41 protein-coding genes and 2 pseudogenes (1 of these 43 running past the window's edge) are annotated in these 57,671 nt (G+C 59.9%); 24 read left to right on the top strand and 19 right to left on the bottom strand.

Going from position 1 to position 57,671, the window contains the following annotated elements; genetic code table 11:
- The 5 genes from SM766_RS18235 to SM766_RS18215 all read left to right on the top strand — a co-directional run.
- On the top strand, positions 1–1,259 hold the 3' portion of the coding sequence (locus tag SM766_RS18235; RefSeq protein ID WP_065272815.1) for a hypothetical protein. The gene continues 199 nt to the left of window position 1, outside the view; the window shows 1,259 of its 1,458 coding nt (coding positions 200–1,458); its start codon lies off the left edge, out of view; the stop codon is at positions 1,257–1,259.
- A gap of 237 nt (positions 1,260–1,496) precedes the next feature.
- Positions 1,497–3,410 (top strand): hypothetical protein, encoded by a 1,914-nt coding sequence (locus tag SM766_RS18230; RefSeq protein WP_368948702.1) that lies wholly within the window; start codon positions 1,497–1,499, stop codon positions 3,408–3,410.
- Between the two features lie 69 nt (positions 3,411–3,479).
- Positions 3,480–5,921 carry a type I secretion system permease/ATPase gene (locus tag SM766_RS18225; protein WP_368948701.1) on the top strand — a complete coding sequence of 814 codons (2,442 nt, stop codon included), beginning with the start codon at positions 3,480–3,482 and terminating at the stop codon, positions 5,919–5,921.
- Positions 5,918–7,252, top strand: coding sequence for an HlyD family type I secretion periplasmic adaptor subunit (locus SM766_RS18220; RefSeq protein WP_368948700.1), 1,335 nt, complete (start codon positions 5,918–5,920; stop codon positions 7,250–7,252). The genes SM766_RS18225 and SM766_RS18220 overlap by 4 nt, the downstream gene beginning before the upstream one ends.
- Positions 7,253–7,385: 133 nt before the next feature.
- Positions 7,386–7,952, top strand: coding sequence for a hypothetical protein (locus SM766_RS18215; protein WP_368948699.1), 567 nt, complete (start codon positions 7,386–7,388; stop codon positions 7,950–7,952).
- A gap of 88 nt (positions 7,953–8,040) precedes the next feature.
- Here the strand turns inward: SM766_RS18215 and SM766_RS18210 are convergent, their stop codons facing one another.
- From SM766_RS18210 to SM766_RS18180, 7 genes are all read right to left on the bottom strand, one after another.
- On the bottom strand, positions 8,041–9,024 hold the full coding sequence (locus SM766_RS18210) for a cyclase family protein (RefSeq protein WP_368948698.1): 984 nt from the start codon (positions 9,022–9,024) through the stop codon (positions 8,041–8,043).
- A gap of 234 nt (positions 9,025–9,258) precedes the next feature.
- A complete protein-coding gene (gene speB / locus SM766_RS18205; RefSeq protein WP_368948696.1) occupies positions 9,259–10,230 on the bottom strand; it encodes an agmatinase in 972 nt (323 codons plus the stop codon).
- Between the two features lie 15 nt (positions 10,231–10,245).
- A complete protein-coding gene (locus SM766_RS18200) occupies positions 10,246–10,977 on the bottom strand; it encodes an SDR family NAD(P)-dependent oxidoreductase (protein WP_368948695.1) in 732 nt (243 codons plus the stop codon).
- Positions 10,974–11,741: an SDR family NAD(P)-dependent oxidoreductase gene (locus SM766_RS18195; protein WP_368948694.1), complete on the bottom strand. Its 768-nt coding sequence runs from the start codon at positions 11,739–11,741 to the stop codon at positions 10,974–10,976. Before SM766_RS18195 ends, SM766_RS18200 begins: the two co-directional genes overlap by 4 nt.
- A gap of 24 nt (positions 11,742–11,765) precedes the next feature.
- On the bottom strand, positions 11,766–12,557 hold the full coding sequence (locus SM766_RS18190) for an ABC transporter ATP-binding protein (RefSeq protein ID WP_368948693.1): 792 nt from the start codon (positions 12,555–12,557) through the stop codon (positions 11,766–11,768).
- Entirely contained in the window at positions 12,557–13,366 is an 810-nt protein-coding gene (locus tag SM766_RS18185; RefSeq protein WP_368948692.1) for an ABC transporter permease, read from the bottom strand. Before SM766_RS18185 ends, SM766_RS18190 begins: the two co-directional genes overlap by 1 nt.
- A 59-nt stretch (positions 13,367–13,425) precedes the next feature.
- Entirely contained in the window at positions 13,426–14,484 is a 1,059-nt protein-coding gene (locus SM766_RS18180) for an ABC transporter substrate-binding protein (RefSeq protein ID WP_368948691.1), read from the bottom strand.
- 148 nt (positions 14,485–14,632) lie between these two features.
- Here SM766_RS18180 and SM766_RS18175 point away from each other — a divergent pair, with 148 nt between their 5' ends.
- From SM766_RS18175 to SM766_RS18115, 13 genes are all read left to right on the top strand, one after another.
- On the top strand, positions 14,633–15,250 hold the full coding sequence (locus SM766_RS18175; protein ID WP_274837834.1) for a TetR/AcrR family transcriptional regulator: 618 nt from the start codon (positions 14,633–14,635) through the stop codon (positions 15,248–15,250).
- 44 nt (positions 15,251–15,294) lie between these two features.
- The gene (locus SM766_RS18170) at positions 15,295–16,146 is read left to right on the top strand and encodes a polysaccharide deacetylase family protein (RefSeq protein WP_368948690.1); all 852 of its coding nucleotides are present in this window, start codon (positions 15,295–15,297) and stop codon (positions 16,144–16,146) included.
- A gap of 274 nt (positions 16,147–16,420) precedes the next feature.
- Entirely contained in the window at positions 16,421–17,041 is a 621-nt protein-coding gene (locus tag SM766_RS18165) for a glutathione S-transferase family protein (protein ID WP_274830219.1), read from the top strand.
- A gap of 48 nt (positions 17,042–17,089) precedes the next feature.
- Entirely contained in the window at positions 17,090–19,147 is a 2,058-nt protein-coding gene (locus SM766_RS18160) for a pyridoxamine 5'-phosphate oxidase family protein (protein WP_368948689.1), read from the top strand.
- A 259-nt stretch (positions 19,148–19,406) separates the two neighbouring features.
- Entirely contained in the window at positions 19,407–20,831 is a 1,425-nt protein-coding gene (locus SM766_RS18155; protein ID WP_368948688.1) for a circularly permuted type 2 ATP-grasp protein, read from the top strand.
- A gap of 1 nt (position 20,832) precedes the next feature.
- Positions 20,833–21,774, top strand: coding sequence for an alpha-E domain-containing protein (locus SM766_RS18150; RefSeq protein ID WP_368948687.1), 942 nt, complete (start codon positions 20,833–20,835; stop codon positions 21,772–21,774).
- A complete protein-coding gene (locus tag SM766_RS18145; protein ID WP_368948686.1) occupies positions 21,775–22,572 on the top strand; it encodes a transglutaminase family protein in 798 nt (265 codons plus the stop codon).
- A 36-nt stretch (positions 22,573–22,608) separates the two neighbouring features.
- Positions 22,609–23,340: a proteasome-type protease gene (locus SM766_RS18140; RefSeq protein WP_368948685.1), complete on the top strand. Its 732-nt coding sequence runs from the start codon at positions 22,609–22,611 to the stop codon at positions 23,338–23,340.
- A 792-nt stretch (positions 23,341–24,132) separates the two neighbouring features.
- Positions 24,133–25,125, top strand: a complete 993-nt coding sequence (locus SM766_RS18135) for a UDP-glucuronic acid decarboxylase family protein (protein WP_490363371.1) — start codon at positions 24,133–24,135, stop codon at positions 25,123–25,125.
- Positions 25,122–26,117: a UDP-glucose 4-epimerase GalE gene (galE, locus tag SM766_RS18130; protein WP_368948683.1), complete on the top strand. Its 996-nt coding sequence runs from the start codon at positions 25,122–25,124 to the stop codon at positions 26,115–26,117. Before SM766_RS18135 ends, galE begins: the two co-directional genes overlap by 4 nt.
- Entirely contained in the window at positions 26,104–27,924 is a 1,821-nt protein-coding gene (locus SM766_RS18125) for a glycosyltransferase family 2 protein (RefSeq protein ID WP_368948682.1), read from the top strand. Before galE ends, SM766_RS18125 begins: the two co-directional genes overlap by 14 nt.
- Positions 27,925–27,970: 46 nt before the next feature.
- On the top strand, positions 27,971–28,894 hold the full coding sequence (locus SM766_RS18120; protein WP_368948681.1) for a glycoside hydrolase family 26 protein: 924 nt from the start codon (positions 27,971–27,973) through the stop codon (positions 28,892–28,894).
- Between the two features lie 123 nt (positions 28,895–29,017).
- Positions 29,018–29,296 (top strand): hypothetical protein, encoded by a 279-nt coding sequence (locus tag SM766_RS18115; RefSeq protein WP_065272797.1) that lies wholly within the window; start codon positions 29,018–29,020, stop codon positions 29,294–29,296.
- Positions 29,297–29,508: 212 nt separating this feature from the next.
- On the opposite strand, the gene SM766_RS18110 is transcribed toward SM766_RS18115, so the two are convergent.
- The 6 genes from SM766_RS18110 to SM766_RS18085 all read right to left on the bottom strand — a co-directional run bounded on the left by SM766_RS18110 (position 29,509) and on the right by SM766_RS18085 (position 37,175).
- A complete protein-coding gene (locus SM766_RS18110; protein ID WP_368948680.1) occupies positions 29,509–31,092 on the bottom strand; it encodes a tetratricopeptide repeat protein in 1,584 nt (527 codons plus the stop codon).
- A 126-nt stretch (positions 31,093–31,218) separates the two neighbouring features.
- Positions 31,219–32,049: a glycosyl hydrolase gene (locus tag SM766_RS18105; RefSeq protein ID WP_368948679.1), complete on the bottom strand. Its 831-nt coding sequence runs from the start codon at positions 32,047–32,049 to the stop codon at positions 31,219–31,221.
- 870 nt (positions 32,050–32,919) lie between these two features.
- The gene (argE, locus tag SM766_RS18100; RefSeq protein ID WP_368948678.1) at positions 32,920–34,113 is read right to left on the bottom strand and encodes an acetylornithine deacetylase; all 1,194 of its coding nucleotides are present in this window, start codon (positions 34,111–34,113) and stop codon (positions 32,920–32,922) included.
- On the bottom strand, positions 34,110–35,600 hold the full coding sequence (locus tag SM766_RS18095; RefSeq protein ID WP_274835138.1) for a tripartite tricarboxylate transporter permease: 1,491 nt from the start codon (positions 35,598–35,600) through the stop codon (positions 34,110–34,112). The genes argE and SM766_RS18095 overlap by 4 nt, the downstream gene beginning before the upstream one ends.
- 13 nt (positions 35,601–35,613) lie before the next feature.
- Positions 35,614–36,111, bottom strand: a complete 498-nt coding sequence (locus SM766_RS18090; RefSeq protein ID WP_368948677.1) for a tripartite tricarboxylate transporter TctB family protein — start codon at positions 36,109–36,111, stop codon at positions 35,614–35,616.
- An 89-nt stretch (positions 36,112–36,200) separates the two neighbouring features.
- Complete coding sequence (locus SM766_RS18085) at positions 36,201–37,175, bottom strand: Bug family tripartite tricarboxylate transporter substrate binding protein (protein WP_368948676.1); 975 nt, start codon at positions 37,173–37,175, stop codon at positions 36,201–36,203.
- Positions 37,176–37,219: 44 nt separating this feature from the next.
- On the opposite strand from SM766_RS18085, the gene SM766_RS18080 reads away from it, so the two are divergent.
- The 3 genes from SM766_RS18080 to SM766_RS18070 all read left to right on the top strand — a co-directional run bounded on the left by SM766_RS18080 (position 37,220) and on the right by SM766_RS18070 (position 40,834).
- Positions 37,220–38,215, top strand: a complete 996-nt coding sequence (locus SM766_RS18080; protein WP_368948675.1) for a LysR family transcriptional regulator — start codon at positions 37,220–37,222, stop codon at positions 38,213–38,215.
- Between the two features lie 1,003 nt (positions 38,216–39,218).
- Positions 39,219–40,559 (top strand): amidohydrolase, encoded by a 1,341-nt coding sequence (locus tag SM766_RS18075; RefSeq protein WP_368948674.1) that lies wholly within the window; start codon positions 39,219–39,221, stop codon positions 40,557–40,559.
- A gap of 23 nt (positions 40,560–40,582) precedes the next feature.
- On the top strand, positions 40,583–40,834 hold the full coding sequence (locus SM766_RS18070; protein WP_274838742.1) for a putative hemolysin: 252 nt from the start codon (positions 40,583–40,585) through the stop codon (positions 40,832–40,834).
- A 522-nt stretch (positions 40,835–41,356) separates the two neighbouring features.
- Here the strand turns inward: SM766_RS18070 and SM766_RS18065 are convergent.
- On the bottom strand, positions 41,357–41,878 hold the full coding sequence (locus SM766_RS18065; RefSeq protein WP_368948673.1) for an SRPBCC family protein: 522 nt from the start codon (positions 41,876–41,878) through the stop codon (positions 41,357–41,359).
- A gap of 109 nt (positions 41,879–41,987) precedes the next feature.
- Positions 41,988–42,701 carry an SDR family NAD(P)-dependent oxidoreductase gene (locus SM766_RS18060; RefSeq protein ID WP_368948671.1) on the bottom strand — a complete coding sequence of 238 codons (714 nt, stop codon included), beginning with the start codon at positions 42,699–42,701 and terminating at the stop codon, positions 41,988–41,990.
- Positions 42,702–42,721: 20 nt separating this feature from the next.
- Here SM766_RS18060 and SM766_RS18055 point away from each other — a divergent pair, with 20 nt between their 5' ends.
- Together SM766_RS18055 and SM766_RS18050 are read left to right on the top strand one after the other, a co-directional pair.
- Complete coding sequence (locus tag SM766_RS18055; protein ID WP_368948670.1) at positions 42,722–43,813, top strand: helix-turn-helix transcriptional regulator; 1,092 nt, start codon at positions 42,722–42,724, stop codon at positions 43,811–43,813.
- Positions 43,814–44,378: 565 nt separating this feature from the next.
- A pseudogene (locus SM766_RS18050) lies at positions 44,379–45,546 on the top strand (IS3 family transposase).
- A 51-nt stretch (positions 45,547–45,597) separates the two neighbouring features.
- Here SM766_RS18050 and SM766_RS18045 read toward each other — a convergent pair.
- From SM766_RS18045 to SM766_RS18030, 4 genes and pseudogenes are all read right to left on the bottom strand, one after another.
- Positions 45,598–47,262 (bottom strand): ShlB/FhaC/HecB family hemolysin secretion/activation protein, encoded by a 1,665-nt coding sequence (locus SM766_RS18045; protein ID WP_368948669.1) that lies wholly within the window; start codon positions 47,260–47,262, stop codon positions 45,598–45,600.
- A gap of 5 nt (positions 47,263–47,267) precedes the next feature.
- Positions 47,268–53,108 carry an MBG domain-containing protein gene (locus SM766_RS18040; protein WP_368948668.1) on the bottom strand — a complete coding sequence of 1,947 codons (5,841 nt, stop codon included), beginning with the start codon at positions 53,106–53,108 and terminating at the stop codon, positions 47,268–47,270.
- Positions 53,109–53,197: 89 nt separating this feature from the next.
- Entirely contained in the window at positions 53,198–54,910 is a 1,713-nt protein-coding gene (locus SM766_RS18035; RefSeq protein WP_368948667.1) for a bifunctional helix-turn-helix transcriptional regulator/alpha/beta hydrolase, read from the bottom strand.
- Between the two features lie 177 nt (positions 54,911–55,087).
- Positions 55,088–55,555: pseudogene (locus tag SM766_RS18030) on the bottom strand (tyrosine-type recombinase/integrase); the annotation flags it as partial.
- Positions 55,556–56,176: 621 nt separating this feature from the next.
- On the opposite strand from SM766_RS18030, the gene SM766_RS18025 reads away from it, so the two are divergent.
- Positions 56,177–57,343 (top strand): M20 aminoacylase family protein, encoded by a 1,167-nt coding sequence (locus tag SM766_RS18025; protein WP_368948732.1) that lies wholly within the window; start codon positions 56,177–56,179, stop codon positions 57,341–57,343.
- Positions 57,344–57,671 lie beyond the last annotated feature (328 nt).

Below are 57,671 nucleotides of genomic sequence, written 5' to 3'. Positions count from 1 at the left end.
TCAATGGCAACGCCAGCCTGAACGGCAACGCCAACGGTAACGCCAATGGCAACTGGAATTACGACTACAACGAGGACGTCGATTCCAACACCAATACGGACAGCAACACCAACAACAACAATACCACGACGACCAACAGCGACACCAATATCAGTCGCACGGCCACCGACAGCTCCCACACCACCGATACGGACGTGGACGTGGATATCGATATCGATATGGAAGGCTACATGCCCAACGATGACGACTTTGCCGACATCGACGTGCAGGGTGGCTCCTCGATTGGTGATGTGCTGATGACCGAAGACGGCGATATGCACTACGACATCGGCGATGACGTGAACCTGGAAAACCTGCTCAACAATGCGCTCAACGGCCCGGGCAATGATGTCGGCACCGTCAACGTCATGAACAACAAGCTCAATGACAACGACTCGCTGCATGATCCGGATGTCACCAATTCCGGCGCCGGCTTCAACCAGAATGGCAGTGCCACCGGTGGCTCGGCAGAGGCTGACGAAGGCATCGCGGCCGAAGGTGGCAGCGGCTCCAGCGGCGGAGACGCCGGTTCCAGCGGCGGTGACGCGCTTGGCGCAGCCTTTGGCGGCTGGTCGCAATCCGACGATGTCGAATCCGGTGATGGCGGCGGCGGCGGCGCAGCCTCTGCTCAGGGCGGCGCCAGCGGCGCGGCCGATGCCACCAGCGTGAATGTTGGCGTCGGTGTCGGTGCAGCGGCCAGTGGCGCGGCTGCAGGTGCATCAGCGGTCGAAGGTGGTATTGACCTTGGCCTGCTCGACTTCCTGGAAGGCGGCGATGCGGCTGCGGCGATCGCGGCGGCCAGCTCTGGCGCCATGGCCGGAGGCGGCGGGATCGCTGCGGGCGCACATTCCAGCGCAGCCTCTGGTGCGGCTGGTGCAGCCGGCGCAGCCGGTGGTGCAGGCGGCGCAACCGGCAGCGCGGTTGGTGGCAGCACCACTGCAGGCGCGGCCCATTCCTCGGTGATCGGCGGCGACGCAGCGATGGCCGTCGGTGGTGACGGCGGCAGCGGCGGCAGCGGCGGCATGTGGGGATCGCACAACGGGGATGACGGCTTCGTCACAGGCGAATCCTATGCCTCGGCAGATGCGATCCTGGACACCACGGCGTTCAACCAGTCTATCACCATGGGTGCAAATGTCCTTGGCAATACCGTGGACATGACCACCGTCGGTCACGATCTGAACTCGACCTACACCCTGACCGGCGAAGACGACGGCTGACCCCACAGCCGGGGGTGTCGGACAACGTGCCGGCACCCCACCAGAAACCGGCCCGCGCGGCGTATCTATCGCGCGGGCTTGCCCCGAAACTCTTTTTCCGTATCGGTAGCGTCCGCCATGTTTATGGACAAGACGACAGAAGCGATCGCATATTTTATCGGCCTCTTTCAAACGGTTACCGAAAATACACATTCACGTATTGAATATAGCAGCTTCCGGTTCCAACAAAAGAAACAGATGCTCGACCTGCTGCAGGAACACTCCGCAGCCCGCGATTTCGTCTACGGCCCACAGGGGTACGCCCCGCAGGCTCAGGATGCCACGCCTTACAGCCTTCCGGCACCGACACCCGCGCCCCAGGCGCCGCAGCCTCTTCCGCAAACCTCTCTGGCACCGTCTGATGTCCACCTGCCGTCAGGCGCCTTGGCGCCTCCGCTGGAGCAGGCCAGTGTTGCCGGGCCGAGCGGCGCTCTGCCGCCAGTCCATGCAGCATCGCCGCCGGGCGCTTCCGTACATGTTACATTGCAGGTGAACACGCTGGTGGATCAGGACAATCTGAACATCTCCACAGAAACCGCTCAGGGCTTCGTGCAGACTCAGAGCGAGAACCTGATGGAGCTGCAAGTCCTGGCCGCGCGCTTGCAGGTGCTGGATCCTGAGGCCGTCACCCTCGCTACCGATCAGTTTTCCAGTCAATCTGCCGATCTGGCAGAGGAGAACGACCTGCCAAGCCCGGCCGAGGTGGGCGAAACGATCGTCACGCAGATCCTCGACCGCGCCGATGATGTTGCGGCGCAGACACCGGCCGCTACAATCCATATCGCCACGGGCACATCCCTGCAGGGTGTGACAGTGAACGGTGAGGCAGAGCCGGAGCTACCCGCCTGGCAGGACGCACTGCCTCAACCCCTGCAACCCGATGCCGAAACAGAAACGGACGAAACACCACAGGCGGCCGACACCCCAACCCAGACCACTGGCGAGAACCTCGCTCTCAACGAAGCGATAATCAGCGGCGGTGGCGTCGATGCGGCCGTCATCGCGGTCGGGGGCGACGTGGCCAGCCTGGATGTAATTTCGCAGGTCAACGTGCTGCGGGATGACGCTGCGCGGCCCGAAGAGGACAACCAGCTGATCAACGCAGCCAGTTTTGACGGACAGCCGACAGAAACCGCCCCGCCCGCAACCGGCAGCGCGGGCAGTCTGCCCGGCCTGGTGACCCTCGCCTGTATCGAGGAGGACCTGATCACCTATGACTGGATTCACCAGATCAATATGATCCGGGATGAGGATACGGTCTCCTTCACCACCTCCGGCAGCAAAACCACCCTGTCCACCGGCGAAAACCAAGCCGTCAATTTCAACTTCACCGGCACCTTTGGTCAGGCCTATGACCTGATCATCGTCGTCGGCGACATGATTATACAGAACACGATCACGCAGACGAATATCCTGCTGGATGAGGATTTCTGGCTGCCCCACCCCGAGCCAACCGCCGCCTCACAGCCCGGCGCAGCCAGCCAAAGCTCGGACAACGCGCTGATCAACAGCGCGTCGATCACCCATACCGGAGAAGACCAGATCAGCGCCCTCACCGGGGACTTCCGCGCCCTGCTGGATGGGTTCGACCCCGAAGCGCCGGATCTGTCGCCGGTTCTGACCAGCGGCCTCTGGGGCCCGCAGGAGGTGCTGAGCGTCCTTTATGTCGGCGGCGACCTCATCCAGATGCGCGAGGTCACCCAGATCAATGTCCTCTCCGACAGCGACCTGATCGACATCCCCAACGCCCCGGACGGCCCCGAGGCCCCTGAGGCTCCGGGTGATGCGGCGATGGTCAGCACGGGCGCCAATGCGACCGTAAATCTGGCCACGATCTTCGACAACGGTCTGCCTTCTCATGTGATGTCGGGCGGATCGGTGTTTTCGGACGCGGTCTTGTACCAGGCCCAGTTGATTTCCGGTGATGCGCCGCCCACCGATGTGCGTCTTGCCCCCGGCCCCGAAGCGCCACTGGCAAGCGAAGCGGTGGCCTTTCTGACCGATCTGAATGCCACCGGAAACGCCGGGGATGCGGATCACACAGCCGCGTCAACCGCGGTCCAAGACGATGCGCCCGCACATCTGGATGTCATGCAGACGATGCTGGCCTGAACCAATAGGGACTGAGACCAGGGACGAACACACGGACGAGAAACAGGGACGAAACACAGGGGGAGTGTCATGAAAATTATCAAATACGATGCACGCTGCGGCACCGAGGAAGAAGAAGCAATCGACAACCAAAAAGATCTGCAGGTCTTGCAGGCAAAGGCCGCAGCTTCACTAAAATCTGGTCGAACCGCAGGCTTCCCGCACAACGTAGCCACGGCTCCGCAACAGGAAGAGCAAACAAGCACTCTGACATTGGTCACCGACGATCAAGACCAGCAAAAGCTGGAACGGTTCGGGCCGGAGCAGCCGGAGGCCAAACCGGATCCCGCGCCCTATTGCCTGGAGCGCCACATGCGCCGACCCACCGAGGAACCGACACCTCCCAAATCGGGCCACGAACCTGCCGCAAGCGATAGCCCCCCCTCTCTCGCAATGCCGCAACCTACCCCGGCAGAGGCCGAGATCACACCTGAGACGATGAAGGCTGCCGACCCGGAAGTCGCGCCCCCCTCCAACCCCCGGCCGACCCCCAAGGCCGGGCCGATCTCTCAGGCCTTACAGACTGCCAGAGCGAAACAGAAAGCCCCCGAGGAAGGCCGCATGACCCCACCGGCCCGCGGGCTGGGCGGGACAACGCTGGAGGGGCAGATCAATACCCGTGTGCGCAAGCAGGACAACGCCGCAGAGCCCCCTGCCAATGGCGGCGGCAATGGCGGCAACGGAGGCGGCAATGGCGGCGGTGGCGGGCCTGCACGGTTCCACCGGCGGCTTGGACCACAGAACTACGAAAAGAGCCTGCGCGAAGGCGTCGTGGCGGTCCGGCGCAATATGGGCTTCGTGATGCTGATGACCTGCGCCACCAATGTTCTGGTGCTGGCCATTCCGCTTTATCTGTTTCAGATCTCCGACCGCGTGCTGACCAGCCGCTCGGTGGATACGCTGATCATGCTGACGCTGGTGATTGCCGGCGCGGTGATCCTGCAGTCAGTCTTTGACGCGGTGCGACGCTTCATGCTGATGCGCACCGCGGTCGAGGTGGCTGCCCGCCTTGGCGCGCCGATCCTGAGCGCGGCGGCGCATGCCTCGCTGCACGGATCCGGGCGCGAGTATCAGGCCTTGGGCGATTTGCAGCAGGTGCGAAGTTTCCTCACCTCCGGCACGCTGATGTCCTTTCTCGACGTGCCCTTTGCGCCGATCTTTATGGTCGCGATCTTTTTGGTGCACCCGCATCTGGGCTATATCGTTGCGGGAACGGCAATCGTTCTGCTGGTGATCGCAAACGTGAACCAGAAAATGACCGCGCGCCCCTTTGCCGAGGCGAACCTGGCGCAGTCAAAAGCGAATATGCACCTCGATTCCATGACTCGAAACAGCCAGATCATCAACGCGCTGGCGATGATTCCTGAGGCGGTCACCATCTGGGGCCGCGACACTGCGGCTTCGCTGACCTCGCAGGTCCGCGCGCAAGACCGCAACGTGATGTCTGCCACCCTTTCGCGCGGCGTGCGGCTGCTGACACAGGTCGGGATGCTGGGATGGGGCGCCTATCTGGCGATTGCCGGGGAGATTACCGGCGGCATGGTGATTGCTGCCTCGATCATTGCCGGTCGGGCGCTGGCCCCGGTCGAAGGCGCCATCGAAGGCTGGAACGCCTTCCTGCTGTCGCGCTCGGCTTATGGTCGGATTTCCAACCTTCTCACCCGCTCTGCCCATCAGTTCGAACGGCTGCGCCTGCCCGATCCACAAGGTCGGCTGGATGTAGAGCGGCTGCTATATGTCCCGAACGGCACCAAACAGGTGGTGCTGAACGCTGTCGGATTTTCTCTGGAACCCGGCGATACGCTGGCGGTGATCGGCAATTCCGGCGCGGGCAAGACGACACTGGGCAAGATGCTGGTGGGGTCGATCCTGCCGACCTCGGGCAATGTCCGGCTTGATCTGATGGATCTGCGAAACTGGGAGCCGCGCCAGCTGGGCGAGAACATCGGTTACCTGCCACAGGACGTGCAGCTGTTCCCCGGTTCCATCAAACAGAACATCGCCCGGATGCGCGATGATGCCACCGACGAACAGATCCACCGCGCTGCGGTACTGGCCGACGTGCACAACATGATCGCGTCACTGCCGCAGGGCTATGAAACCATGGTGGCAGCGGATGGATCGCCCCTGTCGGGTGGGCAGAAACAGCGTATCGCCCTGGCCCGGGCCTTCTTTGGCAATCCGCGGCTTCTGGTTCTGGACGAGCCGAATTCGAACCTGGATGTCGCGGGTGATCAGGCGCTGGCGCGCGCTATTCAGCACGCCAAGGAGAACAAGATCACCGTGGTGGTCATCACCCAGAAACCAACGCTGCTGAGTGTGGTCGACAAGATCATGCTGCTGTCGGACGGCAATGTCGCCTTGATGGGGCATCGCAATGAAGTGCTGAAGCAGCTGGCCAATTTCCAGCAAGGCAACACCCGTGGTCCCGAGGGGGGCACCACGCCCACACAAGGGGGGAACGCTCAATGACACAGACCGTCGATCTCATGGAATGGCACCACGAGGTGCCCCGCTCGATCCGCAAGCATGTGATCTTTGGCATCGCGCTCTTTGCCATCGCCTTTGGCGGATTTGGCACCTGGGCCTTCCGCGCGCCGCTGGCGGCGGCGGTGATTTCACAGGGCAGCTTCGTCGCCACCGGCCAGAACAAGATCGTCCAGCACCTGGAAGGTGGCATCATCGAGGCGATCCTTGTCTCCGAGGGCGACCGCATCAGCAAGGGCGATCAAATCATCCAGCTGAAACAGACAGCGGCGCAGGCCGACCTGCGCGAAATGGAGTTCCGCAAGGCGCGGCTTGAGGCCGCCGAAGCGCGGGTTCGGGCCGAATATGATGAGGCGGAGGAGGTCACGTTCTCCCCCCGCCTTCTGCAACTGGCCAAAGAGAGCCAGCAGGTGGCCCAAATCGTTGAGGATCAGCGGCTATCCTTTGCCTCGGCCCGGCACATGCAGCAAAAGGAGCTGGAGATTCTGGAGAACGGTATCGCCTCGCTTCAAATCCGCAGCAAGGGCTACAAGGCGCAGCTGGCCGCTTATCGCGCGCGGGGCGTGAACCTCGGCGAAGAGCTAAGCGACAAGGAAGCCCTGCTGGAACGCGGCCTGATCCGGCGCCCCGAATTCAACTATGTGCGCCGCGCGATGCTGGAGACAGATGGCCATATCGCACGGATTGAATCAGAGGTTGAAGAAATAGAACGATCCCGGCTTAAGTTTGAGCTGGAGATCGAAAAACTGACCACGGAACGTCGGCGCAAGGCGCTGGATGAGCTGCAGGCGGTGCAGGCCGAGTTGGACACGATCCGCGAAAAGGCCCGCAAGGCCAAGGACGTGCTGTCCCGCTCGACCGTAGTGGCGCCCGTCAACGGCACCATCGTGCGCCTTTACTACCACAGTTCTGGCGGCGTCATCGAAAGCGGCAAACCCATCGCCGAGATCCTGCCCGCCGATGCACCCCTGCTGATCGAAACCCTGGTGCCGCGCACTGATATCGACAGTATCCGCGTCGGACAGGTCGCGGCGGTACGGCTTTCGGCGCTGAACCGGCGCACCACGCCGATGCTGACCGGTCACGTGAGCTACCTGTCGGCGGATTCCATCACCGACACCTCGCAGGGCATCGCCCGCGAGGTCTATGTCGCCCATATCGATCTGTCGTCAGCGGAATATGCGAGGGTGTCGCACTTCGCGCCGGTGCCCGGGATGCCTGCCGACATCATGATCGAAACCGAGGAACGGACCTTCTTTGAATATCTGATCAAACCGGTGAAGGACAGCATGTCACGCGCATTCCGGGAGCAATGATCCCGTGGCTTGGTCGCAGAAAGACACTGTTTTCAATGCCCTGTTAACCGGCGCGCGGTAAATCTTCGGGTGAAAGCAGGACGATAGCATTTATCGCCCTGTCTGCCCTATGAACCAGCGCCCGGACATTCGCATGACGAACAGACGCCTAGAACAAAAGCACGTGACTCCGCAAAGCGAAGACGCCGGCCTGTTCAAGCGTGAGCTGCGCGATGTGCCTGTGGAGCTGATCCCCGTGGTCAACCGCAACAACCGGGGAGATCTGCTGATCAAGGGGATCGTCCGACCCGACGCAGAGATCGAAGTGCTTTTTGCCGGCCGCCGCAAACCTGAGGCAGCAGGCCTGCTGCACCGGATCAAGAAACTGCGGGAACAGGGGTTGCGCACGGCGACAAACGGCCACGAGGCCATGATGCAGATCCGGCGGCTGCGCCTGCCGGTTCAGGTAAGGGGCAACTGGCGTATCCGGTTTGAACCGGATGAAGAAGGTTGGGATCTGAAATGCTACCAGCTTTTGGCAGCTCAGTGGGCGTTTACTGACCACAAAGGCTTCAACGTTCTGTGCGGCTTCCCACCTGAAGTGCCTGATGACAGGCTACAGGACCGGGCTCGCGCTGCGCGGGCACATCTTGCCGCATCCCGGGCGCGTGTGGCGGAACGGCATGCGCAAAAATCGGACCGCATGACCGAGCAAGGCTGAGCCATCCGAGCCCCACACCTGATCGGCGGCGATCCAAAAAACAATGTTGGGCGGCTGACCTCTGACCTCCAGCCGCCCGTCCGGCGCCTTATTGCAGGGGCATTGCAATCGGGCGCAACGGAGCCGCATCCGCACCGCGCAGCTTGAGCGAGCCGGCCACGAAGGCAAACTCGTAAACCTCGGAGGCGGACAACTCTTCCAGATAGGCAAGTTCGATGATCGGAACGCCGACCTGCGACAGCAGGTAGGTGTGTACCGGAACGTAGTTGCCTTCGACCTCTGACGGGAAGGCCTCAAAGCTCAGATTGTCTGCCCCGACGATCATCGCGCCGGAGTCCTCTGCCAGATAGCGCGCCGCTTCCATGCCAAGACCCGGCGGGTTGTGCGAGAACTGGTCAGCCTCTTCGTAGACCTGCATGCGTCCAGTCCGGATCAGGACCACATCGCCCTTTTGCAAGGCAACTCCCTGCGCCTCCAGCGCGGCCTCTAGATCCGCCTGCGTGACGCGGTAACCTTCGGGCAGCATCTCCACACCCTTTGCCGCAGCGACATCGATCAGCACGCCACGGGCCACGATGGGGGGGATCGTCTCTGCGCCGGTGACCTTCCAACCGGTATCGCCCAGATGTTCATCCGCAGTGAAATGGTTGAAAATCTCACCGTTGAGACCAAAGTGGTTCAGGGCGTCGATATGAGTGCCGGTATGGGTATACATCGACACCGCCGATCCGGTGTAGCTGACGTGTTCGCCGATATCCCGGCCAACACCCAGCGGGTCATCAATCGCCGCACCGCGCGGGGTATGGGTCATCCAGAACTGGTACCGGGGATCGCCCGCCGCGTGCCAGCCGGGCATGCCGATGAAATACTCGACGGAAAGGTCGAAAACCTGCCCCCCCGCAACACGGGACAGGATCGCTGCCCGAGTGTCTTCGGTCATCAGGTTCAAGGCGCCAAGTTCATCCTTAGGTCCCCAGGGGCTAGTGCCGACGGTGGGGGTGCTGTCACCGGCATAGCCGGGCGCTGCCATGGCAAGGCCAAGCGTGGCCGCCAGTAGAGTTGTAAAGCGCATTGCGGTCTCCTCAGGTGCTTTTCGAATTCGGAAAAGCATCCCCTGGGTGCCTGATGCGAAAAACCGTGCGCTTTGCAATTGAGTGTTGATACCACGTCAGCAATGGTGACCCAGCAGATTGCGTCACATTGCATGCAGCAGAAACAGCGCTCCGCCTCTCCTATTGGTCTGTGGCACCCATTTCACGGGGCCACATGCCATCTGGAAATCCGCGATGCGCTGTCTCTCTCCAAGTTATTCTGAGTGTTCCCCCAGAGCCAGTGCCAGGTTGCACAGGATCTCGAACATGATGGAGACCCCAAGAAAGGCGGTCGCGCCGCTTTGATCGAAGGGCGGTGAAACCTCGACAATATCGGCGCCCACGATGTTTACCCCCTTCAGCAAACGGGCAACCTGCAGCGCCTGGAACGAGTTCGGGCCGCCGACCTCGGGCGTACCGGTACCCGGTGCGAAGGCCGGATCGACGAAATCGATGTCATAGGAGACGTAGGTCGGCTGCGAACCTGCGATCTCGCGGGCTTCGGCCATCACATCCTCTGGGCCACGGGCATGGAACTCTTCGATCGCGATCACCCGCACGCCAACCGCATCGGCAAAATCACGGTCTTCGCTGTCGTAGGTGGTGCCGCGAATGCCGATCTGCACCACCCGTTTTGGATCCAACAGGCCCTCTTCGATGGCGCGGCGGAAGGGTGTGCCATGGGTGTACTGGGTGCCGCCGAAGTAATCCTTGAAGAGGTCCGTGTGGCTATCGAAATGGATCATGCCCAAGGGGGCGCTCTTGCCCAAGGCCCGCAGGATCGGCAGGGAGCAGAGGTGATCACCCCCGCCGGTCAGGGGGATGACACCGGCGGCCACGACCTGATCGTAGAACTGAGTGATCCGGTCCATGCTGTCATGCAGGTCCGCCGGGTTCGGTCCGACATCGCCCAGATCGGCGCAATTCACCATCTCGAACGGGCGCACGCCGGTGGCGCCGTTCTGCGCCCGGATCATTGTCGACATGTCGCGCAGCTGGCGCGGTCCGTGGCGTGGGCCGGGGCGGTTGGTCGTGCCGCTGTCCCACGGGGTTCCGATCAGGCCGACCTGCACGTCCTTCAGGCGCGGATCATCAAGCGACAGATGCGGCAGGCGCATGAAGGTCGGAACACCGGCAAAGCGCGGCACATCGAAACCGGAAACCGGGTGGAAGAAAGAGTCAGTCATGGGGGGTATCCTTGATCAAAGCATGACGCTGCCGCCGTTGACGCCAAAGCATTGCCCGGTGATGAAACCGCTCTGCGGGCTGGCGAGAAAGGCGACCATATCGGCGATTTCGCGCGGCTGGCCAAAGCGCGCAAGTGGTGTGTCGAGATCCTTGGCAATGGCCTCGGGGCTCATGTTCTGGGGGCTGGTCATATCCGTTTCCGTCGAGCCCGGCGCCACGGCATTGACCAGGATCCCCGGCGCCAGTTCGCGCGCCAGCGTCCGGGTCATGGTGATGATGGCGCCTTTTGAGGCGGTATAGGCCAGCATGTTTTCGCGTCCCAGCAGGCCAAGATCACTGGCGATATTGATGATCCGCCCGCTGTCCGTTCGGCGCACAAAGGCGCGGGAGGCGAGGAAGCTCCCTCTAAGGTTCACCGCAATGACCCGGTCGAAATCCGCGGCCTCGGTTTCGGCCAATGGGCCTTCGCGCAGGATCCCCGCGTTGTTCACCAGAATGTCGGGCGCGCCAAGGGCCTTGAAGGCCGCGTCGAAAAATCCCTCGACTGCCTGCTCATCGGCGACATCGGCGCTCATGGCAAAACCGCGCGAGCGTTGGTTAATGGCGGCCAAAGTCGCATCGGCCTCGGGGTCGTCATAGTGACAGAACCCGACATCCGCGCCGAGATCGGCAAGCGCGAGGCAGATCGCCCGGCCAATACCGCGCGCGCCGCCAGTGACTAGCGCGGTCTGGCCTTGCAGGCTCATGCCATCACCTCGCCCCGGTCGACGTTGATCGCCTGCCCGGTGATATTCGCGCCACCATCGCTGGCAAGGAACATATAAGTCGCAGCCATATCCGCCGGTTCCATCAGCCCGCCGATGGCCTGTGCAGATACGATTTCCTGCAACAATTCCTCTTCGCTTTGGCCGCTGGTTTCAGCCAGTTCCCGCAGGGAGTTCATCGCAGGTCCGGTCTTGACCCACCCCGGACAGACGGCGTTGACACGGATGCCGCGCGGTCCCAGCTCCTGCGCCCAGGTGCGCATCAGGCCCACATTGGCGTGTTTGGAGGCGACATAGGCCGAGAACCCGCCCACGGCGGTCTTGGCCCAGATGGACGCGGTGATGATAATCCGCCCGCCGTCGCTGATCCGGTTCACCAGAGTATCGGTCACGTTCTGGGTGCCGGTGATATTGATCCCGACGATTTGTTCAAAGGTGGCGTTGCCCTCGGGGTTCTTGCCGGTCAGCGGCGTCGGGCGTTCCAATCCCGCATTGTTGATCAGCACGTCCAGTTTCTCGACATGCGCCAGCGCCTGTGTCACCGCTGCGGCATCCGAGATATCGCATTTGATCGCCTGCACCTTGCCGGGCATCTCTTTTGCCGCTGCAAAGATCGCATCGCTCGACGACAGGATCGTGAGGTCGGCCCCTGCCCGTGCAAAGCCCATCGCCACGCCGTAACCGATGCCGCTGCTGGCGCCTGTGACCAGAACGGATGTGCCGGAGAAATCGAAACTCACGCTCATGCTGCGCCTCCGTCTGTGTTCGGCTTATTCATCCCGGTGCCCTTCTTCGCGCATCAGCCGCATCAGTTTTTCTTCCAGCGCACCGTAGCCCTCAAGGCGTACGATGCGTTCCTTGTCCGCGATGCGCGCCCCATCCTTGAAAGCCGGGATAATCTCTTCCTTCAGGCGGCCCGGATGGCTTGAGAGAAAGACGATCTTGTCCGCCAGAAAGATTGCCTCTTCCAGGTCGTGGGTGACAATCACCATGGTGGTGTTGGTCTTTTCCGCCACATCGATCATCAGCTCCTGCATCAGCCAGCGGGTTTCTGCATCGAGCGCGCCAAAGGGTTCATCCATCAGCAGCACTTCGGGATCATTGGCCAGGGTGCGGGCGATGGCCACGCGCTGCCGCATGCCTCCGGACAATTGCGAGGGGTAGGCATCGGCGAATTTGGACAGGCCCACGAGGTTGAGGAAATGTTCGGCGCGTTCACGGCGTTCCTGCGCGGGCACGTCGTTGATCTTCATACCGAATTCGACATTCTTGCGCACTGTCAGCCAGTCAAACGACGTATAGGCCTGAAACACCATGCCCCGGTCGCGCCCCGGCCCGTCGACCTTGCGCCCGCCGACGACAATCTCGCCCTCGGTTGCGGTTTCAAGCCCTGCAATCATGCGCAGGATGGTGGATTTGCCGCAGCCCGACGGGCCAAGCAGCACGCAGATGGAGTTCTTCTCGACGGAGAATGACACGTCCTGCACCGCCTGGAGTTTTTGGCCGCGCCCGATGTCGAACGCCTTGGACAGGTTCGAGATATCAACCAGCGTTGCGGTCATCAGCGTTTTTCCTTGAGATAGGGGAACAGGCCGCGGTGCAGCGCGGCAAAGAGAAGGTCGAACAGCAGGCCAAGGGCGCCGATGACGATGATCCCGGCCAGGATTTCATCGGTTTTGAGAAAGCGGCGCGCCCGCATCATCATGGCGCCGATGCCGGTGGTTGAGGCGACGATCTCGGCGATCACCAGATAGGTCCAGGCCATCGCCAGCATCTGCCGCATCGCCACCACGATATCGGGCAGCGCGGCGGGGAAGACGACCTTCAACACCACGACATAGCGGTTCGCGCCCAGTGTCAGCGCGGTTTCGATCAGCTCTTTGCGTACGTTCTTGGTGTGATCCATGATCAGGGTGACCAGGAAGAAGATGACGCCGATGAACAGAAGCGCCAGCTTGGGGGCTTCGCCGGTGCCAAACCACATCAGCAGGATCGGAATAAAGGACGGCGCGGGCAGGTAGCGCCAGGCCGACACGAAAGGCGCAAAGATCGCCTCGATCGAGGCAAAGGTGCCCATCATCACGCCCAGCGGCACCGCAACCGCGCAGGCCATGGCAAAGGCTACCAACACGCGGGTGATCGACACCAGCACATCGCTGGCGAAATCGCGCGCGACAAACAGATCATAGGTGGCGCTGAACACCTTTTGCGGCGAGGGAACCAGAAGGTCGTTCACCAGTCCGGTGGCTGCTGCCAAGGTCCAGACGGCAAAGAACACGGCCCAGATGCCAAAGGCAGACAGCATGCGCTGGCGCCGGGTGACCGGCATGCGGATTTCCAGAAAGCGTTTGGAGCGGGTTGGCGAGGGCACCGGATTTCCTCCTGTGGCGGAAGGGGCAGAAGCACCGACAGGCGCTTCTGCTTTTTGGCTTAATTGGCGGTCAGCGACTGACGGTAGCCAGAAGCGGCCAGATCACCCATCAGGCTACAGTCGATCCCGGCAGCGGCATCGACAGTCTTGTCCATCAGGCCCAGCTTAACCCACCAGTCATTGGTCAGCGCAACGGAATCCATCATGGAACCATTGGCCATGCCAAAGGGCGGCTCGCCGTCCAGAACACCGCAAAGCTGGGCGGATTCATCAAAGTCGAGCATGTAGATGCCGCCTTCAAAGCTCTTGCCGTTGGTGCCGATCACATAACCGATGTCCTCTTCCGGCCATTGCAGGAACTCTGCCATCGCCTTGTTGGTTTCGGCCACGTTCTGGTTCCAGTATCCCAGACCATCCCAGCGTGCCTTCAGAACCGCCAGCGCCACATCGCGTTTTTCAGCGATGAAGTTCTTGTTCATGTAGAGCGCATCCATGAAGATCCCGGTCTTCAGAACCTCAGGATCGGCGGTGTTGACAGCGCTTTTCGATCCCGGGCTGGCTTCCAGCACCTTGGAGATCCACGGCTCATACATATAGGCTGCCGCCAGATCGCCCGACAGCATTGGACCAACGGCCTCGTCTGCATTCAGGTTCACCCATTCGACCTGATCCGGGGTCACGCCAAGCGAATCCAGCCAGATGCCCATCAGCAGGTGACCGATATAGGCCTGCGGCGCCGCAACCTTCTTGCCGGGCAGGTCGGCGGCCTCGGTATCAGGGGCCAGGATAATGTGGTCGACGCCGTAAGAGGGGTTGAGGAAGGCCACGTTCACAACATCGGTGCCACGGTCGACGGTCAGCGGGGTGTAATCCGCCGTGCAGCCGTAAACGTCGAGCTGACCCGCCGCGAGGGCCGCGTGCCCGCCCAGCGGATCTTCGAAGATGGTGATCTGCAGGTCGTGGTCGGGGATCAGATTGTTCTGACGGGCAACCTCCAGCATCGCGTAGCCGGGCCAGGACACGCAGACGCCAATCTTGACTGTATCGGCGGCGGCAGCACCTGCCCCCAGGCCCAGTGCCACCGCGGCAGCTGAAGCGAGTTTAGTAAAAGAACGCATGGCTATTCCTCGTTGTTCGGTTTCGGGTGCAACTTGGCAAAAACCGTATCCAGTAAAAAACTTAATGCAACTAATTTTTTAAGTGGACTAACCTATGTGGTGTTTGATTAGATGGCCCCGTAACAGCAGAAAACCGGAGTATCCGACCGTGGGTTTGAGAGAACGACAGAAAGAAGACCGTCAAAGGCGCATCGTCGAATCCGCCCGAAAACTCTTTTTAAAACAGGGATTTGAAAAGACGACGATCGAAGCGATCGCAGAAGCCTCCGGGGTTTCCGGCGTCACCGTGCACAAGTATTACGGCACCAAGGCGGGCATTCTTCTTGCCATGGTCACGCAAAGCGATGCGCAGCTGATCGACCGGTTGGACCGTGAGCTTGCCCAAGAATCGGGCAATCTGATCGAAATCGCGGCGAAGTTTGCATCGACCATCGTTGATCACGCTATGTCCAACCTGGAAAAGGAGATCTGGCGCCAGGTGATTTCTGCGGTGACTCTCAACGGGGGATCGCCGCTCAGCCAGACCTATTTCGAACTGGATCAGGAACTGGCGCAGGTGCTGGTGCGCAGAATCAAGGCCCTGCAAGAGGCGGGGGACCTGCCGCCCTCGGTCGATGCCGAAGGCTTGGGCAAGGCGCTGTTCCACCTTCAGAACGCTCGCTTCATCCAGTTCATCAGTTCGGACGACATCAACAGTGATGAGATCGCGCGCCGATTCCGCCGCGACCTTGAGGCGCTGTTTTCGCTCCACATCGCAACGTCCTGACCGGCGGATAGTCCGGCGCACGGCAAGACCAGACAAGGATTCACATGTTTCTACATCCCATCAAATGGCCCCATGGCAAGACATGTGCGGCCGCAATCACCTTTGATATCGACGCCGATTCCCTGATCCGGGATGCCTGCCGCGATGATGCAGAGTTGCGGCTCCAGCCGATTTCCATGGGGCGCTACGGGCCGACGGTGGCGGTTCCCCGTATTCTGGAGACCTATCGCCGACTTGGCCTGACCCAGACTTTCTTCATGCCGGGCTGGGTGATGGAAAATTACCCAAAGACGGTCGAGGCCATTCTTGAAGGCGGGCATGAGATCGGCCATCACTCCTGGCGCCATGAGGATCCGATGGGGCATTCCGATGCCGAAGAAGCGGAACTGTTCGAACGCGCCCTAGAGGTGCATGTCAAACTGACGGGCCGCAAACCGCGCGGCTATCGCGCGCCGGTCTATAGCATCACGCCTGCGATGGTGGACCGGCTGATCGCGCATGAATTCCTATACGACAGCTCGATGATGGCGGATGAACTGCCCTATCTTGTCAAAACAGGCACAGGCAGCATCATCGAGATGCCGCCGCATTGGGGGACCGACGACTGGCCGCCCTTCGCACATTTTGCCGAGATCGACTACCTGATGCCGGTGCGCGGCCCGCGCGAGGGGATCGCGCCGTTCTTTGAAGAATTCGAGGCGATGTACGATGCGGGAGGGTTCTGGATGCCGGTCCTGCATCCCTTCCTGACCGGTCGTCTGGCGCGCTGGCGCGAGATGGAGCGTCAGTTGGAGGCGGTTCTGGAACGGGGCGATGTGTGGTTCGCGCCTCTGGAGCAGATCGCCGGGCACGCGCGAGACAACAGCAACACTCTGAGAACGGAAGTGATCGGATAAAATCCGGCGCGGTTCCAAGTGAGTCATTCTGAAAGGGCGCCGCCGGTTTGCCGGTCGGTGGCCCCACGTCGTCGTGGTGCGCCAGAGCTGGCCGTGAAAGAGGTTCGGGCCGCAACAGCCGTACCTGTGCTTGCGGTTACGCGCATCCTTTCGGCGACAAGTTAATCCACAAAATGTACACAGTAATTCCGCAAGAAAGTCAATTATCGCCAAAAGAACGCTAGCATAGAGTCCCCTTGCCTACTTGAAACATCAGTATCCAAGGAAAAAGACCATGACCCAACCAATCCGCATTCACGGCTTCCCCCTGTCCGGCCATTCGCACCGCGTAGAGCTGTTCGCAAACCTTGCCGGAATTGAGCACGAGATGATCACCGTCGATCTCGCTGCAGGTGCCCATAAGGCAGAGCCGTTCCTGTCCCTGAACCCCGCCGGGCAAGTGCCGGTGATCGAAGACGGCGACACAGTAATCGCTGACTCCAACGCCATCCTAGTTTACTTGGCGCGTAAATATGCACCGGCCTACCTGCCCTCTGATCCGGTTCTGGAAGCCGAAGTACAAAAGTTCCTTACCCTCGCCGCCGGAGAGATTGCCTTTGGCCCGGCAGCAGCGCGGCTGATCAACGTCTTCAACGCACCGTTTGACGCAGAATTCTGTGCGGCAACGGCCGCAACCGCCTTTGGCAAGATCGAAGCGCATATGGAAGGTCGTGAATTCCTGGTGGGCACCGAGCCGACCATCGCCGACATCGCCATCTATTCCTACAGCGCGCATGCGCCCGAAGGTGGCATCTCGCTGGAAGCCTACCCGAACCTGCGGCGCCTGCTGGCCAATGTCGAAGGTCTGAAAGGCTTCAAAGCCATGCCCGTGACCAAGGTCGGCCTCGCAGCCTAACCCCCGGGCACTGCCAATATCACAACAACAGATACCCCGGAGGGTCCGATGTCTTCTTCTGTCTCAAACGTATTTTCGCCCTTCCACGAAGGCGAACAGGAAATGCAGCGCCGCACAGGTAAACGCGCCGCCATGGAAGTCTTCGGCCGCCGGGTTATCCGCCCATTCATGCCAGATCAGCACCGGGAGTTTTACGCTCAGCTGCCCTTTATCGCGGCAGGTGCCGTTGATGCAGAGGGTTGGCCCTGGGCCACCCTGCTGACCGGTGCCCCGGGCTTCATCCACTCCCCCGACGCCGAGCATCTGACAATCAGCCTGTCCGCTGCTGAGGGCGACCCCGTTCATTCGGAATTGCGCACCGGGGCCCGGCTGGGCCTTTTGGGGATCGAACTGCACAGTCGCCGCCGCAACCGGGTCAATGGCCGCATCGCCTCCCTGTCCGAAAAGGCGCTCACCCTGAAGGTGGACCAGTCCTTCGGCAATTGCCCGCAGTATATCCAGCTTCGCCAGCTCGAAGCGGCAGACATCCGAGACGTCCGGAGTCAGTCAGAGCCGATCAAAGATCTGCAAGGACGCGTCCGGTCGCGGATCGAAGCCGCCGATACTTTCTTTGTCTCCAGCCATATCCCGGCAGGCGACACTCCTGAAAGAGAAGGGGTGGACGTCTCCCACCGCGGCGGTCGGCCCGGTTTCATCCACGTCGAAGGCAATACGCTGACCATTCCCGAATTTCCGGGGAACAACTACTACAACACGCTGGGAAATTTCCTGCTGAACCCGCGTGCTGGGCTGCTGATCCCGGATTTTGCGACCGGGACCCTGTTGCAGCTGACCGGAACCGTAGAGCTTCTGGAAGCGGATGTTCCCGTCATCTCCTCCTTCCAGGGGGCGCAGCGCGGCTGGCGATTCACCTTCCATCATGGCCTCTGGACCGAGAATGCGCTGCCCTTCCGCGCAGGCCAAGGGGCCTTTTCCCCCAACACGCTGTTGACCGACACCTGGACCGATGCAGATGCGCGCGAAAAGGCCGAAGAGCACCGCAACGCTTGGCGCGCCTTCAGGGTGTCCCGCATCGAGGACGAAAGCGCGGAGATCCGGTCCTTCTACCTTGAACCGGCGGATGGCCTGCCGCTTCTGCCTTTCGAGGCCGGGCAGTTCCTGACCTTGCGGGTGCCGCTTCCCGGAGAGGACACCCCATTACTGCGCACCTACACCGTCTCTTCTGCGCCCGGGGAACCCTTCTACCGGATCTCGGTGAAGAAAGAGGAACAGGGCCGCGTCTCCCGCCACCTGCACGAAAAAATCCAGAGCGGCCACCAGCTGGAGGCAAAGGCGCCGCGCGGCGGTTTCACGCTGGATGCCTCTGCCACACGCCCCGCAGTCCTGATCGCAGGCGGTGTCGGGATCACGCCGATGGTTGCGATGGTGCGCCATGCCCTGCGCGAAGGTCTGCGCACCCGGCATCGCCGCCAAATCACGGTGCTGCATTCCGCCCGCAACACCAAGGTCCAGGCCTTCGCACGAGAGTTGGATGAACTGGCGCAGGCTTCTGGCGGACAGATCCGCTACCTGCCGCTGGTGTCGGAAAAGCCCGCCAAGGGCGCTGCGAAAGGTCCGGTCTGGAAAACCGGCGTCATCGACGATGATATCCTGCGCCAGGCGCTGTGGCTCGACGATTTTGATTTCCACCTTTGTGGACCCGAAGGGTTCATGCAGGCGATTTATGACAGCCTTTTGAGACTGGGTGTCCCAGACAGCCGCATCTTTGCCGAGGCGTTTGGCCCGTCATCGCTCGTCCGCAAGAAAGCCACCGCACCTCAGCCTGTGGAACCTGCCGCGGAGCAAGCGATCGTGCGCTTTGCGAAATCCGGGTTTGAAATGCCATGGCAACCAGAAGACGGGTCCTTGCTGGAAATGGCCGAAGCCCATGGGCTGACGCCGGAATTCAGCTGCCGCTCGGGTACTTGCGGCATGTGCAGCACCCGGCTGAAAAGTGGCACCACCACCTATACAACGGACCCGTCTATCACCCCGCCGCCGGGTGAAACACTGCTCTGTTGCTCGGTTCCGGCCAAAGGCTCTGACACAATCGAGCTCGACTTGTGAGCGGAGGTGCATGATGGCGGAGTTGCAACAGCCTTTGGACTAACATTTGACAGCTCGTCTTCAGTCATTCTCTGCTCCTGCCGGTCGGTTTGCGTTGCACCTGTTCTCAGCCAATAGACCCCAGCGGGATCAGAGCCGCAATCTGGCGCCTGCCCATAAACACGCACCCACGCCCAAAAAACAGGCATCATAGGGACGCCACAGAGGCGCCACTGTCGTCAGGCCTTGTGCTTAGCCAAGTGTCTGGCAACGGTTAGGTATGACGAGTGAAGATAAATTTTTCGACGAAATGTGTCGCTCAAACGGTGTGCGGGGTCCCTACGACCGCTACCATGCATGGTTCAACCAGCAGGACGTTGTGCGCCTTGCCCAGAAATCCGAAGAGGCGGAGCGATTTTTCCGACGCACCGGCATTACATTCAATGTCTATGGCCAGGATGATGCGGAAGAACGGCTGATCCCCTTCGACCTGATACCCAGGATTCTATCGAACCGGGAGTGGAGCACCCTTGCCCGCGGCGTTGATCAGCGGGTGCGGGCGATCAATGCCTTTCTGCACGATATCTATAACCGGCAGGAAATCCTGCGGGCGGGCATCGTGCCGATCTCTGTGATTGCGCAAAACGATGCCTTTCTGCCGCAGATGATCGACTTTACTCCCGCTGGCGGCGTCTACACCCATATCGTCGGCACCGACATCGTGCGCACGGGCGAGAACGAGTTCTTCGTACTTGAAGACAATGCAAGGACGCCCTCGGGGGTCAGCTACATGCTGGAAAACCGCGAGACGATGCTGCAGATGTTCCCGGAGCTGTTCAGCCAGATCAAGGTGCAGCGGGTCAGCGACTACCCCAAGAACCTGCGCGCCTCGCTTGAGGCATCGGCGCCGCCGAATTGCGAAGGGCGTCCCTTTGTCGTGGTGCTAACGCCGGGAATTCACAACTCGGCCTATTACGAGCACAGCTTTCTCGCCGATCAGATGGGGGTCGAACTGGTCGAGGGGCACGACCTGCGCATCATCGACGGACGGATCAAGGTCCGCACGACACGCGGATATCGCACCGTCGATGTGATCTATCGCCGTGTCGATGATGATTTCCTTGATCCGCTGACGTTCAACCCCCAGTCCATGCTGGGCGTGCCGGGCATCATGGATATCTATCGCGCGGGCAACATCACCATAGCCAACGCGCCGGGCACGGGGGTGGCTGATGACAAGGCAATCTACAGCTACATGCCCGAGATCATTGAATTCTACACCGGCGAAAAAGCGATCCTGAAGAACGTGGAGACGCATCGCTGCTCTGAGCCGGACAGTCTGAAATACGTGCTGGATAACCTTTCCGACCTGGTGGTGAAGGAGGTGCACGGATCGGGCGGCTACGGCATGCTGGTTGGCCCCGCGGCCAGCAAGAAGGAAATCGAAGCCTTCCGGGAAAAACTGATCGCGCGCCCGGCCAACTATATTGCCCAGCCCACGCTGAGCCTGTCGACCGTGCCGGTTTTCACTGAAAAGGGCCTGGCCCCGCGCCATGTCGACCTGCGGCCCTTTGCGCTGGTTTCACCCAAGGAGATCAACATTACGCCGGGCGGTCTTACCCGCGTTGCCCTGACCGAGGGCAGCCTTGTGGTCAATTCAAGCCAGGGCGGCGGTACCAAAGACACCTGGGTCCTGGAGAGCTGATATGCTGGGAAAAACTGCAGGCGGTCTTTACTGGATGTTCCGCGGGCTTGAACGGGCCGAAAACACCGCACGTCTGATCGAAGCGGGGTTCCGTATTGCCCTGACGCGCTCCACGGATCCAGCATCGGACTGGCGGTCGATCATTGTTGCCGCAGCGCAAAAACAGGGCTTTGACGCAAGGCATCTCGAATACACCAGCCAGAACGTCAGCGATTATTTGCTGCGGGAGCCAAGCAACCCAAGCTCGGTCCTGTCGGTGATCAAGGCAGCGCGAGACAATGCGCGACTTGTCCGCACCGCATTGACGACCGAAGTCTGGATTGCCGTGAACGAAACCTGGATGGTGCTGACGGATCTTCTTAAAACACCCGTTTCTGAGGCGGACCTGCCGCAGACGCTTGAGGCGATCCGCCATCAATCCGCTCTCGTGCGCGGGGCCTTGCACGGCACCATGCTGCGTAATGATCCCTATAATTTCTGCCGTCTTGGCACCTTTATCGAACGGGCGGACAGCACCGCGCGGATTGTGAATGTAAAGTATCACGCACTTCTACCATCGCCGTCCTTCGTCGGAAGCAGGCTCGATAATGTCCAGTGGGAAATGATCCTGCGCTCGGTCTCGGCGCACCGGTCCTTTCGGCACGCGTTTGACGATGATTTCAACGCTGCCAGCATCGCAGAGTTTCTTTTGCTCGACGAACGCTTCCCCCGGTCAATGGCGTTCTGTGCCTGCAACATCACCTCGAATCTTGCGGCCCTCTGCCCCACCGGAGGCGAGGAAAGTGGCAGCCTGAAGGCAGCGCGTGCCTTGCAGGCACGGTTGCAGCACCGGGACATCGGATCCATCTTCGAAGACGGGCTTCACGAGTTCATATCGCAATCGATCATCGATATCGCCGACATCGGCACGAGGATCGAACAAGAATACAGGTTCATCAGTTAGATGCGCATCAAGATCGCCCATAACACCACCTACATCTATGATCATCCCGTCTCCGGCGCCCTGCAACAGGTTCGATTGCAACCTGTCGACGGCCCCCTGCAACAGGTCAGGAACTGGGACATCGATGTGGAGCACGGCAGCGTTGTGGCAAGCTATCGTGACCATCACGGCAACCGCGTCAGCCTGATCTGCGCGGACGAAGGGGCAACCGGGTTGACGATAACCGCCCGCGGCGAGGTGGACACCGAGGACAAAGCCGGGGTGCTTGGCCCTGTCTATGGTCGTGCCCCGCTTTGGTATTTCCAGCAATCCACCGCCCTGACCGAGGCTGGCCCGCTGATCAAAGCCATCGCAGACAACGTGCCGGACCAGGGGAGCGAGCTGGAAAAGATGCACCTGCTGTCCGCGGCCGTCCTTGGCGCCGTGCCCTATACGCTCAATGAAACCCACACCGAAACCAAGGCGGAAGAGGCTGCGGGTCAGGGCAGCGGTGTCTGCCAGGACCACGCAAATATCTTCATTTCCGCAGCTCGCCTGCTGGGGTTTCCGGCGCGCTACGTCAGCGGGTATCTGGTCATGGACGACCGGATCGATCAGGATGCCAGCCACGCCTGGGCTGAAGCCCATATCACAGGGCTGGGATGGGTCGGCTTTGACGTCTCTAACCAGATCTCACCGGATGAGCGCTATGTGCGGCTTGCCATCGGACGCGACGCCCATGATGCTGCGCCGATCTCAGGCCTGCGGATAGGGCACGGTGAGGAGTCACTCATTGTATCTTTACAGGTGCAGCAGTAAGAAAGTTTCGCGATCTTGATCTGTTGGTGACCCCCTATGACTTACTGCGTGGCGATGCGGCTGAACCATAGCCTTATTTTCATGTCGGATACGCGCACCAATGCGGGTGTCGATAACTTTGCCTCCACGCGCAAGATGTTCACGTTTGGCGTCCCGGGGGAGCGCAGCATAACGATCATGACGGCGGGCAACCTTGCAACAACACAGGCCCTGATCAGCCTGCTGCGCGAACGTACCGAAGCCGCCGATGACCGTGATCCCGGAATTCTGAACCAGCCCACCATGTTCCAGGTGGCCCGTCTGGTCGGCTCGACCCTACGCGAGGTGATTTCCTACAGCACCCCTGAGGGGCAGCAATCGTCGGATGCCTTCAGCGCCTCTGTCATCGTCGGCGGCCAGATCAAAGGCGGCGCGCCCACGGTGTTCCTTGTCTACCCCGAAGGCAATTTCATCGAGATTTCCGATGACACGCCATTTTTCCAGATTGGTGAAACCAAATACGGCAAACCCATCCTCGTGCGGGCCTTCGGACCGGAAATGTCGACAGAGGACGCGCTGAAGCTTTTGCTGGTTTCATTCGATTCAACCGTCAAATCAAACCTCTCCGTCGCACCGCCGTTTGATGTGCATGTGTATGACAACGACAGCTTTGATCAGACAAGTATTTCCCGAATTGAAATCGACGATCCGACCTATCAGGCGATTTCATCGGGCTGGGGACAAGCGCTGAAAGAGGCCTTGGACGGGTTGCCTGCCTACAAGATCTAAGGCCCCCGAACGCCTGAACCCATATTCTGTGCATATTCGCCATCCATAGGGTTCCGGAATAACCTCCAAAACCTGTTCCCGATCACAAGGATTCAGGCGGCTCGTCACCCGTGAATTACAACATACGCGGCCACAAACCGCGCATCTGCCCCCCCTTTCGTGACATTGCTGCGCAATGCACTGCCAAACAGCGATCAAGATTGTTTTGGGGAGGCTCAAGGATCGGCGGCGCGCGCGCACTGATACGACAGAGCCCCGAAGACCCTCCTGTCAGCAACCGCACTCGTCGCAAGCTTTTCTATTGATTATGCGCCCTGCCCCAGCGGCGAGCCACAGCCGTCGGCAGGATGCGTGTCAAAATTACAAATACGGCGCCCACATCACAGTAAAAGCGCAAACTCGACTTTACCCAAGAAATTAATCTGAAGCACTATCGAATCGCTAACGCGGCCTTTTTGACGCAGCTGTCAATTGCTTAAATCCTACGGCAAATTTCGTAATAAATGACACCACCACGCGTTGATTCAAACCACCCATACGGGAACAAATTTGGCAAAAAGTGGAAAGCCACACCATATTCAGTATGAAGCCGAGGCTGCCTGCACCAATCTCCTTATTTTGTTGAAAATTTTATTAGACTATGGCAGGCTTCTTATCCGGAGGTCGTATAGACAGCTGAACTGGCAAGTTCAAACCGTCGGAAATATCACGCACTTCCATTTCGCATTTATGCCGATTGTTGCTTTTTTCTCTGACACTTCTTGGGGAGGAGTGGATTTGCGTACCAGTATCATGCCGCGTGTCGTTACACGAAATCATAAAGTTATCCTTATTGCCGGCGGGGCCGGTTTTGTAGGATCAAACCTGTGCAGACGTTTAATTGATGAAGGACACGAAATTATCTGCGTTGATAATTTCCAAACTGGAAACAGATGCAACATTGCACCGTTTTTACAGCATCCTCATTTCCGCCTGATCCAGCATGACATCTGTGAGCCCTTAGATATATCAGGGCCTGTTGATGAAATTTACAACATGGCCTGTGCTGCCTCACCGGACAGATATCAAGAAGGCCCGGTCCATACCTGCAAAACCTGTTTTCTGGGTGCGCTCAATTTGCTTGAGCTGGCCCGCCGCAAGAAGGCGCGGATATTGCAGTCCTCCACCTCGGAGGTCTATGGCGATCCGGAAATTTCTCTGCAGGATGAAAATTACCGCGGCTGCGTCAACACCTGCGGCCCCCGCGCCTGCTATGACGAAGGCAAGCGCGTGGCGGAAACATTGTTCTGGGAATATGGCGCCCACAATGGGGTTGAAACGCGGATTGCACGGATCTTCAACACCTATGGTCCCAACATGGACCCCGAAGACGGGCGCGTTGTGTCAAACTTCATCGTGCAGGCCCTGAAAGGCGAGGATCTGACCGTCTATGGCACCGGCTTGCAAACCCGCTCTTTCTGCTACGTGAGCGATCTTGTGGATGGGTTGATCCGTCTGATGGCTTCGGATGAGAAGATGCCCGTGAACCTGGGGAACCCCGGTGAATTCACCATGCTGGAGTTGGCCGAAAAGGTCGTCAAAATGGTGCGGTCGCGGGCAGGTGTCACGTTCCGGCCGCTGCCGCAGGACGATCCCAGACAACGCAAACCCAATATTACCCGCGCCAAGACGATCTTGGGCTGGTCGCCAAAAGTGAACCTCGACGAGGGGCTGGCATCCACAATCGAGTGGTACCGTGAGCGATTGGCGGCAGATCAGGAAGCGGAGGCACCAGCAGGACAATGACCCAAGCTTCCTCAATCCTTGTTACGGGCGGCGCTGGGTTTATCGGTTCGCATAGCTGCAAGGCCTTGAAAATGGCAGGGTACCTTCCCGTTGTCTTTGACAATCTATCCACCGGGCACGCAGAGGCCGTTCGCTTTGGCCCCTTCGTAAAGGGCGATATACGCGACCAGGATGCGGTTGCGGCCGCGATCTCAAAGCACAAGATCACCGCGATTTTGCATTTTGCAGCCTCCGCCTATGTCGGAGAGAGCGTTCAGCACCCGAACGCCTATTACGAAAATAACGTCGGCGGCATGATCTCCTTGCTGAAGGCTGCAAGCGCGACCGGCATCAAGCGGATTGTATTCTCCTCAAGCTGTGCCACCTACGGTGTGCCGGAGACATTGCCGATCATCGAGACAACGCCGCAACGGCCGATCAATCCATATGGCCGGACCAAGCTGATTGGCGAGCAGATGCTGGAAGATCTCGCCCATGTGACGGATCTGACATTTGCCTGCCTGCGCTACTTCAATGCGGCGGGGGCAGATCCCGAAGGCGAGCTGGGCGAGCAACATGATCCCGAAACCCACCTTGTCCCCCTTGCTCTGATGGCAGCGTCGGGGCGACGCGAGGTCCTTTCGATCTTTGGGGATGACTATCCGACACCCGATGGGACCTGCATTCGCGATTATATTCACGTGGCGGATCTGGCCAGGGCGCATGTTCTGGCCCTGCAGCACCTGATGCAGGGAAAGCCATCGATCAAGCTGAACCTCGGCAGCGGCAGGGGGCATTCGATCCTTGAAATCGTGCGCGCCATCGAGGCCAAGACTGGCCGGAAGTTGCCCATCCGGATCGAACCTCGTCGCGCCGGTGATCCGCCGTCGTTGACTGCAGACCCTTCCCGCGCCGCCGAGGTGCTGGGGTTCCGGGCCGAGCTGTCTTCGCTGGACCAGATCATTGAAGATGCGGCCCCGTGGTTCGGGCTGAAATGCAATGTCGCAGCGTGACCCCCGATATCGCAACCTGTCCCGTATAATTGTGGGACGCAAACGGGTCCTGTTCTGGGCCCTGCTGGGGATATGGGCGGGCGCGACCCTGTGGTTCTGGACATGGTGGTTCTCGCCTGAGCACATCGCATCACCGTGGCGGTTTGCCCTTGTGACCGGGCTGCTGGGCTGGCTGAGCTTCCTGCAATGCTATTTCGTCTATTTCGCGTTGCGCGCAGTTCGCTCCTGCGCGCCCGATCCAGAGCCCGAGCAATTCCGCGTGGCCATGATCGTGACCAAGACGCCCTCAGAACCGTTCGCGGTTGTGCAGGCCACGCTTGAGGCGATGCTGGCGCAGGATTATCCGCATGACACCTGGCTCGCGGATGAAGACCCCAGCGCCGACACCATAGATTGGTGCGCCCGTCACGGCGTGAGGATTTCCAGCCGCAAAGGAGTGGAAGAGTATCATCAGGCAACCTGGCCAAGGCGCGCACGCTGCAAGGAAGGCAATCTTGCCTATTTCTACGATCACTGGGGCTACGCGGAATACGATATCGTAAGCCAGCTAGACTCCGATCACGTGCCGCAACCGGGCTACCTGCGCGAAATGTTGCGCCCCTTTGCAGATGCGGATGTGGGCTATGTCAGCGCCCCATCCATCTGTGCGTCCAACGCCTCCCGGAACTGGGCGGCGCGCACGCGTCTCCACACCGAAGGAGCGTTTCACGGGGTGCTGCAGGCGGGCTATACCGCCGGGTTTGCACCGATGTGTATCGGATCCCACTACGCCGTGCGGACCCGTGCCTTGCAGGAGGCTGGCGGATTGGGGCCTGAGCTGGCCGAGGATCATTCCACAACAATGCTGATCAATGCGGCAGGCTGGCGGGGGGTGCATGCGCTGGATGCGATTGCCATCGGCGACGGCCCGGCAACGGTGGCCGATCTTGCGACTCAGGAGTTCCAATGGTCCCGCAGCCTGGTGACCCTGTTGCTGGTGCATACGCCGCACTATCTGCGACAGTTGCCACTGCGGCTGAAATGGCAGTTCCTGTTCTGTCAGATGCTCTATCCCATCTTCGGCGTGACTTTCTTGCTGATGTACCTGCTGCCCATTTTCGCGGTTGTGTTCGATGTCCGTTACGCGGAAATCACGTTTCCTCAGTATCTGCTCCACGCGGTGCCACAAATCGCGGCCTTGCTGCTGCTGGCAAGCGCCCTGCGGCGGCTGAAGGTTTTCCGCCCCGTGGATGCCCCCCTTATCAGCTGGGAGCGGACCCTGTTCCTGATGCTGCAATGGCCCTGGGTATTGTGGGGCTGCATTTCAGCCCTACGAGACAGCCTAACAGGGCGCTTTGTCGATTTCCGGATCACCCCCAAGGGCAATACCGGGCCAACCCGTTTGCCGGTCAAGGTCTGGGCGGTCTATGCGATTTTGGCTTTAGGGTGTATCCTACCGGTATTGCTGGCGGAACATCTGGAACAGGCGCAGGGTTTTTATCTCCTGACGCTGTTTTCCGGGAGCCTTTATACCGCCACACTGACCGTGACGGTGTTGAGACATTTTTACGAGAACGGATGGCCCGTCAGATTACAGTGGCGGGATGTTGTAGTGCAGACGGGGGTTGTGGCGACCACAGCGACATTGCTGTTCAGCGCCTTTACGATCCGCGCAGCAGAAAGCGCCTATGCCCTGTCGATTGGCCTTGAATCGGTGCAAATCGTCGACGTGCAGGTCAACGTCGCAGGGGCTGGCAGCGCACATCGAGATCCGTTTGGATATAGGTTTAATTTTGACTGGGGTGATGAACGCACCCCAGCGTGGTGACCGAAGAAACCCAGTGCGGTGACCACAGTATAGGAGGACCGGGTCTATGAAACGTTTCAAACCAGTCTCTCGCGCGAGGCGCATACTTGCTGCGATTGCAATCGCGGGATCTCCCCTCATCCTGTCCGCTGCGCCTCTTCCGCCCGGCAACATGCCCTATGGCGCATTTGACCCTGAGGGAGATTATAGCGACGAACCCGATGCGGTGATTGAGCATGTCTTCCTGCCCTGGGAGGACGTGTCGCTGATTTCCCTTCTGGATGCCGATGAATATGCGCTGGAACGCGGGCGCGCCCTGATGGTCACGATCGAACCCTGGACCTGGACCGTGGACGAACGCAACACACCGGAATTTCTGCGCAATGGCATCCTGAATGGCTATTATGACGCCAATATGCGCGGCATCTGCCAGGTGCTCAAGGATCTGCAAAGCCCGATCTCTGTGCGGTGGGCGCATGAAATGGAGCGCAACGAAGGCCAATTCATTTGGTCAGATTGGGATCCGGAAGACTATATCACCTCGTACAAGCGAATGATTGACATCTGCCGTGATCAGGCCCCCGACATCACTGTTGTCTGGTCGCCCGCAGGGGATGACGGGCTGGAGGATTATTACCCCGGTGACGACTACGTTGATATTGTAGGCCTGTCGATTTTCGGTCTCGAGCAATGGGAGATCGATATTCTCGGCGGCGCGCGCAAGTACCAACAGTGGCTGGACGAAACCTATGCTCGTGTAGAAGTTTTCGGCAAACCGGTCATCGTTGCAGAGCTTGGCTTTGTCGGCAGCGCCGCCTACGTGGCGCAATGGGAAGGGGAAGTTCGGCAACAACAGCCCGACAAACCGCTGTTGTCCGGTGTGGTCTACTTCAACCAGAAAGAGGTCTACCCCTGGCCAGATGGATATGGCTTGCCGGATTGGCGCCTGGAAAACCGAGTGATCGGCGAAGATCAGGAGGTTGGCAACTAGCAAAAATTCGCCACTCACAAAGCAGCCACAAATCAACCATTGCTTAACCATAAGCATGCCTTAATTTAGCGCATCAATGGTGGGGAAACCACCGGAGCAAGCTAGGGGCAGCGAGCAATGTTTATGAAGACAGCGACCGATTGGGTGTCTGCGACGCTCAGTGTTGGGTTTATTGTGGCAATCACTGCGATCCCAATGACTGCAGCCGCCGAGGCAGAACAGCAAAGCGTCGAGAATGTTTATGCTTTCAACTGGATGGCCAATGGCAAGAAGGTGAGCAAACGCGAAGCACGTGCACGTCAGGCGGCGCGGCGGGCCTCTTGGATGAGCACGCGCGGCGGGGCCACGTGGATTTGTTCTCCGGCAGGGTTTGGTCAGAAGTCGCGTTGCTATCGCGGCTAAAGCCGTGATCGCCGCGATCCCCGGCCGGATCTAGACCAACATCTTTTGAAAAGATGACCTCTCCGCTTTTGCGGAGCAAGTCTGCCGCCGACACGGGAGGTCTGCGGCGCGCGCCACATACGGTGCACAACCCGGCCAGACTGCCCCCGGTGGATCTGGCACCCTTTTCTGTCAATCAAGCATCTGTCAATCCGGACTCCGGCCCCTGCACATTATCGTTGAGCCAGCAGCGCTCCGATGACTCTGGGCTGCATCACGGTATCCTGACAGGGTTCGGTATCCGGCAAGGTCCGGCAGGCATTCCACAAAGCTTTCAGGGTGCGTGGCCCTGCATACCCGTCTAGGGGGCCAACAGCCTTGCCTTGTTGTTTGAACCTGGATTGCAGGACGAAAATCGCGAAATTCGGGTTGCTGGCAAAGATATCCATGCCGAAGTCGGTGCTCTTCAGGTCTGGTCGACTTTTGAATTCTGCGAGAAATTCGTCATACCGGTCCGACCGCCGCGTGCCCGCCAGCTTCAGGGTAAACTCCAACCGCTCCCGATCGGCCTCGTCAAGAAGGTGGGAATAGCGCTCCAGATATCTTGCAGCCTGTTTTGGTGACTTTCTGACATTGAGCCGGTTACCGTCGCGGACAAGCTGGATCAGAAATTTAGCCGCCTCGGGATTGCCATCCTCTGACGCCTGTTCAAGCATGTCGATCGCATCTGGACCGCTTGCGCGCATATTGATGCCGTATAGCTGTCGCAACGCCTCCAGCTTAGCGATACGGGGTTCACCTGCCGCACGCGCCTTTTCGGCAAAGGTTTCGAATTGCCCGCGCCGGTCCTTCCCAAGGTATCCAAACATCGCCCCTTCAGCCAGGGTCGCCCAGGCCGCGCCGGTGCCCAGCTCCCCGCTTTGGATCAGCAGGGCCTTTGCGGTCTTGCGGTCTTTCTGACGCCACATCATATCCGCGCCAAGGTGGAGCAGGCCTTCGCCATTGCCCGCCATTGCCGCATCTTTGAAAAGTGCGGTCGCGCGGGGACGGTCTTTGGGTAGGTCGCCACCAAAGAACAATAAAGTGCCCAGAGCCACCTTGGCCTCGGCATCGCCAGTGTCCACCGCGCGTTCTAGCAACTGCACACCAGTGGCAAGGTCCTGCTCCATGATCCGGCCGCTGATGAGTTGTTCTCCCAGGATGCGCATTGCATCCGGGCCTCCCTTCTGCGCTGCCAAGCTCAGATAGTCCCGCGCCTTGCTCGGGTCAGCAGGTGTTCCCACGCCCCACAAAAGCGCCTGCCCCAGCGTTTCCTCGGCGAGCAGATCGCCCTTGTCAGCGGCCGTGCGCAGCAGACGCATCCCCCTTTCAGGGTCCGCCTCGACATAGAAGCCATCGAGCAGGACTTTGCCCAACACCGCTTGCGCTGCCGTGTGATCGGCCGCCGCTGCCTGTGAAATCAGCGCCATCCCCCGATCCTTGTCCTGGGGCAGCCCCCTGTTGCCATAAAGGAGGATTTCACCAAGCTGGAGTTGAGCGTCAACGGCGCCCGGGTCTGCGGCAGCCTCTTGCAAGGCGTCAAACTCAGCTGTTTGGGCGTGAATGACTGGCCCGGTAGCGCTGAGAATTACAACAAGACCGATGCCAATTCGTTTCAATAGAGGAGGACGTACGGACATTTCCCTTCCCTCACTATTTACCCTTTTATTAGACGCCTTTGAGGCCGCCTTTGTCAAATGAATCCAGATGCGGCAAATGTATGATCCTATGGTAGCGGGAGACACGCGCCGCTCTATTGGCTTATCTAAACGGTTCAATTTCAAAGCCCTGCGCAGAGGCGATCCAAACTCGATTGCCTTAGCAATGGTATGAGGCTGAATGAATTACCAGGCCGCATCCTACCCAAATACAGAATGCTCAGGCGACACCAAGATTATAGTGCGCTAGTTTTCCCGGCTGGAAACGCGCAGGGCTTCCAGTTGGCTGAGGGTCCGGTCAAATGCCTGCCCCGTCGGGGTCAGGGTCAGATCGTCGTTGACGAGGTTCAGATGCGGAGTGTGGCCATTCCAAGTGTAGGGATTGGCGGCGAACCAAGCATGTCTTTCCACAAATGGCAAACCTTCCATCATGCGCATGGCATCTTCAACGAATTTGGCATTTTTCCGATAGGTCGCAGATCCGGGTCGATGCCAGTCAACATAAGCAAATTCGGTAACCCAGATCGGGCGATTGTATTCCGCGTGAACAGCTTTCAGCCAGTCGCGAAATTCCCTCACGCTTCCGTTGGTGGAATAGTAGTGCACCGCCATAAAATCGACACGCAGCCCGCGCGCCTCGACTTGGTTCATGAAGCGGCGTTGCCAGGAGTTTTTCCCCAGCGTTCCGCCCTGTGTGGTGGCCGGGCTGCCTAGGCGCAGACCACGCCGTTCCAGCTTGGGCCACAATGCGGCCGCGCGTGCAACGGACAGTCTGCGTTCGCCGTCCGGTTCGTTGAAACCCAGCAGATGCCGTACAGGCAAATCTGATTGTATTGGCTTGTTCACATCCGACACGTTGTGGATCATGGGTACAAATTCCACACTGCGTCGGTGGCGGCGGCTGGTATACATCTGATCGGGTCGCCAGTTGTAATACCACCCGAGCGCCGGCGTATCTTCCAGCCATTTTAACATGGTATAGCTGGAATTTTCCCAGGCCCCGACCCCTGCCTTCTCAGCCTGCGCTGATCCAACAATCATCATGGCCATAAGTGTCGCAAACACATAGCGCAGCATGAACCCGCCTCTCCAAGTTGCTGTCAACTCAAGCCGCCTGACGCGACTTGGGGTTCAGGCGGTCTAACGCGTTAGAACGGCCATTCTTGGGCAAGAAGTGGGTATAAATTGTTAACTGTGACGCTCGTTTTCTGTCGTACATTCCTATTTTTACTTACTTTTTTAGGAGAATGCTGAAGGGTTTCTTGCCGGGATGAGAATTTCGATCCCGTTTCACAACCCCTTGGACCCGTTTTGGCCCATCTCATCTGCCTCATTGCTGCTGTGAAGCCTTGTCGCACGGAAAAGGGTCTTAGCCCAGTTCTCCGAGATCAGGACTGAATGGTTCCTTGGCTGCTGTGACAGGTAAGCAGCACCACCGCGAGGCAAACGCCTATTCGGCTTCGGATACGTCGCCTCTTTCGGCGCCCCGATATCCCGCCAGTCAGGTAGACCCATCTTGAAGGCGCGCTGGCGGCAATCATCGACTTGGTTCAAAACGCAAAAAGCCCTTCTGTGGAAGGGCTTGATGAGAACACGCATGAGTATCCAATTAAGGTTGGTTGCGGGAGCCTGCTGCCGTCGCCATCTACCTCAACCATCCTGCCATGTTTGATCCCATTTGGTGTGAAGGAAGCGGATTGTTCAAAGCTGGAACCCGTGGTCAAATTGTATCCCGGTGGACTTCGCTACATTGTCCTGAGAGCTAAAAGGTATTTTCGACCTGCTCTTCATCGCAGCCTATGCCGGTCACAATGTCTTCCTGTGCAACCCCACAATACTCGTGATGCATCCTAATCCTGCTAGAGCACTGCGACATTCCAGGACAAAAGACCGGAGTATTTACCCCGGCCCACCAGTTTTCTCGCACTTTGAAGGACCAAATCAGTTTCAGGCTTCACTCAGGCGCACGGTGAGCTCCTCCAGGAACTCCAAGCAATCCTCTATCTGGCTGATCTCGACGAATTCATTGGGCTTGTGCGCTTGTTCGATCGAACCGGGCCCCACAATGACAGAGGGGATACCGCCGATCTGTTCGAACACGCCGCCTTCGGAGCCGTAAGATACCTTACCGCCATATTCGGGCATCAGATCCGAGAGCGCGCGAAAACCGGCGCTGTTGCGGGCATCGTTCATCGCCGGATAGGCAAAGATGCGGCTGAAGGTGATGCCGCACCCGGGCGCACGCGCTTGCATTTCGGCGTTGATTTCACCGGCGCTTTCAATCAGCGCCGCCATCTCTCCCTCCGGGTCATTCTCCCCGATCGAACGCAACTCGAAGGTAAAGCTGCAATGATCCGGGGTCACGTTGGTGGCCACTCCACCCGAGATCATGGTCGCCAGCAAGGTCGCATGAGGCACGGTGAACTCTCCGTCAAACGGCCCCTCGGTCTCGTACGCTGCGGCCCGTTCGGTAATCAGCTGCAACACCCTGCCGGCGTATTCCACCGCGTTCACATGGCGCGGGGAGAAGGACGAATGCCCCGAGGTGCCGGTAACAGTGGCTCGCATGGCGATCTTGCCCTTCTGGCCAGTGACCAGCTTCATGTCAGAGGGTTCGCCAATGATGGCGAACTCCGGCGGCACCGGCAGCGCGGCCAGATGGCGGGCGATGTCCGGCGCGCCAAGGCAACCGACTTCCTCGTCATAGGAAAAGCACAGGTACAGCGGACGCTTCAGATCGGCTGCAGCAAAGGTGGGCGCGGCGGCCATGACACAGGCCGCGAAACCCTTCATATCGCAGGCGCCGCGACCGTAAAGGCGCCCATCACGCTCATCCATGGAAAAGGGCGGCGTGAGCCAGGTCTCCTCATTGGCAGGAACCACATCGGTATGACCAGACAGCACAACCCCCGGCTGGTCTTCGGGGCCGAACCGGGCCACCAGGTTCACTTTCTGCCCGCTCTCGTCCGGCAAAAGGGTGATCTCCGCCCCCAACTTCCGGAAATGGACCGCCATATGTTCGATCAGGGGCCGGTTCGGGTTTTTCGACACGGTATCAAATCCGATCAGCGCCCGCAGGTGCTCTTTGGCCTGCTCCAATTGTGGATGGCTTGGGGCGATGGCTCGCGCTGGCTGGCTCATGAGATCAGGGCCTTTCGTTCTTTGGATTTCTGGATTTCGCGGCGCACGGTCAGGCCCACCACAAAAACAATCAGGGCAGCAAACACCCAGGTGATCGGGGAGGACAGTAGAATGCCCGGCTCTCCGCGCGAAAGCGCCAGCGCACGGCGCAGGTTCTCTTCGATCATCGGTCCCAGAATAAAGGCGATGAGGAAGGGAGCAGCCGGGATATTCAGCAGGAACATGGCAAAGCCCACGCAGCCCATCACCAAGAGTACCGTAACGTCGAACATGCTGGACGAGATCGAATAGATCCCGAACAGGCACAAAAGAAGCACCGTCGGCGTCAGCAGGGTCTGCGGAATATGTGCAACATAAGAGAACATCCGCATCGTCAGCTTGCCTGCCCCGAACAGCAACACCGAGGAGAACAGCATGCCGATGAACAGCATGTAGATCTCGTGCATGTTGGTCTGGAACAGCAGCGGCCCAGGGGTCAGGCCCTGGATCATGAAGGCTCCGAGCATCACGCCGGTAATCACATCACCGGGCACGCCCAGCGCCAGGAGCGGGATCATGGTCGCCCCGCAGGCACCGTTGTTGGCGCTTTCGGAGGCTGCAATGCCTTCCAGCTCTCCCTTGCCGAAGTTCTTGCCGTTTTTCGAACTCCGCTGCGCTTCACCATAAGAGAAGAACGCCGCAGCCGAAGGACCGATGCCCGGGATCGCCCCCATAATCACGCCAATGGAACTGCCGCGCAGGATCGACTTCAGCGAGCTGAGGAATTCCGCGCGACTGACCTTCTGATCACCCAGCTTGGCGGTCTCCTGATCGGGGGCCGCCCGCATGACGATCATCTTGATCAGCTCGGGCAGGGCAAACAGACCGATCAGAACAGGCGCCACCGACAGTCCCGCCTGCATGTCATCGGTAAAGGCAAAGCGGAAGGAACCGTACATATCCTCTCCCGCAGTGGCCAGAAGCAGGCCCATGGCGGCTGAGACCAATCCTAACAGCAGGGAATTTCCCGACACCCCGGCAACCGTGGTGAGGGCAAATAGCATCAGCATGAAGTATTCCGGGGGGCCCACGTGCAGCGCAAGCATCGCCAGCGGCGCGGCGAGGAAAATCAGCGATAGGTTCGAAATGAAATCGCCGGTAACCGACGAGTAGAGCGCCATGTTCAGCGCCTTGCCCGCCTTCCCCTGCTGTGCCAGCGGATATCCATCCAGCGCGGTGCAGGCGGCCGAGGCGGTGCCCGGCGTCTTGATCAGGATAGCCGAAACCGAGCCGCCATAAGTCGACCCCTTGTAAAGTGCCACCAGCAGCAGGATCGAGGGGACCGGCGCCATGTAGAAGGTAAAGGGCAACGCCAGCGTAACCGCCATGGTACCAGTCATGCCCGGTATGGCGCCGATGATCACACCGCCCCAGATACCTGCGACCATGATCAGGAGGTTTTCAAGCGTGGCGACCGCCTGCAACGCGATCAGAATGTCATTCATCATGGTTTCAGTCCCTTCAGATCCCGATCGCCGTCGTCAGCATCCCTTTGGGAAACTGCGTGCCCAGCGCCTGCTGGAAAAATGTCAGAAGGAGGAGCGGTCCGAGAATGGAAATCGCCAGCGCCCACAGGACGTGACCGCGTTCACCGGTGAGCAGGATGCACAGTCCCGTCAGAGCCATAGCCGCAATGGGAAATCCGGCCAGCGGCACCACCAGAACAAAGCCCGCAAAGGCAGCAGCGGCGCCCAGCGCCCGAAGCACCATGGTGGCAACAGGAGCACCATCGGTCTCGGTCAACTCCTCGTTTGGCAGGCCGCGTCCCAGAACTGCCTGTACAATGGCCAGCAGGCCCAGACCGGTTCCGATAAGTGCCACCGTACGCGGCCACATATCGGGCGGAGGGGCAAATCCGGGAATGAATGCGGGGCGCGGCACATAGACCGGGATCAGCACGGCGGCCACAAGGGCAAAAAAGGCTGCGATCAAAAGGCCGCGAAAGAGAGGTTTGGTCATCGCTCGATCTTTCGCTGTAGGAGGAACAGCCCCGCCCGCCCGAATGGGAACGGGGCCGCTCCGGTCTTGTGAGTGAAAGCGCTGGAGGCTTATTCGGCGGGCAGGTAGCCGAACTTTTTCGCCAAGCCGTTGAACAGTTCGTACTGCGCCTTGGCATAGGCGGGCATGTCCACGGCGCCCACGGTCGAGATTGACCCGCGGCGTTCGGCCAGGGTCAGCCAAGTCTCATCTGTAGCCACTTGGCCCAGCACGTCCTGCCATTTGGCAATCACGTCTTCCGGCAGGTCCTTGGGTGCATAGAGCGCACTCCAGCCGGTGACTTGACCAGCCTGCTCGTATCCCAGCTCGGCCGCGGTCGGGACCTTGGGCAGCTTGTCCATACGCTTGGGAGCAAAGACCATCAGCGGCTTCATGCTTCCGCTCTCGATATGCGGCATCAGCGAACCCGCCGAGATCGCCAGAAAATCCACGTGACCGCCCAGCAGCGCGGTCGCCAGTGCTCCGCCACCCTTGTAAGGCACCAAGGTCGCAGCAGTCAGCGGATCCAGACCGGCATCCGACAGCAGCGATTGCACGGTGAACCCATCGATTGCGGTCGCGCCCGAGGCCGCATAGGCCATGCGACCCTCGGACTCTTTTACCGCGGCAACCAAATCTTCCGCGCTGTCATAGGCGGCATCGCCCTTCACCGCGAGGATCATCGGCGTGGCTTCCAGGCTACCCACGAAGGTGTACGCGTCCCAATCGACTGAAGCCTGCGGGTTCACGGCCGGGGTCAGCGCCATGCCAACGCGGGCCAGCAGCATCGTGTATCCGTCCGCATCCGCTTCGGAAACGAAACGCGCGCCGTTCATGCCGCCGGCGCCAGGCTTGTTCACCACGGTCACAGGCTGTCCCAGGTAGGGCTTTGCACTTTCGGAAAGGGCACGGCCTGCCAGATCGGAGGCACCGCCGGGGCCATAGGGAACCACCAGGGTCACGGCCTTTTCGGGATAGTCAGCTGCCATGGCAGCGCCAGCGACCATCGAGACGGCCAGGGCAAAGCCTGAGATGAATTTTTTCATGGTATCCTCCCACAAAGCGGCCGGGAGCCCGACCGGAGTTTACGATGGGGATCCTGTTCCACAGTATTCAAATATTGACAAGGATCACCTCTAGTATGCAAAAAATACATACTGAGGGGAGCAACAAGATGATCAAAGTGCGAGAACTCGAGGCTTTTGATGCTTTCATGCGCCTCGGCAGCGTGCAGACTGCTGGTGAATTCTTGGGGCTGGGTCAGCCAGCCGTCAGCCGCCTGCTTAGCGCTCTTGAAGAGCACGTGGGCTTTCCTCTTTTTCTCAGGAAACGCAACCGCTTGGCCCCAACACCCGAGGCCTTTCAATATCACATGACGGTGCAGCGTGCCCTCGCCGCCATGCGCGACATTGAAGAGGAAGCAGCCGCTATCGCGAATAAGCAACTCGGCCATCTGGTGATCGCCGCCCAACCAGTATTCTGCGATACGTTTCTGCTGGATGCCATCGCCGTATTCCGCCGCAGTCACCCCGGTGTCAGCATCCGCTTGGTCGATGTCGGAATGGAGGAAATGATGCGCATGATCGCGGAACGCAGTTGCGATCTGGCGCTGGGGATCACCCTGGAGGCCGAATCTTTTGGCGCCACGGCCCGCACCTTGGCCCGCTGCGAAGCGCGTTGCATCCTGCCAGTGGATCACCCTTTGAACCAGCCGGGTGAAATCCCCCTGCCCCGCCTGCGGCGCGAGAGCTTTGTCGATCTGGCCCCGGGCAGTCCACTGCGCACCCGAGTCGATTACCTCATGCAGACCATCGACGTGCAGCGGAACATCACCGCCGAGATGCGCAACCTGCGCGGTGTGGTCAAACTCGTGGAAATGGGATTAGGACTCGCCATCGTTGATCCCGTGGCCTGCCGCCTGTTGGATCCAGCCCAAGTAGTGGACCGCCCGCTCCTGCCCTCCATCGCTTGGGACATCGCCCAATTCACCCCCCGCGACCGCCCGCTCAGTGCGGTGGGCCAGGCGTTTTCTGACGTAATCGCCACCGAAATCGCACGCCTGCGTAGCCAAGGCTTGGTGCTTTGAGCGTGGCATCTGACCCCGACAACGGCATCGGGATACCACGCTCGATGGCTTCGATATTGGTGCACAACGCCAATATGAAACAGGATATGGTAGACTTTCTCAGCCCAAAGCGGCCCCGTGCCTCGTGACCACTCAAGCAGTGTCAGCCCATGCATTTTCGGGTGGCAAGTGGATATTCTCTGCGGTTGCGAGAGGATCGAACGGCCGGTTTGACCCGCAGGGGGTCGATGTACCGTGTCTGGAGCGTCGAGCCCTCCTCTGCGTCGGCGCAGGTCCGCTTCGAGCCCATTTCGACCTTGCCCTAGTGCGCCGCCTTTGAATCGTCTGGCGCGAACCGGACCTTCGATCAATGCTAAGCAAAAAGTTGCCACTGCGACTAGAAAGTTTGTTGGCTCCGCCGGATCTCGAGTACGCTCTAGGTGCGCGCGTTCGTCGGTGAGGAGATTTTTCAAAATGCCCATTTTAGACCGCAGAACCTTTGTCCGTGCCAGTATTGCTGGAGCAACGGCACTAACGCCCGTGGGGCGGGTCATGGCGCAGACGGGTTCGCTTCAGGACGTCGGAAGCCTCTTCGTGGCTTCGCCAAAGGCTACCATCTATACTGCTCGAGAAATCGTAACGCTCGACCCGGCACGGCCCGCCGCGGAAGCGGTCGCAGTCGTGGACGGGCGCATCCTCTGGGTTGGCAGCCTTGAGGATACCGTCGCGATCCTCGGCGATCAGTCCTACGAGGTCGACACGACCTTCGCCGATCACGTGATTGTTCCGGGCTTCGTGTCCCAGCACGATCACCCGGTTCTGGCCGCGCTCAGCATGTCGTCCGAGATCCTGTCGATCGAGGACTGGGTCCTGCCGACGGGGACGGTCCCTGCCGTGAAGGACAAGCAGGACTTCATCGACCGGCTGACAGCCGCCGTGGCCGCGCGGTCCGATCCCGACGAACCCGTACTGACCTGGGGCTACCATCCTTCCTTTTACGGACCTCTGACGCGGGCCGAACTCGATGCTATCAGCACGACCCGGCCGATCCTCGTCTGGGGGCGTTCCTGCCACGCAGTTCTTCCTCAACACCGCCACGTTGGAACGCGGCGGTCTCACGCAGGAGGCATACGACGCCTTTTCCGCCTCGGCCGGGGAGCAGAGCAGCTTCGAGGACGGCCATTTCTGGGAACAGGGGATGTTCGCCGTTCTGCCGTACATCGCCACCATGGCTGCCAGTCCCGAACGGCTTCAGGCGGGGCTGGAAATCGTAAGGGACTACATGCATTCGAAGGGCATCACGATCGGCAACGAGCCCGGGGGCATCCTTTCCAGGCCGGTGCAGGACGGTGTGAATGCTGTCTTCTCCAGCCCCGACATGCCATTCCGCTGGTCCTTCATGCCCGACGGCAAGAGCCTCGTCGGGATGTACGACGATGACGCACAGGTCATCGCCGAGACCGAAAAGCTCGCCTCCTGGTACGGCGGCATGACTAGCACGACGTCCAGGCAAGCGAAGCTGTTCGCGGATGGGGCGATCTATTCCCAACGCATGCAGGTGCGCGAGCCCTACCTGGACGGTCACAGCGGCGAGTGGATGATGGACAGGGACGTCTTCGAGCGCGCCTTCCGCATTTACTGGGATGCGGGGTACCAGATCCACATTCACGTGAACGGCGACGAGGGCCTCAACCGCGTCCTTGACACGCTCGAGGCCAACCTGCGGCGCAACCCGCGCTATGACCACCGCACGGTGATCGCCCATTTCGCGGTGAGCGGCGCCGACCAGGTGTCCCGCATCAGAAAGCTCGGAGCGATCGTCAGCGGCAATCCCTACTATGTCACGGCGTTGTCCGATCAGTATGGCGAGGTCGGGCTCGGCCCCGAACGCGCGAACGAGATGGTGCGTCTCGGCGACCTCTCGCGCGCGGGTGTCCGGTGGTCGCTTCATTCCGACATGCCGATGGCGCCGGCGGATCCGTTGTTCCTGATGTGGTGCGCGGTGAACCGTCTCACCACCTCGGGCCGCGTCGCTGGCTCCGATCAGCGGGTGACGGTCGAGGAGGCGCTGCGCGGCGTCACCATCGAGGCTGCCTATTCGCTGAAGCTGGAAGACGAGATCGGGACCATTTCCCCCGGCAAGCGTGCGAACCTGACGATCCTCGATGCGAATCCTCTTTCGGTCGATGCAATGGAAATCCGCAATATCGGCGTCTGGGGCACGGTCATGGAAGGGCGCATGCTTCCCGCAGGAGAGCCAGAGCGGAAGGCCTCGCTCGAACTGCCGGGAGGACCGCAAGTCAAACAGGAATTCACGGAGGCCGCCCTCCATCATGCGCTGACGGTCGCCCATGGCGTGCATTGATCCAAATCTGCGAGGGAGCGCATATGAATGTTGAACGCAAAGTACTGGCTGTCTTGTTCATCGCGGTCGGCGCAACGATGACCGGCTGTTCGCAGGATGAGGCTAATGGCGAGCAACCGGGAGCAACCGGCCTTTCCAATCCCGCCGCGGTCTACTGTGTCGACAAAGGCGGCACTTATGAGATCCGCCGCGCCGATGACGGTTCAGAAACCGGCGTCTGCATTCTCGCGGACGGAACCGAAGTGGATGCCTGGGCTTACTTCAGGGATCAGTAAACCGACTGGTCACGAAGTAAACAGCTATGCAGCCATCCATGGCGCCGTTGAGTAACGGCCAGTTTGGGTCATTCGCAAAATATTGGATGTCTCCCTGCATGGTCTGGAAAGTCCCGCTTGCCTTCCGTCAAATGATATTTGCAGACTGCACTTGCGGCGAAGGTCTGCTCTTTCCATTGCTCATGCAGCATGTGAACGCCGCCCAGCTGCCAAATCCCGCGACTTTGCAAATGTCACTATCTGCGCTTCGCTGACTTCTGCACTGATTGCAGCATCGCCCTGGTCAGCTGAGCGGAGCCGAAGGTCCGCTCTTAGGAAACCTCTCGCGCCTGCAGCAGAGCCTGCGCTGCGCCCTTCTGGAAGGTCGTATTTGGGCTCTTAGCGGACATTCGCCCCCATGTGCAGCTTTGCCGACACGACTCAAGGCCCGGTGTGCGGACAGACCGGACTTTGATATGTGCGGCCAATCACGGGTTGTCTCAGGTTCTAAGCCGTTTTCTGCGCATTGAGGCCTCGCCGTGTTCAGCAGCCATTCCCGTTGTCGCGCAGCGCCGCGACGCGCTCCTTGAGGGCCTCGTTCATCAGCACATAACCCGGCTCGATCGCATCCAACTCGGCGAAGGAGATGAACAGGCCGGAAAACACCTCGGTATGGTGCAGTCGCGCGCAGGTGGGGGACAGGCTTTCCAGATCAAAACGGTGAACGCCGCGAAAGATGCCGACCGGGCCGCCACCCCACACCAGACTCTTGCCTCGATCGTATTCCATCAGGCGCGGGTTCACAGTCACTGCGGTTCCGTTGGGCTTCTCGACGTGAACTGCAAGATTCTGGCCGATCTTCATCTCGCCCTCGACGCGAACGTGATATGGGTTCCACTCAGGATAGGCGTCGGTGTCGGCCAAGATGTCCCAGATCACATCGGCGGGTGCCGGAATGTCGATCGAGGTGTTGATTTCAAGGCGGGTAAGGCTCTTGGTCGTGTCGGCCTGCAGTGGGAGGGCGGCACTGGTAATTGAGAGCGATGCAATGATGGGTTTCAACATGTCAATATTATTTCCCTTGGTTGGATTCGATATGGTCTGTTAGCCTGCCGGGCGGTCCGGATTATTGAAAAATTCCGCCAAATGCCGAAGAGAATGGCAGGGCCGGTACTCACACCTTGGCGAGGAACCTCGCAACGAGACCGGGCAGAAAGCGATTGAGCCGCATCACGAGCCTCGACTTGCCCGGCGCTACCAGCGTCGCGCCCTGCGCAACACCGGCGATGATGGCGGCAGCCATGTCCTCGGGAGAGAGCTTGCCGTGGCCCCGGCCCGCGGTCATGTCGGTGGCGACGACTGGAGGGATCACTTCGACCACCGCGATGCCTTTGCCGCTCATCTGATGTCGCAGGGCGCGGGTGAATGAGGACAGACCCGCTTTCGTCGCCGAATAGACCGGGGCCGAGGGCTTGGGGTGCAATGCCACCAGCGAGGTGACGTTGACCACCGTGCTGCCCGCTCCCCGCAGGAAGGGCATGAGCGCCAGGCTCAGCTTGATCGGACTTGCAAGGTTCAGGGCAATCTCCGTGTCGATGGTTGCCGGCTCAATGAAACCTGTCAGCGCGATCTCGTTCTGGATACCCGCATTGTTGATCAGGATGTCAACGCCCTGCCCCCATTCCTCGATCGCCCTGACTAGGCGAGCAATCCCCGCGTCGGTGGCAAGGTCGGCGGCGAGCGGCTGGATATTACTCCTACTTGCCTTGGGAAGCGACCGCGCGACGGCAATCACCTCGTCGCCCTGCGCGGCATAGGCATTCACCAGCGCGGCTCCGATTCCACGGCTGGCGCCGGTTACGACAATGGATTTCCGAATATACTGCATCGTGTGCCCTTTCGATGTGAATGGACAAGACTCTCGCTATCGGGTGTCTGGATTTATTGAAGTATTGCGCCATCACCCGCGAAAACACACAGCCGCAAACCTTGGCGGGATTGTTCAATAATCTCCGGTGCAACGATGATAGAATGGCGCTGGATACTCTGACACAGGACCAGGTCGAAATGGAAAAGTTTACCTACTCCGGGCTGGTCGCTCTTCTGGCTCAAGCCATCGCTGATCAGGCCCCCGAGCTTCTTGAAGGCGCCACCATTGCCGACCCGATGAGAGGTGCCTTGGCTGATGTCGGCCAAAAGCAATCGCTCGTGCAGCGCGTTATGGAGCGCCACGGTCCGGGATTGCTGCTTAGCGTCGGACAGTACCTTGATACTGCAGCGGAAACCCCGGCCCTTACCGTCATGAGACGCTCGGCAACTCCACGGGTGCTGGCCGAAAAGTTCATGCGCCTTGAGCGCTACTACCATTCCTCTCACAATACCTGGATCGAAACGCATTCCAACGCTTTTCTGTGTGCGCGTACCAGCCGGGACTGCCCTGCGACGGCAGGAGAAAACTGCCTGATCGCCGGGCTTCTTCTCGGCCTAGTCATGGCCATCGGTGCGCAGGAGTGCCGGTTGGAAATTGGCGGAAAATCCTTAAGGCCGCACGACCTGCGCGATGCCACATTCGCACCGGCAACGGAGACAGCGCGCTGCCACATCACCTGGACTGCGTTGAACGGCCCCAGCGACCAAGGATCGCCGACCTTGCCCGGCGCGGGCGACGCGCGCCTATCTGATCGTCTTGCCGCATTGTTCGAAACCGATCTCGGCCGTTCCTGGAAAAGCTCCGATGCAGCCAAGCTGCTTGCCCTGTCCGAACGATCTATGCAGCGGCGCCTCCTTGGTGAATCCCAAAGCTATTCGCGCGTGCTTCGGCGCGCGCGGATGAAGGCGGCTGCCATATACCTCGTGGAAACCGATACCAGCCTTGCCGAGATCGGCTATTGCTGTGGCTACGCCGACCAGGCCCATTTCCAGCGTGATTTCCTGCGCACGGCAAATGTCACGCCGCGCCAGTTCCGTCTTGTCAACCGAGACGCCGAAGGGGTGGTCTGATGATCCCGTATGGGACTGCGTCAGTCATGAACCACTTCTGACAACCATCTGCTAGGTTCCTCGCCTCGCCAGATGAAAAAGCGGTAGACTGGGCTCCACTGCCGACATTGAGGGCAAAATGCCGCGTTTGACAGCTTGAATGTCCGGTTCCGGGAAGTCGAGGCGCGATTTGTGCATGTGCGGCAACGAGAGCCAACCTCGCTTCGCATCGGTCACTTTGGGCTGGGAGCGGGCCCCGGTGTGACTGACCAGGGCGGGTGACAGAGTGTTTCGCGCAAAATCACACGCCGCATTGCCGCTGGTCCGCTTGGAGCCCCAACCGGTCAGCCCAGTATGCTTTCAACGCATCTCTTGTCGACCGTGCCAACAGATAAAAAGACAGCGATGTATTCAGTATCCGTGCTCGTCAGGGCGCGTTTCACTACCGTTGAGACATAGCGAGAAACGTAGTCCTCTTCTCCGCCCTATACGGCGTCAGGGTCACAGACTGCAAGTATCAACTCCATACCTGGTCTTCCCCCACTGAAGTGGTCCGCCGTTATGTTTAGGAAAACGGAGGGCCAGAATGGCTACGAAACGACACAAGCCAGAAGAGATTGTCACGAAGCTGCGGCAGGTTGAGGTACTTGTCGGACAGGGCGCGACACGCGTGGATGCGATCCGCGAAGTTCGCATAACTGAGCAAACCTATTATCGCTGGCGCAAGCAATATGGCGGTATGGGAACCGACCAGCTCAGGGAACTCAAACGCCTCCAGAAGGAGAACGAACGGATTAGAAAGGCCGTCTCGGATCTGACGCTGGACAAGCTGATCCTGGCAGAGGCAGCAAAGGGAAACTACTGAGCCCCGCTCGCCGCCGTGCCTGCATCAATCACGTCCGCACCCGGTTCCGGCTGTCCGAGCGGCGCGCCTGTCGTGTCCTGGGGCAGCACCGATCCACGCAGAGGAAGGTGCCGCAAGGCCGGGCCGACGAAGCACGGCTGGTCGCGGACATGATTGAGCTGGCACGCCAGTTCGGCCGTTACGGCTATCGTCGCATCGCGGCTCTGCTGAGAGATGCGGGCTGGGAGGTGAACGACAAGCGCGTCGAGCGCCTATGGCGGCGAGAGGGGCTAAAGGTGCCAATGAAACAACCGAAGAAGGGACGGATCTGGCTGAATAACGGATCATGTGTCCGGCTGCGCCCCGAGTATCGCAACCACGTCTGGAGCTATGACTTTGTTCATTGCCGGACCGATGATGGAAAGGTCTTCCGGACGCTCAACATCCTAGACGAGCACAGCCGGGAGTGCTTGGCGATCAAGGTGAAACGCAAGCTGAACTCGGGTGACGTGATCGACGCCTTGAGCGATCTGTTCATTATGCGAGGCGTCCCGGTTTACATCCGGTCCGACAAAGGCCCTGAGTTCGTAGCTCAGGCCGTCCAGGATTGGATCAAGGCCGTCGGCGCCAAGACCGCTTACATCGAACCCGGGTCACCCTGGGAGAATGGCTACTGCGAAAGCTTCAACGCCCGGTTCCGCCCCTCTCGGCAGCATGCGTTGCATGCGCCTGCGGGGCAATGGATGAACTGCTGAACGGGGAAGTCTTCTACAGCCTCCGGGAAGCGGAGACCGCTGATCAACAGTGGAGGAAACACTACAACACGAAACAACCACACAGTGCTTTGGGCTACCGCCCTCCAGCCCAGGAAACCATCGTACCGATGGACCCAAGACTGATCATGCACTAACGGTTAAGCTGGACCACTCAGGTGGGGCCGACCACCGGCGCTTTCCCGCGCTCAAAGCCCGACACTCAAACTGAACGTTAGGGCAAACTCGCTGCGCGATTCATTGGTGGTTTGCCACCACAATCTCCCTGCATTCAGCGACAGAGTTGCGCGTCCCGAAATATCGGCGTTGATCCCTGCCCCAAGGCCAACCGCCAGTCGCGTATTCCGCAATGCGCCGGTGCTGTTTCCGGTCCAGCGGACTGCGGCGACATCACCCATTAGCTGCGGTGTGAAGCGCCAGTTGCCGAAGGTCCAGTCAGAAACAGTCAGGGTGTTTTGCAGCGTGAGCCCATGATCGCCATAGACAGAAACATCGCCAAACCTAACTGCGTTGCCTGACACCGCGTTAAATTGCTGTGACTGCAACAGTTTGCCTGTCGCTATCTGTCCACGCGCCGCAATCGACCATGTCCCACCCACCGGAAGCGCCATTGACTGCGAGAACCGCGGCCGCAGGATGGCATAGTCAGCTGTGGCCCCTGACCTTGCGGCATTGAACCGGGCGTCGGAATTTCCGCCACTAAAGTCACCGGGGCTGAGCAGAAGATCCACCCCGTAGCTGCGCTGCACCCGCTCGAGCCTCCGCGCGCGGCTCCAACCAGCCTTTAGATAGGCCAGGTCCACATCCGTTCGCGAAACTGGAATGCCCGCGAATTGCAGCTCGTATTCCTCGCTGGAGACCTCAACGCCGACATACCAGTCCTGCTGCTCTCCGGCATTCGTGCCAAGGCCTGGCGCGTGATAGGTCAGGCCAAAGCGCGCAGTCGACTGGACCTGACGGAAAACCCCAGAAAACTCGTTTTTTGGCTTGGTGTAATAGGCCGATGCCTGGAGCCTTCGCCCGCCCCGCAGGAAATGGCTGAATGTCAGCGTATGAGCGATGGAGGTGGAGTTGTCCGGATCCGCACCCAGATCGTACCGCAGCACATCTCCTCTCCCCAGCACATTCCCGAAAACCGCGCTGCCATTCAGGTTCGTACTCGTTTCACCATCAAAAACGTCCGTGCTGAACCCAAGCGTGAAGTCATAGGGTCGCTGCTCTTGCGTCACCAAGGTGAGCGCCGTGGTGGCGGGCTCCTGGCCCGGCGACGAGACGAGCCGCACATCACGATAGGGGTTGGCATTCAGCAGCGCGACATCCGCTTCCAGGATCTCGGCATTGATGGTCTGTCCGGGTTGCACGCGTATGGCGCGGCGATAGTCTTCGGCTTTGAAATACTCGGCACCGTCCACCGTCGGCGCCTGCGCAAGCCGAGAGGGCTGAACCAGGATCGCCACGGTGCCATGGGTGATGTCCTGTTCCGGCAAGGTCACCAGTGTGAAGGGATAACCCGCCTCCCGGAAGTGCAGCCGGACATAGGCCACCAGCCTGTGGAGGCTTTCCAGCGAGGCGGGGCGGCCGATGGCGCCTTGCAGGCGCGCGGCCAGGGCGGCCTCGTCGGGCGCCTCGAGCCGCTGAGAGATTTGCACTCCGGCCTGGCGGCTGGCGGTGGTGCCCGGCGCACGGGCCACCAGGGCCAGGCCGTTGAGTCGGGGCAACAGGGCCTCTTCGCCTGATAAGGCCGCAAGCTGCGCTGCGGGGCCTTGCTGCGCCGTGACGGGCGGCGCGGGCACAAGGGCTAGCAGCGCACCGTAAAGGAGGGCCATAAGGCCCGGGGTCTTGGTCATTTTCATTGGTCTCAGTTCCCGCCCAGCGTGGCGCCGGTGGCCAGTTCGCTCATGATCAGGGCATGCATCGCGGGCGGCACGTTGCCCGGAGAGAAGTTGTCGGGGTGCAGGCGCTCCATGAAGAAGGCCAGTTCCGCCTCGCGGTTGGCGGCTTCGGATTGGGCGATGCCGCTTTGCACGCCGATGATGGCCGCGGTCAGGAAGATCCCACCGGCCACGCCCGCTGTCGAAGCAGTGACGGTGCTGCCGAACACCGCCGACATCTTGTTGAGGGCGAGGTTGGCCGCAACGACAGCTGCTTTGCTCGAAGCATTGCTCGTGATGATCGCCCCCAGGGGCGCTGCCTGTGCCGCCGTATGGGCGACATAGGCGATCGGCACGGCAGCCGCGCCGCCGGCGAAGCCTGCGACACTTGCCCCGCCGCTGATCGCCAGCATCTGGTCGCCCAGATCGCGGGTGTAATTGCCCAGCACGCCGTCCAGCACGTAGCCAGCCGGAGCCTTGGCGACCAGCCCGCCCAGGGTAGCGTCCTCCGAGGCGCGCCGGGCGTCATCCTGTTCCTTGGCCGCGACCAGGTCCCAGTACATCTGGTTGGCCATGCGACGCGCCCGGTATTCGTAGCGCCCGCGCAGCAGGGTTTCGGCCTCGGTCAGGCTGCCGGGATCGGCATTGACCAGCGCCTGAATGTAGCCGTCCATCGCCTCCATCAGCACGCTGCCTGCCCCGGGTTCGGCCAGCGCCCGCGCCATAAAGGCGTCGCCGCTGATCCTGCCGTTGCGCAGGTCGTCGATCAGGTAGATCATGTCGGTGCTCAGAGCGCCTGTCTGGATACCGCCGATCAGGTAGTTCGAGAAGACCTCAACCAGGGTATCCGAGGGCTCGGTCGTCAGATCGTCCATCAGGCCCGCCGTCAGGGGCGAAACCACGTCGGGTGCCTTGGTCAGCGTGTATTCGACGTGGCTGAGGTCGCAGACCTCGTCCACCATGACCTTGCCAAGGGACTCGCAGGCCTCGGGGTCGACGATCTGTCCCTGGTCGTTGGTGGCGATGAAGTTGTCCATCACGACGCTGGTCGTGGTCGATTCCACCTCGGTGTCGATTTCGATGAGTTCGATGATCTGATTGTTCTTGGTGATCACGTCGCCCAGCTCTCCGACATAGGTGATGTCGTACTTGCGATCCGCATCCGGGTCCTCGGTCCGCCCGTCCAGGGTCACCACCACCTGAAGCACATCCGCAACGTTGTTGCCGGGGATCACGCTGAGCGTCTCGTCGCCGATATAGGCCAGGCCCAGGCCGTTGCCGTTCACCAGCCGCCCGCCGACCAGCGTGCCGCCTTCATAAACGAGACCGGGGTAGAGCTCTTCGCGCTGGTAGTCCGCGGCCAGCTCTCGCAGGATGTCATGGGCGGAGATGTAGATCTGCCGCTTGGTGACCTCCATCGCGCCGCGGTCGACACGGATGAAATAATTGTCCATCGGCTTTTCGCCATTGGCAAGGACTGCGGGTTGATAGCTGAATGCCACCACATCTTCCTTGCGCCCGTCCGGCAGGGAAAACTCGCTGAGCAGGTATTGCGGACCATATTGGACAAAGAGGTTCTGCAGAGTTTCGCCGTTCTGCAGCCCCTCAACCGTGTATGTGGCATTCGGCCTCTCGGCGTAGGCCACGGTCACATCGCTCATATCGATGGTCAGGGGCGCTGGCCGTACGTTCACATCGCCGATAACCTGGCTCAGGACCTCGTAGTTGTCGTTATGGAAACGACCCGTGACCTCATAGGTGCCGACATTGGCATGGGGATCCGCACCTGCACTGACGAACCCGCCGCTATTCAGGACGTCCTCCAGCGTATGGCCCGGCGCCATGTTGCCGATCTCAACCTGCACCGGGTCTGCGTCGCCATAGGTCCGGCTCTGCTCCGGTACGATTGCCGTGATACGGCGCGGAATGATCGTCAGAGTGCCCCGCGCAGGGCTGGCCAGTTCATAGTTGTTATCCTCAATCAAACCGGTGACGGTATAGGTGCCCACATCCGTCAGGGCATCGTCATGCACGCCGTCGAAGCTGAAGCCGTCAATATCCTCCAGCGTATCCCCATTCACCAGTCCAGAGACCGTCATGTTCGGCGTACTGGTGTTGCCGAAGAACCTTTGGAAGCGCGAGATATAGCCGCGAACCTTCCGGCGTGTGACGGTCGCGGTCCCTGGTATCACATCGGCCAACGTGTAGTTGACCACATCCGATCCAAGCTGTGCGGTAATCGGGCGGCTTTGCCCGGCATCAAGACTGCTGTCGGTGATCGATGACGTATAGGACAGCCCCAGATCCTCAAGAGTGTCCCAAGACCGCAAGCCCACAGCGGTGGTCCCGGAAACCTCGAACGCGCTGTCGCCATAGGTGCGGAACGCATCGCCAACGCTCAGGTTCAGCTCAGCCGGGGTGATCATCAGGGTGGGCGTATTTGCCGAGGTTAGTCTGTAATTGGGATTGGACAGCCCCGTGATATTGACCACGTAGCCACCTGTCACCACATCGGCTTCGGCTGCAAACCCATCAGAAGTTGCCTGCAACGAACCAAGGTCTGCCACTTGGTCCTCCAGTTTCAGCCCTACGGCGTCAAAGCTTAGCCCCGCGCCATCCAGGAGGTCGCCATATTCCTTTGACAGGTTCTCAGCCGTGATGGTCAGCGGAGCGGGCGTGATGGTCAGCGCGCTGCCACTGAGGCGCGGTTCGATGGTGTAATTCCGGGCCGAACCACTGACCCGCACACCATAGGTGCCAACATCCGATGTGCGGTCGGCATCCGTTGCAAAGCTCAAATTGACGTCGGACGCGTCATCTCCATTGCGCCAATAGGTCCCGGCAGTGGGCGTTGCGGAAAAGACGGGATTGTCCTCGCCGTATTCCCGGCTGGTCGCATCGACCGCCAGGCTGAGCGGCGCAGGCGTGATATTCAAGCGCCCCGGTACAATGCTCACATCGTAGTTCGACGCACTGCTCCCCGCCGCCGAAGCCGCGCCAGAAATCGCGTAGGTGCCGACATCGCTGGCCACCGTCGCAGCAGTGCTTTGGCTGACGGTGAAATCCTCTTCATGGGACGACCGTACAAGCCCCTCGAAGGTCGGATCGAGAAATCTATTGGTTTCCCCATAAATGCGATTTCTGTCGCGCAGGCGGATGGTCAACGGGCGCGGCGTCACAACCAGCTCATCAGTGGCGCCATTATCGACGAACCGGTAATTTCCGAAAGTTCCTGCAGCAAAGATCGCATCGTATCGGCCAACGTCCGGCGTGCCGCCCACACCCGGCACCGCTGCTTCAGCATTCTGCAAACCAAGACTGCGCGCCGTATCCCCATTAAGAAAACCCGTGAAGGTCACAGGAATGCGGAAATTGTCCCCATATGTCACTGTGGTTGTGACCGGAGAGGCAATCAGCTCCGCCGGTGTCACCGACAGCTTACCCGGCACAAAGGAAAAACCGGTATAGGTGGCAGAGGTTAGCTCCAGATCACCGTGGCCAATCGAAATCTCGTAGCTGCCAATATTGCTTTCGGTATCTGCGGCGACGGACAACGCGGGCGCCCCGGTGGTTACCGCGTCGAAGGTGTCGCTGCCGACCAAACCCTCGACCGAAAAGGTCAGCGCACCATTCGCGCTCCCGTAGGCGCGGCTGACGTCATCTGCCGTCAGCGTCAGCTGCCCCAGCCCCGACAGGTAAAAGATCCGGCTGGTACCATCCGCAGGCAACCCCGAGGGCGGCGCGGACGCATAGCTTTCCTGCGTGACCTCGGTCAGAGACAGACCGGTCGCGAGGTTCGTCTGGGACTTGTTGGTAGAGTAGGCCAGCAAGCGTTGGTTCGCACCGGCATCCAGCCCGGCAAAGGCGCTTGCAGGCGCCTGACTTTTGATGTCGCCGTTGGTGGAGGCCAGCACAAGATCCAGCGCACCCGAGGACGTCGGAGCGGAGAGATCGAAGTCCACCCCAAGGGAGAGGTCACCATCCGTCACGATGGACAGGCCGGTCAGGTCGGTGCCAGCGAGGCTGCCGTTGACGGTCAGCCCATTCCCATCATTCACCAGCGTCAACGCGCCAGAGAAGCCCCCGCTCCCGGCGTTCAGCAGATTGACTTCGCCGATAGTATTGGCTGCATTCCCGAGGTTCACGTCACCGGAAATCGCCGTGCCGAAATCGAGGTCGACCGCCTGCGCGGAAAGAGCAACCGAGCCCAGGTCGACAGAAGCAAGGCCCGCACCGCCAGAGGCCCCGATGGAAATCCGGTTGGCCGTGATCGGGTTACCGCCAATCCCCGGGAAACCGGGGAAGGCCGAAGGACCTTGAATGCTGCCCTGGGCCAGCAGCGACAGGTCCCCCTGCTGAAGATTGATCATCTCCTCAAGGATAATGTCTTGTCCAGCTGTCAGGGTCAGGTTGTTGGTACTGCCAGCGGTCGTCTCGACCGGGGCCCTACCAAAGATGCTGCCGCTTGCCTGGAGGACGACATTGGTTGTCTCAAGCAGACCCTCGACAGTTTCCGCCAATACTTCGGATCCGGCAAAATCAGGATCCCACACGCCTGAGCCCGGCTCCGGGGTGACGGTGCCGCTGCCCGTGTCGACGACGGCTGCTTCGCCCTGCATACGCGCGTCAACAATCAACAGATCGTCCGGGTCCAGAAGCAAAGTACCCGCGCTGCCCGTTTCCGCACTGAGATCCACCGAGGACGGCCTGAAATCCAGCCTCTCCAGCCCGGAGACCTCGGCAAACCCGCCGTCACCGCTATCGGCTCCGCCGGTTGCTTTGATACTGCCCTGAAACGAGGTCAGACCGTCAGACCACAGAATAACCCTGCCACCGTCCGCTTCCCCGGCACTGGCCGACACATCGAAGACTGCCGTCTCTCTCACCGTCAACGTTTCGGCATTCTCGATCGCGGCATCACTCCCCTGGAACCCACCACCGGCATAGATCTCGCCGCCGGAGCCATCCTGATTGCGGGCCTCCTGGGTGCCTGACACCTCCAGGGAGCCACCACCCGAACTCAGCAGGATACGGCCATTCTTGCGCTCAACGCCTGTCGCACGCACGGTTCCGCTCTGATTGATCGCAAGATCGTAAACCGACCCGCCAGCGGCCTTCAGCTCTGCCTGCGCAGCCTTGATAACGCCCTGATTGTCTACGCCGCGACCGCCAATCTGCAGGCCTGTATCAATGTGCAGAATCTGGTCATCCGCAGGCCGCAACCATGCCGCGGTCCCCGCGCCAAGCGCCGCAGTTCCGGCCTTGGCTCTCAGGGTGCCAAAGTTTCCGATCCGCGGCGCGACCAGAACGACGTCACCCGCCTCGCTTTCGATCACACCCCGATTGATGACGGCGCCAGAGCCATCGCCGCTGAAGCGCAGATCGCCCCCGCGCATGAACATAGAATCCTCGATATCCAGAGTGGACGCCACGAAACCCCCGCGCGATGCGATCCGGCCCGTCTCACCGATAACCACGCCATCCGGGTTCAGCACAAACACCTGTCCGTTCGCTGTGAGACTGCCGTCGATCTGCGAAGCCCCTGCCCCGCCTGTCACGCGGTTCAGGATGGCGGCATGCTGACCCGGCTGGAGGTAGGAAACCGACTCCTGCGTTCCGACGTCAAAACTCTGCCAGTCTATAACGGCCCGATTGCTTCTCTGACGGATCGTCGTGACCCCGCCGCCACCTGAAGAAATCCGAGCACTGCCCGAGGTGACTGCACCGCCTTTTGGCCCAGCCAGAGCCTGCGCCCCGGTCATCGCGCACAACATTGCGACCATCGCCACATGCGATGCGTAGTTTCTCAGATAGAAAGCATATGTCATCAATTCACTCAGGCAAAATTTCAAAACTCGCAGGTTTTTAATTTTGCCTTGAATTTCAAACAATTCCCATTTGGGGACCCCGCTGTAATTTAACGGGCCAGAGCCTCTGCCAGTGGTCCGCGGCGATCTGCTGCCGGGATCTCGTAGTCTGCACCGGCAGCGGCAGCCAACAGCCAATCCCACTCGGCCTTGATCATCGAATGGCCCATCCCCTTGATGATATGAAGCGTCGCGTGCGGCGCTTTCTCCGCAAGGGCGACCGCACCTTCCACCGGGTTCATCCGATCACAGTCCCCCTGGAACAGATGCAACGGCACCTGCAACTCCGACAGATCGAAACCAAGGTTGCGCCCGATGTGACGATGTTCCTGGATGACGCCGTCAAAGCCCGACGCCGTGCGCTCTTCGAGCATCACTTGCACACTCTTAAGCAAGCTCGGCGCCCGCAGGATCGCTTTTTCATGATCGCACGTCGCCTCGGTGATGGCCTTTTCTGCGAACTTGCCGGGGTCCTGAATCACCGACTTGCACAGGAATGGGATCAACCAGCGCAAGACCAGCGGAGAGCGGCGCCCAATCACTGCGGAAATCTTGTGGAGATAATTCCCGGCGGCGCTTCGCTCGGCCTCCCGGTCGGGATTATGAACCGCTGCCAGCACAACCCGGTCACAGCGGTCCTGCAACGCGGCAGCAACATTGAGCGCACTGACCGCGCCAAAAGAATTGCTAATCAGCGCGAACCGGTCGATCCCGAGGGCCGCGCACAACAGACGCACATCCTCTGCATCCCCCGCGGCCGATTTGCGCCGTATGAAGGTCGACCGGAACGTTCCCGGCCGACAGGGAACGATCAGCCGCGCACCAAGGCGGTTCAGCACCGCCTCGAACACCTCCGGGAAACGCAGCACATCCAAACCGACCCCAGACAGTGCATCGTAATGAATGATCGGATAGGCACCCGCAGCGCCAAGCGCGAAATACTCGATCACGCCCCCCTCGGGGCGTTCGATCTGGCAACGCACCGCAGATCGTTCGGTCTGAGAGAAATCCGCGTCAATGACCGACAGCGGGTTCTGCAAGGCAGCGCGGATCAGTTCGGCCTGTCCTGACAAGCCGATCGTCTGGCAGATATCCTTGAGGTAGGTGCGCGCACTCTCATAGCTCAGGTCAACGGCCGTTGCGGCCTTGCGCAGGTCTGCATGTTCAAGAAAGGCCCCAAGGAACTTGCGCCGCCCCGCCGTGAGGCCGTAAGTCGCACCAAGGTTGGCTGCAATACGCTGTGGGTCCCGTGTCAGACGCAGGCGTGCCCAGACTACCCGCGCAGGCAACCCGAGCTTTCGAACCAGATCAGGCCCCAGCAGGATTTCCTCTGCCGGATCATCTCCTTCCCCGGCAAGACGCATTGGGTTCTGCGTCGCAGCGTATTGGCTGCGGAGCGTTTGCGGAAGAACATCTCGCGCCAGCCCTGCGCTATCGTCCCCGTCTGTGAAACTCCCCGCTGTGGCATCGGTAGAAACCGACTCCGGCGGCAGTTCGTGGCCATCGCTATCAAAAAGCTGAAAAGACAACGACAGGCTGGCCAGAAGCTTGCGCCCAAGATCACTTTCGTCCCGCGCGGCACTTAGACGATCCGATATCTGCATGGCGCGCTCGACATGCTGCCGCAGATCCTCCAGCTGCTCCGCACTCTCAACACGTGCCACATCCCCCGCTGCCATGAGAGCTTCAATCCGGCCAATCATCTCGGCCCAGCGGGAATTGTCGAGGGCGACATCGTACACCATATGCGATAGCTGTGTCATGTCGGCCTTCGAACGAGGATCAGAAGAAGAAAGCGCAGTGTCGGTGCCCGGTTTGGACATACTTGGTTCGGTCTTGTTCACGGGGCCTCCCAGCCAAAGCTTCCCGGCCGCCACGGGGAATCCAGTCATGCGGGCGGCGCCGACCCTAGCAGAAGCGCATCCCAAATGCCCACATGGCTAATGTCCAGTTAGGACCGTTCGTGAAGACGGCCCAGTCTGCGAGATCTCAATCGCCTCTGCGATCGCAAGAGCATCCTCAAGATCAACACCCAGATACCTAACTGTGCTGTCCATCTTAGTGTGTCCCAACAGCAGCTGGACGGCACGCAGATTGCCAGTCTTTTTGTCGATCTGTGTCACCTTGGTGCGACGCATCGAGTGCGTGCCATAGGCACTTGCTTCCAACCCTATCGATGTAACCCAGTTGCGGACGATCCGAGCATATTGGCGGGTCGAGATATGGAGGAGCGCGTGAAATCGTCCTGGCCAGAGTTATTCGGAGCCAACCATCAGCGGGTCTAGCATCCATCTGTCGAGACATGCCCGCGTGCCTTCTGAGATTTCGAAGCGGACAGGTTTCTGCGTCTTGCTTTGCAGAACCGACGCGCGTTCCTTGATTTTGCCGGATGTCATAACATCCAAGACAACCCGACGTTGACGCGGGCAGAATACCATACGATGCAGCGACGCCTGCGGGGTATGGAAAAAGCCCATCTTGACTGACTCTGCCTAGGGAACGAAGGTCCACCAAGCGCAGGAAGTGCCCTCTGCAAACTTGGCCGGTTTACGCAACCAGCTGAGGGTTTGTGCTGCGGTGCAGTCCGCTGTTTCTGCCGTTCACTGCGACTGCGATGTTCTGAAGCCGTGATCTCACACAGTGCGGACGAAACAGCCGCTCAGATGGTGGCCTAAGATGCCCATTCGATTGAGGTCTGCCAGGACCCAAATAAAAATGAGCGATAGCAGGCGCTGCAAAGTCGGATTTTACGTGTGAGGGCAGAAGGTTCTGTAAGTTCTGATCTCTGCGGTTCGGCCAGTACCCGGTTATGGCCGCGCAGTCCCTAATGGCCGATGCCTGCTACGACTGTGAAGGCCGACCTACAAGATGACTTTATGGCTGCATTTGGCACCCGGATCTCTGATGTCGCGCACATACCTAGAATGGATGCTTTGAGAGGTAACGTCCTTTGGATCGGATGCGCACGGTATCTTGCCTCTGCTGTCACCTGGTCCCAAAGTGCAATAACACTCATCTGGAGGAAACCGATGCCTGTCTTGAACCGCTTCGCCGAAATGTTGCCAGAAGTTTCAGCATGGCGGCGCGATATCCATGCCCATCCCGAATTGCGTTTTCAGGAGCATCGAACGGCGGCGCTTGTGGCATCGAAACTCAAGGAATTTGGCTGCGATGAGATTGTGACGGGCTTCGGTGAAACCGGTGTAGTCGCTATGATCAACGGCAAGTCAAACACTTCGGGCAAAACCATCGGGTTTCGCGCAGACATGGACGCCCTTCCGATTCAGGAAGCAACAAATTTGCCTCATGCCTCGACCGTTCCGGGGAAGATGCACGCCTGCGGGCATGACGGACACACATCAATGCTCCTGGGCGCGGCGAAATACCTGGCCGAGACGCGGAATTTTGACGGCAGGATAGTCTTGGCCTTCCAGCCCGCCGAAGAAGGTGGCGGTGGTGCGCGGGCGATGATCGATGCCGGGTTGATGGAGCGATGGGGTGTCGAAGAAGTCTACGGCATGCACAATATGCCGGGGATGCCCATCGGCGAATTTGCGGTACGCAGCGGGCCTCAGATGGCCTCTCCGGACAAGTTTGAGATCATCGTGCGCGGAAAGGGTGGCCATGGTGCCATGCCGCACAAGAGCGTTGATACAACATTGGTGGCGTCGCAGATCGTTGTGGCCCTGCAATCCATCGCATCACGCAACATCGATCCCATCGACAACGTGGTGGTCTCGGTCTGCGGCTTTCGGACAGAAACCGACACATACAATGTAATCCCGGATTCCGTTCACATGCGGGGCACGGTTCGGACGTTCGAACCCGGGGTTCAGAAGCTGGTGCGGGCCCGCATCGATGCGCTGGCGACGGCCACGGCAACTGGCTACGGCGCGGTTGCTGAAGTCACCCATATCTCCGGCCCACCTGCGCTGGTGAACCACGCGCGGGAAGCGGATCTTGCCGCAGAGGTTGCCCTCGAGGTCTCTGGTGTAGCGCATCGTGATCTGAAGCCAATCATGGGGGGCGAGGATTTTTCCGAGATGCTCCTGGAACGCCCTGGGGCATATCTGTTCATAGGCAATGGCGACAGTGCCGATCTTCACAACCCGTCCTATGAGTTCAATGACGAGGTCATTCCCTTCGGCTGCAGCTGGTTTGTCGCAATGGCAGAACGGCGCATGCCGCTGGCATAGACATTACGGCCGGATACCTTGTTGATCGCCTCGCTGGCATCTTATCGCTTCCTAGCAGTCAGTTTTCCTGTGGGTGAGATCGCCACTGACAATCCCAAAGGTTTGTATAGACTTAGCCGCCCGCCCCTACTCCGATTGACCTGCCCCCCGAAATCTCCCGCACTTTAATGTAGAGTTTGCTCAACCTCTTGATGGAGCAAACAGATGCTGACCTGCCCCCCGAAATCTCCCGCACTTTAATGTAGAGTTTGCTCAACCTCTTGATGGAGCAAACAGATGCGAAAGAGCCGTTTTACAGAAGCACAGATCATCGGAATGATCAAAGAAC

This window comes from Pseudophaeobacter sp. A-200-2 (assembly GCF_041008815.1).
GTDB classification, from domain to species: domain Bacteria; phylum Pseudomonadota; class Alphaproteobacteria; order Rhodobacterales; family Rhodobacteraceae; genus Phycobacter; species Phycobacter gallaeciensis_A.
Note: the sequence above shows the minus strand (reverse complement) of the source record. Positions and strands in the feature narration are given on the sequence as shown.

What these genes read in the sequence shown, in the direction of transcription:
- SM766_RS18230 (WP_368948702.1), top strand. Translation starts at nt 1,497, where the DNA reads ATGCTCGACCTGCTGCAGGAACACTCCGCAGCCCGCGATTTCGTCTAC.
- SM766_RS18225 (WP_368948701.1), top strand. Translation starts at nt 3,480, where the DNA reads ATGAAAATTATCAAATACGATGCACGCTGCGGCACCGAGGAAGAAGAA.
- SM766_RS18220 (WP_368948700.1), top strand. Translation starts at nt 5,918, where the DNA reads ATGACACAGACCGTCGATCTCATGGAATGGCACCACGAGGTGCCCCGC.
- SM766_RS18215 (WP_368948699.1), top strand. Translation starts at nt 7,386, where the DNA reads ATGACGAACAGACGCCTAGAACAAAAGCACGTGACTCCGCAAAGCGAA.
- SM766_RS18210 (WP_368948698.1), bottom strand. Translation starts at nt 9,024, where the DNA reads ATGCGCTTTACAACTCTACTGGCGGCCACGCTTGGCCTTGCCATGGCA.
- speB (WP_368948696.1), bottom strand. Translation starts at nt 10,230, where the DNA reads ATGACTGACTCTTTCTTCCACCCGGTTTCCGGTTTCGATGTGCCGCGC.
- SM766_RS18200 (WP_368948695.1), bottom strand. Translation starts at nt 10,977, where the DNA reads ATGAGCCTGCAAGGCCAGACCGCGCTAGTCACTGGCGGCGCGCGCGGT.
- SM766_RS18195 (WP_368948694.1), bottom strand. Translation starts at nt 11,741, where the DNA reads ATGAGCGTGAGTTTCGATTTCTCCGGCACATCCGTTCTGGTCACAGGC.
- SM766_RS18190 (WP_368948693.1), bottom strand. Translation starts at nt 12,557, where the DNA reads ATGACCGCAACGCTGGTTGATATCTCGAACCTGTCCAAGGCGTTCGAC.
- SM766_RS18180 (WP_368948691.1), bottom strand. Translation starts at nt 14,484, where the DNA reads ATGCGTTCTTTTACTAAACTCGCTTCAGCTGCCGCGGTGGCACTGGGC.
- SM766_RS18170 (WP_368948690.1), top strand. Translation starts at nt 15,295, where the DNA reads ATGTTTCTACATCCCATCAAATGGCCCCATGGCAAGACATGTGCGGCC.
- SM766_RS18165 (WP_274830219.1), top strand. Translation starts at nt 16,421, where the DNA reads ATGACCCAACCAATCCGCATTCACGGCTTCCCCCTGTCCGGCCATTCG.
- SM766_RS18160 (WP_368948689.1), top strand. Translation starts at nt 17,090, where the DNA reads ATGTCTTCTTCTGTCTCAAACGTATTTTCGCCCTTCCACGAAGGCGAA.
- SM766_RS18155 (WP_368948688.1), top strand. Translation starts at nt 19,407, where the DNA reads ATGACGAGTGAAGATAAATTTTTCGACGAAATGTGTCGCTCAAACGGT.
- SM766_RS18150 (WP_368948687.1), top strand. Translation starts at nt 20,833, where the DNA reads ATGCTGGGAAAAACTGCAGGCGGTCTTTACTGGATGTTCCGCGGGCTT.
- SM766_RS18145 (WP_368948686.1), top strand. Translation starts at nt 21,775, where the DNA reads ATGCGCATCAAGATCGCCCATAACACCACCTACATCTATGATCATCCC.
- SM766_RS18140 (WP_368948685.1), top strand. Translation starts at nt 22,609, where the DNA reads ATGACTTACTGCGTGGCGATGCGGCTGAACCATAGCCTTATTTTCATG.
- SM766_RS18135 (WP_490363371.1), top strand. Translation starts at nt 24,133, where the DNA reads ATGCCGCGTGTCGTTACACGAAATCATAAAGTTATCCTTATTGCCGGC.
- galE (WP_368948683.1), top strand. Translation starts at nt 25,122, where the DNA reads ATGACCCAAGCTTCCTCAATCCTTGTTACGGGCGGCGCTGGGTTTATC.
- SM766_RS18125 (WP_368948682.1), top strand. Translation starts at nt 26,104, where the DNA reads ATGTCGCAGCGTGACCCCCGATATCGCAACCTGTCCCGTATAATTGTG.
- SM766_RS18120 (WP_368948681.1), top strand. Translation starts at nt 27,971, where the DNA reads ATGAAACGTTTCAAACCAGTCTCTCGCGCGAGGCGCATACTTGCTGCG.
- SM766_RS18115 (WP_065272797.1), top strand. Translation starts at nt 29,018, where the DNA reads ATGAAGACAGCGACCGATTGGGTGTCTGCGACGCTCAGTGTTGGGTTT.
- SM766_RS18105 (WP_368948679.1), bottom strand. Translation starts at nt 32,049, where the DNA reads ATGCTGCGCTATGTGTTTGCGACACTTATGGCCATGATGATTGTTGGA.
- argE (WP_368948678.1), bottom strand. Translation starts at nt 34,113, where the DNA reads ATGAGCCAGCCAGCGCGAGCCATCGCCCCAAGCCATCCACAATTGGAG.
- SM766_RS18095 (WP_274835138.1), bottom strand. Translation starts at nt 35,600, where the DNA reads ATGATGAATGACATTCTGATCGCGTTGCAGGCGGTCGCCACGCTTGAA.
- SM766_RS18090 (WP_368948677.1), bottom strand. Translation starts at nt 36,111, where the DNA reads ATGACCAAACCTCTCTTTCGCGGCCTTTTGATCGCAGCCTTTTTTGCC.
- SM766_RS18085 (WP_368948676.1), bottom strand. Translation starts at nt 37,175, where the DNA reads ATGAAAAAATTCATCTCAGGCTTTGCCCTGGCCGTCTCGATGGTCGCT.
- SM766_RS18080 (WP_368948675.1), top strand. Translation starts at nt 37,220, where the DNA reads ATGGGGATCCTGTTCCACAGTATTCAAATATTGACAAGGATCACCTCT.
- SM766_RS18075 (WP_368948674.1), top strand. Translation starts at nt 39,219, where the DNA reads ATGCTATCAGCACGACCCGGCCGATCCTCGTCTGGGGGCGTTCCTGCC.
- SM766_RS18070 (WP_274838742.1), top strand. Translation starts at nt 40,583, where the DNA reads ATGAATGTTGAACGCAAAGTACTGGCTGTCTTGTTCATCGCGGTCGGC.
- SM766_RS18065 (WP_368948673.1), bottom strand. Translation starts at nt 41,878, where the DNA reads ATGTTGAAACCCATCATTGCATCGCTCTCAATTACCAGTGCCGCCCTC.
- SM766_RS18060 (WP_368948671.1), bottom strand. Translation starts at nt 42,701, where the DNA reads ATGCAGTATATTCGGAAATCCATTGTCGTAACCGGCGCCAGCCGTGGA.
- SM766_RS18055 (WP_368948670.1), top strand. Translation starts at nt 42,722, where the DNA reads ATGGACAAGACTCTCGCTATCGGGTGTCTGGATTTATTGAAGTATTGC.
- SM766_RS18045 (WP_368948669.1), bottom strand. Translation starts at nt 47,262, where the DNA reads ATGAAAATGACCAAGACCCCGGGCCTTATGGCCCTCCTTTACGGTGCG.
- SM766_RS18040 (WP_368948668.1), bottom strand. Translation starts at nt 53,108, where the DNA reads ATGACATATGCTTTCTATCTGAGAAACTACGCATCGCATGTGGCGATG.
- SM766_RS18035 (WP_368948667.1), bottom strand. Translation starts at nt 54,910, where the DNA reads ATGACACAGCTATCGCATATGGTGTACGATGTCGCCCTCGACAATTCC.
- SM766_RS18025 (WP_368948732.1), top strand. Translation starts at nt 56,177, where the DNA reads ATGCCTGTCTTGAACCGCTTCGCCGAAATGTTGCCAGAAGTTTCAGCA.